Genomic DNA, 48,730 nt, shown 5'->3' with positions numbered 1-48,730 from the left:
CGATCTGTGGGGGGTTCCGGAAGCTGCCGTGTATTTGTGGGCCGCCAGGCCCGTAAATATACGTTCCGGAACCCCCCACCCCGGAAGCCCCGCCCCCTCCCGCCGGCGAGCCGCACCTGCCCCACACAGCCGCACCAGCGGAAACGGCACCAACACCAACGCACCCCGCACCTCGACACCACCCCGCACCCAGCAGAACCGGAACCCCGCATCCAGCGGACCCCGCATCCAGCGAACCCCGCCCCCACCCACCCCCGAAGAACAGGACCCGCCCCGCACCAACCCCCGTACATCCCGCCCGAGGAGGCCCCGCCATGCCCGAAGCCCCCGACGCCCCCACCCCCGCCCCCACCGCTCCCGGCGAACCCCCCGTCACCGACCCCGAGCACCACCGCGACCTCCGCGCAGCCGTCTCCGCCCTGGGCGCCCGCTACGGCCGCGAGTACTTCGCCGCCGTCGCCCGCGACGGACAGCAGACCGACGAGCTCTGGACCGAGGCCGCCAAGCTCGGCTACCTCGGGGTGAACCTCCCCACCGAGTACGGCGGCGGGGGCTGCGGCATCAGCGAACTCTCCATCGTGCTCGAAGAGCTGGGCGCCGCCGGCTGCCCGCTCCTCATGATGGTCGTCTCGCCCGCCATCTGCGGCACCGTCATCGCCCGCTTCGGCACCACCGAGCAGAAGCAGCAGTGGCTGCCGGGCCTCGCGGACGGAAGCCGGAAGATGGCGTTCGGGATCACCGAGCCCGACGCCGGCTCCAACTCGCATCGGATCACCACCACGGCCCGCCGGGACGCGGCGACCGGCGACTGGCTGCTGACCGGCCGGAAGGTGTTCGTCTCCGGGGTGGACATCGCCGACGCCACACTGATCGTCGGCCGCACGGAGGACGCCCGGACCGGCAGGCTCAAGGCCTGCCTGTTCATCGTCCCCCGGGACACCCCCGGCTTCTCGCGCAACCGGATCGACATGGAACTCGCCGCTCCGGAGAAGCAGTTCGAGCTCGTCCTCGACGACGTGCGGCTCCCGGCGGACGCGCTGGTGGGCGGTGGCCCCTCTCACGCAGGAGGCGGAGAGGACGCGGGCCTGCTCCAGCTCTTCGCCGGCCTGAACCCCGAACGGATCATGACGGCCGCCTTCGCGCTGGGCATGGGACGGTACGCGCTCGCCAAAGCCGTCGACTACGCCCGGACCCGCACGGTGTGGAAGGAGCCGATCGGTGCCCACCAGGCCATCGCGCACCCGCTCGCCCAGGTCCACATCGAGATCGAACTGGCCCGGCTGATGACGCAGAAGGCCGCCCACCTCTACGACGCGGGCGACGACCTGGCGGCGGGGGAGGCGGCGAACATGGCGAAGTACGCGGCCGCCGAGGCCGCGGCGCACGCCGTCGACCAGGCCGTCCACACGCTCGGGGGCAACGGCCTCACCCGGGAGTACGGCCTCGCGTCGATGATCACCGCGTCGCGGGTGGCCCGGATCGCGCCGGTCAGCCGGGAGATGATCCTCAACTTCGTGTCCCATCAGTCCCTGGGTCTCCCCAAGTCGTACTGAAACACGCGACCCTGAAGGGCTGTGCCCACCACGCGGCGGGCCCTGCGGGACGGACCGGCCGGACGCCGGGACCTGCGCACCGGACAGCCGGACCGGACCACCGGCCGGCCGGCAGGCCCCGCGAGACCGACCGGCCCGACCCGACCGGCCGGACCCGCCCGGAACCGCTCCGGACGGCCGGCCCGGAGCCGTCCGCAGGACCCGCCGCACCCCCGGGCCACAGCGATGGAGGAACGACAGCCCCAGAAGGGACCGCCATGGTGTTCCACAGTGAGTACGCGGACATCCCCGTCGTCGACCGGCCCATCCACGACGTCGTCCTCGGCCGGGCCGCCGAGTTCGGCGACCTGCCCGCGCTGATCGACGGCGTCGACGGCACCACCCTCAGCTACGCGCAGCTCGACAGCTTTCACCGCCGCGTGGCGGCCGGCCTGGCCGAGGCGGGTGTCCGCAAGGGGGACGTGCTGGCCCTGCACAGCCCCAACACGCTCGCCTACCCCGTCGTCTTCTACGCGGCGACCCGCGCCGGCGCGACCGTCACCACGATCCATCCGCTCGCCACCGCGGAGGAGTTCGGCCGGCAGCTCCGGGACTGCGGAGCGCGGTGGATCGTCACCGTCTCCCCGCTGCTGGACACGGCCCGCGCCGCGGCCGAGGCGGCGGGCGGCGGCGCCATCGCGGAGATCTTCGTCTGCGACCGCGCCGAGGGCCACCGTTCCGTGCTGGACCTGCTGGGTTCCACCGCTCCCGAGCCCGTGGTGGCCTTCGACCCCGCCGAGGACGTGGCCGCGCTGCCGTACTCCTCCGGGACGACCGGCACCCCCAAGGGCGTCATGCTGACCCACCGCAGCATGGCCACCAACCTGTCGCAGCTGCACGCCCTGGTCGAGAGCGGCCCGGCGGACCGGATGCTGGCAGTGCTGCCCTTTTTCCACATCTACGGTCTCGCCGCCCTGATGAACGCCCCGCTGCGCAACGGGTCGACGGTGGTCGTGCTGCCGCGCTTCGACCTCGACCAGTTCCTGGCGACGATCGCGAAGCACCGGGTCACCGCCCTCTACGTGGCGCCGCCGATCGTGCTGGCGCTGGCCAAGCACCCGGCGGTGGCGTCGCACGACCTGTCGTCCCTGCAGTTCATCATCAGCGCGGCGGCCCCGCTCGACGAGGAACTGGCCGAGGCGTGCTCCCGCCGCCTCGGGGTGCCGCCGGTCATGCAGGCCTACGGCATGACGGAACTCTCCCCGGGGACGCACGCGGTGCCGCGACCCGTCGAGGGCGCCCCGGTCCCGCCGCCGGGCACCGTCGGCAAGCTGTTGCCCAGCACCGAGATGCGCATCGTGAGCCTCGACGACCCGGCGAAGGATCTCGGGGCGGGCGAGGAGGGCGAGATCGTCATCCGCGGCCCGCAGCGCATGAAGGGGTACCTCGGCAGGCCGGAGGCGACCGCCGAGATGATCGACGCGGACGGCTGGGTGCGCACCGGCGACATCGGCCGGGTCGACGCGGACGGCTGGCTGTATGTGGTCGACCGGGTCAAGGAGTTGATCAAATACAAGGGGTACCAGGTGGCTCCGGCGGATCTGGAGGCGGTGCTGCTCTCCCACGAGCGGATCGCCGACGCCGCGGTCATCGGGGTCACCGACGACAACGGCAACGAGATCCCCAAGGCGTTCGTCGTTCCGCAGCCGGGGGCGGAGATCACCGAGGAGGAGGTCATGGCGTACGTTGCCGGGCGGGTCGCCCCGTACAAGAAGGTGCGCCGGGTGGCGTTCCTGGAGACCGTGCCCCGCGCCGCCAGCGGCAAGATCCTCCGGCGTGAACTGCGGGACCGGGAAAGGAGTTCAGCACCCTCATGACCGATGCCGAACGGCTGGTGCGCCGCGCTTCCGAGCGCGGCGTCACCACCCTCACCCTCGACTCGCCCCACAACCGCAACGCCCTGTCGGTGCGGCTCGTCCAGGAGCTCTACGACGGCCTGGACGCCGCGGCGAAGGACCCGGAGATCCGGGCCGTCGTGCTGACCCACACGGGCGGCACGTTCTGCGCGGGCGCGGACCTCGGCGAAGCGACCGCCGCCGCGCCCCCGGCCGCACCGGCACCGGGGTCCGCGGGATCCGGTCCGGCGGCTTCGGGCCCGGCGGCTTCGGAAGCGACGCCGCAGTCCCCGACGCCGCAGCCCTCGGCCCCGCAGTCCCCGGCCTCGCAGTCCCCGACTTCGCCGTCCCCGGCAGGGGAGACGGCACCGGGCGGTCCGAAGGGTCCGGGAGGGCCCGGGGCGTCTGCCCCGCTGGGCCTGGCGCGGCTGCTGCGGACCATCGTCGAGCTGCCGAAGCCCGTCGTCGCCCGGGTGACCGGCCATGTCCGGGCCGGCGGCCTCGGCCTGCTGGGCGCGTGCGACATCGCGGTGGCCGGCCCCGGCGCGAGCTTCGCCTTCACCGAGGCACGGCTCGGCCTGGCCCCGGCGGTGATCTCGATGCCGCTGCTGCCGCGGCTCGACCCGCGGGCCGCGTCCCGCTACTACCTGACCGGGGAGCGGTTCGACGCCGTGGAGGCGGCCCGGATCGGCCTGGTGACGGTGGCCGCGGGGAGCGACCACGAGGTCGACGCGGCGCTGGCCCCGGTCCTCGACGGCCTGCGGCGGGCCTCCCCGCAGGGGCTGGCGGAGTCCAAGCGGCTGGTCACCGCCGAGGTGCTGCGCGGGTTCGACCGGGACACCGACGCCCTGGCCGAGCGGTCCGCCCGGCTGTTCGCCTCCGACGAGGCGCGGGAGGGCATGACGGCGTTCCTGGAGCGGCGGGACCCGGCGTGGGCGCGGTGACGTCGTCCGACGCGGGCCGGGGCCCGGCTCCCCGCTCCGGACCGGCTCCCCGCTCCGCGGGCCCGGCCCCGCGCCCGGCAGGTCCGGCTCCCGGCCCGGCACCCCGGGCGGGCGGCCCCGACGGCGGCCCGACGAGCGCCCCCGGAGCGGAGGAGCACGGCCCGGAAGGGGAACTCGGTCCGGAGGGGGACCAGGGCCTGGAAGGGAACCACGGCGCGGCGGGGCACCGGGACCCGGAGCGGGAGCACGGCGTCCGCGCCACGTCCCACGCCACGTCCCGCGGCCGGCCGGGCCGCGAACGCCCCGGCCACGGACGCCTGGAGCGCGGCCCCCAGCAGGACCGCAGCCGCGCCACCCGCCTCCGTCTGCTGGAGGCCGCCGTGGCCTGCCTGGCCGAGTACGGCTGGAGCGGCAGCACGGTCACGGTGGTCGCCGAGCGGGCCGGTGTCTCCCGTGGCGCCGCCCAGCACCACTTCCCCACCCGCGAGGACCTGTTCACCGCGGCGGTCGAGCACGTCGCGGAGAAGCGGTCGGGGGCGCTGCGCGCGGTCGCCCGGAGTCTGCCGCCGCCCGGCTCGGTCGCCCGCACCTGGGTGATCGTCGAGGAGCTGGTCGACCTCTACACCGGTCCGCTGTTCCGCGCGGCGCTCCAGCTCTGGGTGGCGGCCTCGAACGAGGAGGAGCTCCGCCGCCGGGTGGTGGCGATCGAGGCCCGGGTGGGCCGGGAGACCCACCGGATGGCGGTGGAGCTGCTGGGCGCGGACGAGGGCCGCCCCGGCGTCCGGGAGACCGTCCAGGGGATGCTCGACATGGCCCGCGGCCTGGGGCTGGCCAACCTGCTCACCGACGACAAGCCCCGGCGCGACCGGGTGGTGGAGCAGTGGGCCCGCGTCCTGGACGAGGTGCTGGCCCCCGAGGAGTAGGGCGGGCTCCCAGCCGTAGAGCGGGCCCCCGAGGAGTAGAGCGGGCGCCCCCGAGGAGTGGGGCGGGCGCACGGGGCATGGGGCGGGCGCACGACGAGCAGGACGGGTGTACGAGGCGTGGGGCGGGCCCCGGCCCCGCGGGCGGGCATGCGCGGCGCAGGGCGGGCGCGAACAAGCCTGGGCCCGCACCCACCGGCACCTACGCCCCCAGGCCCCGGCCCGGGTGCCCCCATCTCCTCCGCAGGGGAGCACCGCCCTGGCGCTGCTCCCCTGCGGAGGAGCACCGCCCCTGGCGCGCGGACCGCTGAACGCCCTCGGGCGCCGGACGGTCGAACCGTCCGGCGCCCGAGGCGGAGTCCGTGCGACGTGGCCGCAGCCGTGCGCGCCGCGCCGCTGCTCGCGTCAGCGCGCGATGTCCCCGTAGCCGGAGACCTCGCGCGGGTTGCGGGCCGCGGGGCCGATGTAGCGGGCCGACGGCCGGACGAGCCGCCCCGTCCGCTTCTGCTCCAGGATGTGCGCGCTCCACCCGGCGGTGCGGGCGCAGGTGAACATCGAGGTGAACATGTGCGCCGGGACCTCCGCGAAGTCCAGCACGATCGCCGCCCAGAACTCGACGTTGGTGGCCAGCACCCGGTCCGGACGCCGGTTGTGCAGCTCCTCCAGCGCCGCCTTCTCCAGCGCCTCGGCGATCTCGAAGCGCGGGGCGGCGAGCTCCTTGGCCGTACGGCGCAGCACCCGCGCCCGCGGGTCCTCGGCGCGGTAGACGCGGTGCCCGAAGCCCATCAGCCGCTCGCCCTTGTCCAGGGCCTGCTTGACGTAGGCCGTGGCGTCGCCGGTGCGCTCGATCTCCTCGATCATGCCGAGCACGCGGGAGGGCGCGCCGCCGTGCAGCGGTCCGGACATGGCGCCGACCGCGCCCGACAGGGCCGCGGCCACGTCGGCGCCGGTGGAGGCGATCACCCGGGCGGTGAAGGTGGAGGCGTTGAGCCCGTGCTCGGCGGCCGAGGTCCAGTACGCGTCGACGGCCTTGACGTGCTTCGGGTCGGGCTCGCCCCGCCAGCGCTTCATGAAGCGCTCGACGACGGTCTCCGCCTTGTCGATCTCCTTCTGCGGCACCATCGGAAGGCCCTGGCCGCGCGCGGACTGCGCGACGTAGGACAGCGCCATGACGGCGGCCCGGGCCAGGTCGTCACGGGCCTGCGCCTCGTCGATGTCCAGCAGCGGTTTGAGGCCCCAGACCGGCGCGAGCATGGCGAGCGCGGACTGCACGTCCACGCGGATGTCGCCGGAGTGCACCGGGATCGGGAACGGCTCGGCGGGCGGCAGACCGGGGTTGAACGCGCCGTCGACCAGCAGACCCCAGACATGGCCGAAGGAGACATGGCCGACCAGGTCTTCGATGTCGACCCCTCGGTAGCGCAGCGCGCCGCCTTCCTTGTCGGGTTCGGCGATCTCCGTTTCGAACGCGACGACTCCTTCGAGTCCGGGGACGAAGTCGGACATCAGGCGGCTCCTCAAGATATGTCGACATGCGGCTTGTGACCTCAATGTCACTTCTGTACGGTGCCGAGACCGCACGCTGCCGCGACACTGCGACTCGCGTCCGTTCCGTCACCCCGGTGATGCCCCGCGCGGGCGCCGGTCACCCCGGTCGCGGCGGAAAGCCGGCCCGACGGAGGCGGGCCCTGCGGTCGGTCAGGCCGCGAGCCCCGAGGGTGATTCACCGGTCGTTGCAGGTCACTACGGTTCTGCGGGCGGTGCGGGTCGGACAGGCGGTTCTCGGTGTCCGGACGCCACAGTGGCCCAGTCCATGATTTTCGCGGGTCCGGCAGGCCCGGGGAAGCGTGAGATCCGGCACAGTGCCGGGTTCGGCGGATCAGGGTTACGAAGGCTGTGCGCTGGGCAAACTCGGGTGGCCGATCGGGCCGGACGGCGCATGCGTCAAGATGAGCGGGTGCCCGACATCGATCCGCAGCAACCGGTAGTCCCACCGACCAGGCGCGCCCTCGACCCGGCCGCCATGCGCGAGCACTACCGGGCCGAAGGCCTGGCCGAGGCCGAGCTGGCCGAAGAGCCGATGGAACAGTTCGCCCGGTGGTTCGAGCAGGCCGCCGCGAGCGGCATCTTCGAACCCAACGCCATGATCGTCTCCACCGCCGACCCCGAGACCGGCCGGCCCAGCTCGCGCACCGTCCTGCTGAAGCAGTACGACGAGCGGGGCTTCGTCTTCTACACGAACTACGGCTCCCGCAAGGGCCGCGAGCTGACCGCCAACCCGTACATCTCCCTGCTCTTCCCCTGGCACCCGATCGCCCGGCAGGTGATCGTCGGCGGGGTGGCGGAGCGGACCGGCCGCGACGAGACGGCCGCGTACTTCCGGACCCGGCCGCACGGCTCCCAGCTGGGCGCCTGGGCGAGCGAGCAGTCCTCGACCGTCGCCTCGCGCGCCGAGCTCGACCGGCTGTACGGGGAGCTGGCGGACCGCTACCCGCCCGAGGAGCAGGTCCCGGTCCCGCCGGAGTGGGGCGGCTACCGGGTGCGTCCGGAGACGGTCGAGTTCTGGCAGGGCCGGGAGAACCGGCTCCACGACCGGCTGCGCTACGTCCGGGCCGAGTCCGGCTGGCAGGTGGACCGCCTCTGCCCGTAGCGGCGGGGCGGCCCCGCAGCGGAGGCGGGCCCGCAGCGGAGGCTGCCCCGCAGCGGAGGGGCGCCGGGCCGCCCGGCGTGGGGCGCGGTGCGCCGCCGCTGTGGAGCGGGCGGGATTCCGCTGCCCGGCGCCGGAACGCAGACGACCCGCGAGCCTGTTCCCCGGCGCCCAGGGGCGCTCGGGGGCCGGTCGGACGTACCGGCAGCTCGCGGGTCGGGTGACTGCTTGGGAATAGGCCGGCTGCGACACGCAGTGCGTGCGCGCGTCCGGCGATGCGCAGAGCGCGACGACGGACTGCTAGCCCGCAGTCACCTCACGCGTCCGGATTGCATACATCTGCCGAACCACCTCCCTTCTCGTGTACCCCACACGCTAGGCACCGCCCGGGAGCCCCACAACCCATTTTCCGCAGGCGCCTTACGGTGACTTCGCCGTGTGCCGCGGCGGTCACGGAACCGGTCCCCGGGGCCGGTGCGCGGTCACCGGATCCGACCGATGGGCAGTGCGCACCGATTTCCGGGAACACGCTGTGGGTTGCGTCACGTTCCAGTTGAATGATCGGGCGTGCAGCACATGCAGCCACGTCCAGCAGGAGGTGCCAGGTGACTGCTTCCCGGCCTTCCGGCCCCACCCGGCCGGCGCGCCCGGGCCCGGAGAGCCCGGAGGGCGCCGAGGACATCCCGAGCGAGGAGGCCACCGCCGCGCGGGACGGCCTGCCCCCGCCCGCCGACTGCGACGACTCCGACCTGCTCGCCGCCCTTCTGGAGGGGATGGACGCCGCCCTCTGCGCCTTCGACGCGGACGGGGTCGTCACCCACTGGAACCGCGAGGCCCAGCGCATCCTCGGCTGGACCGCGGAGGAGGCCGTGGGCCGCCAGGGCTTCGCGGGCTGGGCGGTCCGCGAGGCGGACGCCGACGAGATCCAGGGCCGGCTGCTCGGCGTCATGGCGGCCGAGGGCCGGCAGGTCCACGAGTTCGCCCTCGTCACCAAGGCCGGCGGCCGGGTGCTCGTCCGCACCCAGTCGGCGGGCGTCCGCGGAGCCGACGGCCGCCCCGCCGGGGTGTACTGCGCGTTCAGCGAGGTGCACGCGCAGATCGACCTGGAGCGGTCCATCGCCCTGAGCGAGGCGCTCTTCGAGGACGCGGCCTGGGGGCTGGTGCTGGTCGACGCCGATCTGCGCCCGGCCGTCGCCAACGAACAGGCCGCGCGGGCCCTGCGCACCGACCGCGCTTCCCTCCTCGGCCGGCCCCTGGGCGAGCTGCTCTCCCAGGGTGTCGAGGAGCTGGAGAGCGCCCTCCAGCACGTCCTGGCCGAGGGGGCACCGCCCGCTCCGGCCGACGTGTGGGTGACCCTCCGGGCCGGCGCGGGCGGGGTGGAGGAGCGGCGCTGCTGGCGGTGCGGTTTCCTGCGGCTGGCGTCGCCCCTGGCGGAGGAGCCGGTTCCGCTGGGCGTCGGCTGGTTCTTCCACGACGTCACCGACGTCCGGCAGGCCGAACGGGAGAGTTCGCTGCTGCGCTTCCGCGGCAATCAGCTGCACCGGGCGGCCCGGACGGCCGCCGAGTGCGAGGACCCGCTGGAGGCGGCGACCGTCTTCCTGGACTTCGCCCTCGCCGGGTTCGCCGACCACGCGCTGCTGGACCTGACGTCGGACGGCGAACCGGTCCGCCTGGTCCGGGCCGCCGCCACCCCCGCCGGCTCCGGCGGCCCCTGCTCACCGGTCGTGCCCGGCGGCATCCCGCTGCGGTACATCGAGGGCCACCCCGCCCTGCTGGCGGTCGAGCGCGCCGGGTCGGTGCGGGCCAGCTGGCGGAACCGCGCCGGACAGCACCCGCGGGGCGCGGCGGGCAGCGGTGCGGACCGTGGACCGGCCGGCCCGACGGCGGCCGGGGTCGGCGCCGCGAGCGCCGAACCCGCGGCCGGGGCCGGCGACCAGGCGCGGCAGTGGGCCGCGGCACGGCAGTGGCCGGAGGACACGGTGCACGCGCTCTGCGCCGTGCTGCGCAGCCGCGGCCGGACGCTGGGCGTGGCGACGTTCCTGCGCGCGGGCGGCCGGAACGCCTTCGACCGCACGGACGCCTCGTACGCGGAGGACGCGGCGTACCGGGTGGCGGGAGCCCTGGATCTCGCCGAACAGCTGGGCCGCCGGGGCGGGGGCCGGGTCTGAGCCGGATTCGGCTTGCGCTGATCCGGCCCGATCCGCGTCGGCCCGGACTGTGCTGACCTGGTCCGGCCCGCGTCGGCCTGGACTGTGCTGACGTGGTCCGGCCCGCGCCGGCCCGGACTGTACTGACCTGGTCCGGCCCCCGTCGGCCCCGCCCGATCCGAACGACGGGCTTCGGCCCGGCCCGATGCGAACGACCGGCCCTACGCGTGCCGGAAGAAGATCCGGTCCGCGTACTCGGCCAGCACCTGCCCGTTCCACTCGTGCCCGCCGTCCACATTGCCCGAGCGCAGCAGGGGCGGAGTGATCCCGCGGGCCGCCAGCTCCCCCGCGGCCGCGGCCATCACGGCCTGCAGCATCGCGCTCGTCACCACGGTGGAGGCCGGGGCGAAGGGCGCCTCGATGCCCTCGGCCGTCAGCTCCGCGTCCCCGACCGCGATCTTGCTGTCCAGGACGAGATCGCAGTGGTCCCGCAGGTGGGCGCCGGAGGAGTGCCGGGACCGGGTGCCGTCCGCGTAGGCCACGGACGTCACGCCGATCACGGTGAGCCCGAGGGCGCGGGCGTTGATCGCCATCTCGACGGGCAGCGGGTTCCGTCCGGACAGCGAGATGATCACCAGCAGGTCCCCGGCCCGCGCGGGACTGGTGTCCAGGACCGCGGCGGCGAGGCCGTCCACGCGCTCCAGCGCGCTGCCGAGCGTGGCCGGAACGACGTCGACCCCCACCACGCCGGGCACGGAGAGCAGATTCATCAGCGCGAGCCCGCCCGCCCGGTAGACCACGTCCTGCGCGGGCAGCGAGGAGTGCCCGGCGCCGAAGGCGAAGAGCCGGCCGCCGGCGGCGACCGTGCCGGCGATCGCGGAACCGGCCGCCGCGATGGCCCCGGTCTCCTCGTCCCGCACCCGTCGCAGCAGGTCGGCGGCGGCGTCGAGGAACCGGCCGGCGAGATCCGTACCCGCGTCCGCCGCCTTGTCGTTCATGGCCGCTCAGGTCCTTTCCGTAGGAATTCCACAGGTCCGTACCCGGTGGCGCGGATCACGTTGGGGCCCGCGGCGGCCGACTGTCAATACCGCGAGGGGCGGACGTGCCCCGGTTGTCGGTGGGATGCGTCAGAATTGAAGTCAGGGCCACGCACGTAGAGATCGAGGGGCACGCATGTCGGGACTCATCGACACCACGGAGATGTATCTCCGCACCATTCTGGAGCTGGAAGAAGAAGGCGTGGTCCCCATGCGCGCCCGGATCGCCGAGCGGCTCGACCAGAGCGGCCCGACGGTCAGCCAGACCGTGGCACGCATGGAGCGTGACGGCCTGGTCACCGTGGCCGGGGACCGCCACCTGGAGCTGACCGACGAGGGCCGCCGGCTGGCGACCCGCGTGATGCGCAAGCACCGGCTCGCCGAGTGTCTGCTCGTCGACGTGATCGGCCTGGAGTGGGAGCAGGTGCACGCCGAGGCCTGCCGCTGGGAGCACGTGATGAGCGAGGCGGTGGAGCGCCGCGTGCTCGAGCTGCTCCGGCACCCCACCGAGTCGCCGTACGGGAACCCGATTCCGGGCCTGGAGGAGCTGGGGGAGAAGGCCGAGGCCGACCCCTTCCTCGACGAGAGCATGGTCAGCCTGATGGACCTCGACCCCGGGACGGACGGCACCACCGCGGTGGTGCGCCGGATCGGCGAGCCCATCCAGACGGACGCGCAGCTGATGTACACGCTCCGCCGGGCCGGTGTGCAGCCGGGCGCGGTGGTGAGCGTGACGGAGGCGGCGGGCGGAGTCCTGGTCGGCAGCAGCGGTGAGGCCGCGGAGCTGCACTCGGACATCGCCGCGCACGTCTTCGTCGCCAAGCGCTGACGCCGCCCGCCCGCGGGATCGCCCGCAGGCGCCGGGATCACGCACCGGAGTCGCGTGCTGACGCGACGCCGCGAACTGCCGCCCTCGGGGCGGCTTTTCGCGTTCGGGGCGCCCGCGCCGCGGCAGAGCCGGGCCCGGCCCCGGTTCCCGCTGGGCCCCCTTCCTGCCGAGCCGCGGTTCCCGCTGGGCCCCGGTTCCCGCTGGGCGTTGGGCTCCGGCCGAGGGGCTGTCGCGCGCCGGCCGCCCTGTACCCATTGCCCTGTACCCATTGCTGTGTACCCGTTGCCGTGCACCAACTGCCGTGTGCCGGCTGCCCTGCGACAAGGGCACCTCGCGTCCGTCGGCTCCGCCCCCGCACCTCGGGTTGCGCAGTGTCCCGGGCGTGCAGCAGGGCGGGGTGCCGTGGGGCCGCCCTCGCTCCGACTCCCGCTCCCTCGGGCGCGGTTGGTACGGGCGGCATGTCGGGCGTGCGGCGGGGAGTGCGGTCGGCCGGACTTCTCCGGTTTCCCGGAAGATGGCTCCGGAATGGCAGCGATCCGCCCCGGCTCGTGCGACGCTGTCGCTGAGGCATATGGCACGGGGGCTTTCACGGCCGTCCGACGGGGCGGCCGGCAGGCAGGGGAGGGGGCTGCGATGGCCGTACGGAGCGGGGGCGGAAGATCCGGGAGCGAGGGCCCCGGTGCACTCGGCAACCGGGGCCCTGCCTCCCCATGTCCCCCCGTGGTGACCCGGAGCCCCGAGCTCTCAGGGTCGTTCCCCGCGGACCCCCTTCCCCGAAGGGTCCGCCTCCCGGTAGCTGTCTCCCCTCGGCGCGGAGCGTCAACCCTTGAGTGCAGTCACTCAAAAGTGGGGTGTTGCGTTCCAGAACCACCCAATCGAATGGGGGTTCGATAATGTGGCCGTGTTCCACCCCGCACTCGGGTACGTATGTGAGGACTCAGCAGCTGACGACGCGGAGCGGCCGGAAGGATTGGGGGTGCCAGGACACATGGTGCGGCGCATCGATGTGACCGGAGCCGACGGCGTGCGGCTCGCCGCCTGGGAGTACGGCGATCCGCCGAAGGGGGGCCGGGACGACGCGAAGGCCCCCGGAATTCTTTTACTGCACGGGCTGATGGGCCGGGCCGCGCACTGGGCCGGCACCGCCCGATGGCTCTCCGGCCGGTACCGGGCGATCGGTCTCGACCAGCGAGGCCACGGGCGCAGTGACAAGCCCGCCGACGGGCCGTACACCCGCGAGGCGTATGTGGCCGACGCCGCGGCCGCCATCGAGCAACTGGACCTCGCCCCCGTCACGCTGATCGGTCACTCCATGGGCGCCCTGACGGCCTGGCAGCTGGCCGCCCGCCGCCCCGACCTGGTGCGGGCGCTCGTCGTCTGCGACATGCGGGCCTCGGCGCTGGGGGCCCAGTCGCAGCGGGAGTGGGAGGAGTGGTTCACGACCTGGCCGCTGCCGTTCGCGACGCTCCGCGACGTCCGCCGGTGGTTCGGCGAGGACGACCCCACGCTGGAGCGGCCGCGCCCGTCCCGTGGCGATTTCTACGCCGAGGTGATGGCCGAGCGGGCCGACGGCTGGCGCCCGGTGTTCTCCCGGCGGCAGATGCTGATGTCCCGTGAGACCTGGGTGTACGACGCCCACTGGGAGGAGCTGGCCCTCGTCCAGTGCCCCGCGCTGGTCGTGCGCGGGGTCGACGGCGAGCTGGGGCGCGCGGAGGCCCAGGAGATGGTCCGGGTGCTGCCGCGCGGGGAGTACGCCGAGGTCCCGGACGCCGGTCACCTGGTCCACTACGACCGGCCCGAGGACTGGCGCGCCGCGATCGAGCCGTTCCTGCAGGCGGCCCTCCCGGCTTAGCGGCGACCCGGTCGGCCGGGCTGCCGTGGGCATGCGAGTTCCGGACATCTCAGTCCGCGGACAGCGGACAAGGGTCCGGATTCCGGTGGTGCCGCAGCGCATGCGGGTTCCGTGCCGTTCCGCCTACCGTCCGTGGCCGGGTGGCGCTGCCCGAGCAGGCCCCGTCCGCCCGCGCCGCCCGTCCGCCCGTCCGCGCCGCGCGTCCGTCCTGCCGTCCGGCCCGTGCCGCGCCGTCCGGCCCGTGCCGCGCCCTCCGGCCCTGGAGGCTCCGCCCCGTGACCCCGTCGGGTCCGGGACCCGGTCCCTGGCAGCCCGTCCGTACCCCGCTCGGGCCGCTCCCGCCGTCGTCCCCGGCACTCGTCCCCGGGGCGTACCGGCCACTGCCCCCGGCACTCGCCCCCCCCGGGCGCACCGACCACTGCCCCGGGCGTACCGGCGACCGTCCCCGGGCCGCACTGGCCACCGCCCCGGGCCGCACTGGCCACCGCCCCCGGGCCCTGCCGGTGACCGCCGCGCAGCCAGCCTGGTTCGCTGCCCGGGCCGTGTGATGCCATAGGCTCCGTGACATTCGGACGGCGCGAGGGGGCGGGCGTCGGCCGGCACACACGCCGTAACCCCGTGGGCGCCGCACGGCCGCACCGGCCCGCGCCGCGTACTTCCGCACCGACCCGCCCGGTCGCCCTCACCGACCGAAGCCGCTTCCCGCCGGGAGGGACCCCGCCATGCTGCCGACACTGGCCGCCAGCGCCGTAGACCAGGCCACCCACTGGATCCTCACCACGCTGCTGGTCGTCGTCACCGTCGGTGTGTTCTGTACCGGGATCTCCGTCGGCGCCCGGCGCCTGATCGGCATCCGCATCGGCGCCCTGCGCACGCTCATGGCCTGTGCCGTGGGCATGACCACCTTCCAGCTGTTCAACGGCTCCCTCGCCGACACCGACAGCCGGGCCGCCCTCTCCACCGTCTCGGTCACGGTCTCCCTGCTGGCCGCGATGGCCGTCCTGGTCGTGGTCGAGATCGCGGTCCCCTCGGGGAGCTGGCCGCGCCCCGTGCAGTGGGCGCGCGCCGTGCGCCGCCGGCTCTCCCGCGCCCGCCGCTACTCGCAGATCAGCCGCATCTTCATGCGCCACGGCCTGGGCCGGTACGTCCGCGGGCGGGCCAGCGTCGACCGGGCCGCCCGCGCCGACGAGGCGGGCCGGGAGGCGGCCCGTTCCCTCCGCCTCGCGCTGGAGGAGTGCGGCGGGACGTTCATCAAGCTCGGCCAAGTCCTCTCCACCCGCCGCGACCTGCTGCCCCCGCACATCGTCGACGAGCTCAGCCGGCTGCAGAGCGACGTGCCGCCGGCGCCTTGGCACGAGGTGGAGACCGTCCTGCGGGAGGAGCTGGGCGCCTCGGTGGACGAGGTCTTCGCCGACTTCGACCACGAGCCGCTCGCCGCCGCGTCCATCGCCCAGGTGCACCGGGCCACCCTCCGCGACGGCTCCACGGTGGTGGTCAAGGTGCAGCGGCCCGGCATCCGCGAGTCCGTCGAACGCGACCTCGACATCGTGCTCGCCATGGCACAGGGCCTGCACGTCCGGGCCCGCGCGGTGCAGGGACTCGGCCTGCGGGACCTGGCGGACGGGTTCGCCGTCGCCGTCCGCGAGGAACTGGACTTCCGCACCGAGGCGCGCAACGCCGACGCGGTCGCCGCGGCCTGCGACGGACGCGACCCGGACGCCTCCGTCCGGGTCCCGGCGGTGCACCACGAGCTGTCCACGGCGCGGGTGATGGTGCAGGAGTGGCTGGACGGGGTGACGCTGGACCGGGCCGGTGCGGACGCCGACGCCCGCGGCCTGGACCGGGACGCGCTCGCCCGCACCGTGCTGGCCGCCATGCTGCGGCAGATCATGCGCGACGGCGTGTTCCACGCGGACCCGCACCCCGGCAACATGCTGCTGCTCGCCGACGGCGGCATCGGAAAGGGCCGGATCGGGCTGCTCGACTTCGGCTCGGTGGGCAGGATCGACGCCACGGTGCGGGACGCGATCCAGTACCTGCTGCTGGCCGTCGACCGGGGCGACCCGGCCGGCATGTGCGACGCGCTGCTGGAACTCCTCGGCCCGCGCCCCGACACCCATGACGCGCCCACCCTCGACGCCCTGGTGCTGGAACGGGAGCTGGGCCGGTTCATGGCCCGCCACCTCGGCCCGTCGAGCAGGCCGGACGCGGAGATGTTCACCGCGCTGTTCCAACTGCTCACCCGCTTCGGCCTGACCGTGCCGCCGGAGGTCGCGGCGGTCTTCCGCGCCCTGGCCACCCTGGAGGGCACGCTCATCCGGCTCTCACCGGGGTTCGAGCTGGTCGAGGAGGCCCGACGGGTGGCCACGACGCTGGTCACCGACCGGCTGTCCGTCGGCCCGGCGGGCCGTCTCGCGGCGCAGGCCGGCCGCAGCTACGCCCGTTGGACCGGCGGCTCGGAGCACGGCTCCGCGGACCCGGCCGGCGCCGACCCGGCGGACGGCGCGGCCCTGGCCCGTACCGTCGCCCAGGAGCTGCTGCCCCTCCTCCCGATGCTCCGCCGGCTGCCGCGCCGCGCGGAACGCGTCAGTGCCTCGCTGGAACAGGGCCGGCTCTCCGCGCGGGTACGGCTGCTGGCCGACGAACGCGACCGGCGCTTCGTCTCCGGCCTGGTCCACCAGCTCCTGATCACCCTGCTCGCGGCGGGCACCGGCCTGATGGCCGTCATGATGCTGGTCCTGGGCACGGGCGAAGGCCCGCGCGTCACCAGGCACTTGGAGCTCTACCCGCTGCTCGGCTACAACCTGCTGGCGGTGAGCGCGGTCCTCACGCTCCGCGTGCTCTACGCGGCGATGCGCCGGGCGCCGTAACGGGGCGGTGGGCGGTGGTGGTTCCGCCCGGGACGGCCGCTGGGCCGAGGGCGGTCGCCGGGGCGGGGACCGCAGCGTTGCCAGGACCGGTCGCTGCGCCGGGGACGGTGGCTCCGGCCGGTCGCTGCGCCGGGACCGGCCGCTCTGCGCCGGGACCGGCCGCTCTGCGGCGGGAGTTCGCCTCCGGAGCCGGGCACTCGCTCAGGCCCCCGCTGCTGCCCCTTCGGCGGCCAGTGCGTCCCGGGCGTCCATCAGCGCGAAGCCGAGCAGGTTCAGGCCACGTCACCGGGCGGGGTCCTGCGCTCGCTCGTCGTCGGCCGCCAGACCGATGCCCCACACCGGATCGACCGGGCTGGCCTCGACCAGGATGCGTTGCTGCGTCCCGAGCAGGAAGGGCCGCAGGTCCGGACGGTGCGTGAACTTGGCGATGCTGCCCCGCACGACCAGGTCGTACCGGTGCTCCCTCCAGCGCTCCTCGTCGACGCCGCGCACCGAGCGCCCGACGGTCTTCGCCTCGTGGGGATGGCCGGCCAGCAGGACGCGTTCCAGGGCCGCGTCGTCACCGAACAGCTGAGCCTTGTCCGCCATCGCTTGGTGTGCGCTGGGAATCCCGGCCTTCAGGCCGGGTGGGATTGCGATCCTTGGTTCGGAGGCGCGGAGCGCCGGGGTTCGCTGCGCTTCCGGGTTGGCGGTCAGGTGGGCCGTTTCTGGTTCTCGATGTACTCCCGGACGATGCTCAGCGGCGCTCCGCCGCAGGACCCCACGAAGTACGAGGGAGCCCAGAAGGCCGAACCCGTCCCGATGTGGTTGATCCGGCTGGTGTACTCGGCCCGCAGGTACCGGGAGCTGACGCCCTTCAGGCTGTTGACCAGCTTCGACAGTGCGATCTTGGGCGGGTAGTGCACGAGCAGGTGCACGTGGTCGCCCTCGCCGTTGAACTCTTTCAGCTCGGCCTCGAACTTCCCGCACACGTCCCGCATGACCTCTTCGCAGCGGGTCAGCATGTCGTCGTTGAAGATCTCACGCCGGTACCTGGTGACGAACACCAAATGGGCGTGAAGGTGGTGGGTGACGTGGTTTCCTCGGCGTGTATCGGGGTCTGGTTCCCAGCGCGGTGACATACGCCAAGCGTAGTAGGATCTTTGAAGCCGACCGGGAGGGGGTGGGCCGGTGATCCGTGCGTACAAGTTCCTCATGCGGCCCACCGTGGGCCAGGCGCTCGCGCTGGGTGAGATGCTGCGTGATCACTGCTCGCTCTACAACGGGGCGTTGCAGGAACGTCGCGACGCCTATCGGCACGTCTCGAAGACGAGCATCCGTTACGGGCAGCAGTCCGCGCAGCTCAAGGAGATCCGGGCGTTCGACCCCGAGCGTCAGGGCCGCTGGTCCTTCTCCTCGCAGCAGGCAACGCTTCGCCGTCTGGACAAGGCATTCGCCGCGTTCTTCCGCCGCATCAAGGCCGGCGAGACGCCCGGATACCCGCGCTTTCGGGGCGTCAACCGGTTCGACACGGTCGACTTCCCCAAGGACGGGGACGGCTGCCGCTGGGACTCCACCCCGCACGACCCGGTCACCCGCGTCCGCTTCCAGGGCGTTGGCCACGTCCGGGTGCACCGGCACCGGCCGGTGGTCGGCAAGGTCAGGACCGTGTCGGTCAAGCGGGAGGGCAAGCGCTGGTACGTGGTGCTGACCGCCGACCAGGGCGAGCCCGAGCCGCTGTCCAAGACGGGGTCCGTGGTCGGCATCGACATGGGCATCGCCTCCTTCCTCACCACCTCGGGCGGTGAGCACGTCGCCAACCCGCGCCACGGACGCCGTGCCGCAGCCAAGCTGGAAGCGGCACAGCGGGCGTTGGCCACGTTCCCCCGCGTGCGACGCGACAAGCGCACCGCGAACCACCAGCGGGCGGTTGAGAAGGTCGCCAGGCTGCACGGCAAGGTCCGCCGCCAACGACTGGACCACGCACACAAGACAGCACTCGGCCTCGTACGCGAACACGACTTCATCGCGCACGAAGACCTCAAGATCCGCAAAATGAGCAAGGCCCCCGTGCCGAAGCCCGACCCTGGCCGGCCGGGCGGGTTCCTGCCCAACGGGGCCGCCGCCAAGGCGGGGCTGAACCGTTCGATCGCTGATGCCGGATGGGGGGTGTTCCTCGCGATCCTCAAAGGCAAGGCTGAAAGCGCCGGTCGGGAAGTGATCGCCGTGGACCCCCGCAACACCTCCCGGCGGTGCCCAGAATGCGGGCACACCGCCAAGGAGAACCGGCCCACACAGGAGAAGTTCCACTGTGTCTCGTGCGGCCACACCGCGCACGCAGACACGGTGGGCGCCCTGAACGTTCTACGGGCCGGGCTGGTCCGCCGCGAAGCCCCACCGGCATAGCGAGAAGCCCCCTCATTCGTGAGGGGGAGGAGTCACCATCCAGTGCTCGGCGGTGGGGTAGCGCACGCCGTCCACCGTGAACGGCGCATGCCACCACTGGCTGAGACAACTTGAGCCGACGGTCCCGTCGCGCCGCGGGTGGTGCCCCCAGAAGTACACGTACTTGAGCCGAGGACCGCGCCGGGCGGCCTCCACCACCTCGGCCACCGAACGGGGTCTGCCCGCCATGATCTGCCTGCCTCCCTGGGAACGCCGTCCCCCACCGGGCGACGCGCATCACCGACGGCGCGCCGCTGTCCACCGACCGCCGACCGCCGACCGCCGACCGCCGACCGCCGGCCGTCGTCCACCGACCGCCGGCCGTGGTCGGGGCGGGCGCAGCCGTCCGTCGATCATTAACGGCTACTCAGGGGCCGGCGGTCCACTGCTTTACGGCGGGGGTCCGCTCTGCGGCAGGCCCGGCGTTCCGGCAGCTCGGCTGTGGCAGGGGTCCGCGGATGTCCGGTGATGCGGGAATGCCCGGTGATCCTCGGGGATCCGCTGAAAGCGCGTCCTCAGGCCTCGGCTTCGACGGTCAGGGTGCCGACGATGTCGTCGGCCATCCGTTCCACGATGTCGCTCACCCCGGGGTAGGTCCAGGAGACGAGCATGATCACCGCGCTGTCGCTCCCCGGCGGCACAACACCGTATGTGATGGTCTCCATGAGCACCGCTCACTGTCCCGCCCGCTGTCTCCGGCGGCGAAGTTCTGCCGGATGCGGACCGCTTCCCCCAGGGGCACCCGGGCGTGGGTGATGTCCGGGGCGCCGAAGTCGTCCGTGCTGAAGCGCTCGGCGATCCAGTCGAGGGTGATGCGGGCGACGGTCTCGTCGGGGTGGATGAAGTCCACCTCCAGGAGCGCCGTGGACTCCTCCAGGCCGTTCACATACAGGGCGAAGGCGTGCACCCGCTTGCGGCCGCGGCTGTCCGCCGCCCGCTCGCGCAGATCCTGCCGCAGCAGGTCCTCGTCGAGGAGCGTCCCGTCCGCCACACTGCGTTCCACCAGCTCCTTGGCCTGTTCGTCGACCCAGGCGGTGATGTCCGCCCCGGGCTCCGTGGGAATGGACACCCATTCCTCGTGACAGCGCAGGCCGCAGCTCACGAATTCGGTCACGGGCTCATCCGATCCAGATCAGGGAGTGGGCGACGGCGTCGAACAGCTCCACCATCGCGTCCGCCAGCGGGTCCAGGGGCGTCGAGAACGCCAGCAGCAGGAAGGAGTCCGAGCCCGGGACACCGACGTGATAGTCCACGGTGGTGACGGGCGCGGTGTTCCCGCCGGGGTCGTTCTGCTCGGGCACCTTGCGGGTGCGCACCCGGATGGCACGGCCCGCCTGCAACTCCTCGATCGACACGTCCTGGTCGAGCGGGCCGCTGTCGAAGAGGTGCTGGGCCAGCGCCTCCAGTTCGATGCCGCCCGGCCGGTCCGGGGTCACGAGGGTGAGCAGCAGGGAGGCGGGGATGGTCAGCGGCCCGGCCGTCTGGAGGCTGAGGTAGAGCTCGATGCCGCCGTTCCGGTAGGCCTCCTTGGCCCGGCCCAGCAGCTCGGACCGGACCATCCGCTTGATGTGCGGGGCGTCGTCCATGCCCTGGAACTGCCGGTCGACCAGGGCGTCGACCGCGGCCTTGCGGCGCTCCGGGTCGAGGGTGATGCGGAACCAGCCGTTCGGCAGCAGCAGCCGGTAGTCGCCGGGCGGTGCGGCGGCACCCGTGTCCGTCGTGTCCGTCCGTCTGTCGGTGTCGGGGTCGTTCATGACGTCGCTTCCTGACCGGGGGCCGGACGGTCGAGCCGGAGACGGCTGTTCACCTGGTGGGCCAGGCCCGGACCTGCGTAGACGCCGACCGCTGTCGCTGCCAGAGCCATCGTGAGGCTGCCGGCGACGGGGCTCGCATCGACGGAGAGGAGACCAGCGAGGAAGGTCAGAGCCCCGAACAGGGAGATGGGCAGGGGACTGGCGTCCTCAAGCACCGTCCGCACGAAATCGGAATTCGCTCGGGCCGTCTTCGCGTCGAGCGGCCCGAAGTGCTCGACGTCCGCAAAGGCCATGGTGTACCTCCGCGGCCAACCGACGGACTTCTTGGGTTCGACGCAGTCCTCGGTGGGCACTCCGACCGCTGAACTGAATTCCGTCCAGCGCAGCTCACCCTCCGGCCCCCCGAACCAGGGAGCCCAGGGCAGTGCGGCCCGTACTCGACCGGCCTTGGTGCGCAGCTCGACACCGATGGGAGTGCGACGTTCCCGAGAGACAATCCTCACCAGACGTGTTGGTGCATGTGAGCCCGCACGGGGCAGCCAGCGTTCCTGCCCCAGCGAGTTGACGATGACGATGTCGGAGGCCTGGATACGGATGGCGGAAGTCGTGCAGAAGCGCTGAGTGGCACCGATCCCTGAGGCAGGGGACGGCCTGAGCATCGCAACGGCGGCAGGAAAGGTGATCCGTTCTCTCCTGCGGGCGGCCCATTGCAGGCCCAGTTCGGAGAGCGGTGGAAGAACGAAGGCGGTCGCCGCGACCGTACTCAACCACGGCGCACTGTCCTTCCAGACCATTGCACAGATGATAAAGGCAAACCAGATCGCCAGTGCTGCACCACGGAGCACGGAGTGCCACACGGGGAGTGTGCGGCCGATGTACGCGTCGGTATCAGGCCCGCGTACCGAGTTGCTCAGCACGGGATCGTCAAGGTCGGTCACGGTCCGGAGCGGAATACCCGCTTCCTTCAAGAGCGCCGACAACCCGGTGAGTTCTAGTAGGTCCCCACCCTTATTGGGTCGGGAACCCGGCATAGGTGCTTCCGGCAGCCACTCCATGAGGGGAAGTCGAAAGAGGCGCGCCCCCTCTGCGTTCTGGAACTCCACGACACCCCAGTCACCCGCTGGACGCAGCCGCTTGAAGGCATCCTCGCCGGGCAGTTCGATATGAACAGCTCGAGAAATTCCCGCCCCTCCGGCCGGGTAGCGCTTCTCGTTGCCCTCGGGAGTTCGGAACACCAGTGAGGATCCGTCCCAGTAAATGCGGGAGATTCGCACGGTGTCGAGATTGGGAGTGCGTTGCGCAAAGGGGCGCAGGGCATGCTCCGGCACCTCCGCTGCTGTGCCGCGGCTTGGCGTTCCGTGCATATCCCTTCCCAGGTGCCGTCTTTCAGGCCGTCGTTGTTGATCGCGCCGTCGATCGCCTCGCAGGCCGCCTTCTCCGCCGCGTCGCGGATGTCCTTGGCGTCCTGCAAGGTCTTCCGCGCGCCGGAGAGCTTGGTCTCGGCGGCTTCCTGCCGGCCCTTCAGCTTCTCGGTGTCCGGATCGTCGTCCGGGGTGTCCTTCGGCCGGCCGTCGAGCGCCTTGGTGGAGCTCTTGTGCTCGGAGTCGGCCTCTTGCGCCTCCTGCAGCGCCTTGGCCGCGAGCTTCTGGGCGCGGTGCAGTTCCGAGGCGAACTCCTTGGGGTAGGTCTCCCCCCTCCTTGACCTCGGTGCCCGTGGCCTTGGCCGCGACGTCGTAGCGCTTGAAGGCCTTCCGGAGCTTGCCCTCGGCCTCCTGGGCCTCACCGCGGAACTCGTCCGCGGCCTTGCTCTTCCATGCCTCGACGGAGCCGCCCGCCTTGATCTCGTCGGCCTGGCGCTTGAGGGAGTCCGCGGTGGCACGCAGCTTCTTCCCCAGCGCCGCGACGGTGTGGGGGTCGCCGGGGATCGGATCGGAGGACTCGCCGAGAACTTCCCACTCGTGAACGGGAGGGCGCGCGGTCATCTCTTGCCCGTCCCGGAGTTCTTGTGCTTGGCGTCCTCGCCGCGCAGGGCGTCCGCCAGAGACGAGTCGATCTCCTGGTACGACTTCCCCGCCTCGGTGGCGATCTTGGCGAGCTTCTCCAGCTCGTCCGTGAGTCGCTCGCGGTGAATCTTCCAGCTCGCGGTGAATCTTCCAGTTCGAGCTGAATTCCCCGAACGTGTCGATGACGGACTGTGAGCCCAGATCCTTCACACCGTAACCGTCGGCCGGATTCGCCGCTTTGGTGAACTCTTTGTGGATCCCGCTCAACGCGGAGCCGAACTCCTTGATGCGCTCGGTGTCCGCGACGATGTCTTTCCCATGACACTCCCCCCTGGGGTCGGAAAGCGGTGGGTGCAGCAAGTCCTGTCGTCCAGGACCCGCCCCCAGTGGTCTCCCCGACCGCGGAGGGAATGGCGCGCCGCGCACCCGGCGCCGCGAACGCGAAGAATAGCGAGTCGCGGAGCCAGGTGCGACAAGACGCATGCGAGGAAATGCGCCGGGAGGCGGTCAGCCGCCCTTGACGCCCTTGGCGAGGTCCTCGTCGAGCTGCTCGAACTTGTCGGCAGCGGTCTCGAGGAACTTGGCCATGCCCTCGAGGCCCTCGATTGCCTGCGAGGCGCCCTTCTTGAACTCTTCGAAGGAGGTCTGGAACTCCTTCGAGGACCGCTTGGTCACGTAGCCGCTGCTGACGAGACCGTCGACGTAGTCCTTGAGCTTGTCGAGCTTGTCGTCGATCTTGGTGCGCTCGGTCTTGAGGTGCTTACCGGCACGCCGCATGTCGTCATATGTGACGTCAACGTCTTTGGACATCGTTCAACCCCTTATGTCATGCCCCAGGGCCGACCCCCGTGGCTCCTGTCCAGCGGACGGTGTGAAGATCCGCTGATGTTGCAGCTTAGGGGGGAAGTCGCAAGGAGCGCAGCCGCGGTTCCCGGCCCCCGATTCGCGCTCCGGGGCGAAGCGTGACAAACGCTCAGCCCGCCTTCGGTCCGTCTTCGGCGGGGCCGGAGGAGGCAGATATTGTCGCTGTGTTCCGAGGCCTGCGTTTCCGGGGGAGGCCCCGGTCCCCCCACCTGGAGGATGACTGTGCGCCTGACTCTGACCGTCGTCGACCCGCTCGGTGGCGCCAGTGCCGATGTCGTACTCGATGCCGAGCCCGAGTCCCCGATCCATTCGGTGGCCGGCGAGTTGGCCGGTCATGTGGATGTGCACGGCGGCGCGCAGATCATTCCCATCGGAAGTCAGCGCGGCGCGGCGAGCGGTCCTCCCGCGGTGTACGTGGACGGGCACCCGCTGGACCCCGCGGCGACCCTCGCCGGCTCACCGCTGCGCGACGGCGCCGTCGTCAGCCTCCGCGACCCGGCCGGCTGCCTCCCCGGCGAGCCCGTGGGGCTCATCGAGCTGCGGGTCGCGGGAGGCCCCGGTGCCGGGGCGGTGCACCGGCTGGGCGTCGGCCGGTACGACATCGGCCGCGGCGCGGCCTCCTACGTCCGGGTCGACGACCCCGAACTGGCCGACCGGGCCGTGACGCTCTCGGTGGCGGCGAACGGCACCTGCCAGGTCGCCGTGCACGCCGACAAGGACGGCGCGAGGCTCGACGGCGAGGCCTTGGACGGCGACGACTGGCCGCTGGGCGGCCAGCTGGCCGTCGGCAACACGCTGCTGGAGATCACCCGCTACACCCCGCCGGACGCGGCCCTGAAGTGGTCCGACGACGGAGCGGGCCTGGACTACAACCGGCCGCCGCGGCTCCGCCCGCCGGACCGCACCACGCAGTTCCGGCTGCCCTCGCCCCCGCGGGAGAACGAAGCCCGGCCGCTGCCCTGGCTGATGGCGCTGTCGCCGCTGGTCATGGCCGTCACCATGGCCATGGTCATGGGGCGCTGGTACTACCTGATCATGGCGGTGTTCAGCCCGATCCTGCTGTTCGCCAACTACTTCATGGACAAGAAGCACGGGCGGAAGTCGCACGCCAAGCTCGTCAAGGAGTACCAGGAGCACAAGGAACGCATCGAGAAGGACGCCGGGGAGGCCCTGGTCACCGAGCGCCTCGACCGGCGGCACGGCGCTCCCGACCCCGCGACCGTGCTCGGCCTGGGCACCGGCCCGCGCACCCGGCTCTGGGAGCGCCGGCGCACCGACGCCGACCATCTGCAGCTGCGCGTCGGCACCGGGCAGCTGCCGTCCGCCGTCGTCCTCGACGACCCCGAGCAGGACGACCACCGGCGCCAGGTCACCTGGCGGATCGAGGACGCCCCGGTCTCGCTCTCGCTCGCCGAGTACGGGGTCATCGGCATGGCCGGCCCCGGGGACTCGCCCCAGGCGCTCGCCCGCTGGGCCGTCGCCCAGACCGCGGTCCTGCACAGCCCGCTGGACGTGCAGTTCTACGTGCTGACCGAGGCGTCGGGGCGGCAGAGCTGGGAGTGGACCCGCTGGCTGCCGCACTCCCGCCCCTCGGGCGCGGCCGACGCCAACCTCCTCATCGGCACCGACGCGGAGACCGTCGCGGCCCGCATCGGCGAGCTCACCCAGATCCTCGACGCCCGCATCAAGGCCGCCAAGGAGAGCCGGGCGCAGGGGACCTCGTTCTCCGACCCGGACATCGTGGTGGTCTGGGACGGCTCGCGCCGGCTCCGCTCCATGCCCGGTGTGGTCCGGCTGCTCCAGGAGGGGCCGGCCGTCGCCATGTACGCGCTCTGCCTCGACGCCGAGGAGCGCTTCCTGCCCGGTGAGTGCAAGGCGTTCGTGATCGCCGAGGAACCGGCCCGGGACCACATCACCGACCGCGCAGCGGCCGCCGTCGGCGCCGCGACCGAGCAGGCCGGCGGGTTCCCGTCCTTCCAGGCCTGGCACGCGGCACCGGCGGGGAACACCCCGGCCGCCGGGAGCGAGCCCGCCGCCCCGGCGCTGCGGCTGCGCGTCGAACAGGCCGGCGAGGCGCGCATCCGGGACGTGCGCCCGGACTTCGTCTCCCCCGCCTGGTGCGGCCGGCTGGCCCGCATGATCTCCCCGCTGCGCGACATCAGCGGCGAGACCGAGGACTCCGCGCTGCCCGGTGCCAGCCGGCTGCTGGACGTCATCGAGATGGAGCCGCCGACCGGACCGGCGGTGGCCGCACGCTGGCGGATGGGCGGCCAGTCGACCATGGCCGTGATCGGCGAGTCGTACGACGGCCCGTTCGGCATCGACATCCGCAAGGACGGGCCGCACGGCCTGATCGCCGGAACCACTGGTTCCGGTAAGTCGGAGCTGCTGCAGACCATCGTGGCGGCGCTGGCGGTCGCCAACACCCCCGAGAACATGACGTTCGTCCTCGTCGACTACAAGGGCGGCTCGGCGTTCAAGGACTGCGTGAAGCTGCCGCACACCGTCGGCATGGTCACCGACCTCGACGCCCACCTGGTCGAACGCGCCCTGGAGTCGCTGGGCGCCGAACTCAAACGCCGCGAGCACATCCTCGCCGCGGCCGACGCCAAGGACATCGAGGACTACCAGGACCTGGTGCGCCGCGACCCCTCGCACGCGCCCGTCCCCCGACTCCTCATCGTCATCGACGAGTTCGCCTCCATGGTCCGTGACCTGCCGGACTTCGTCACCGGCCTGGTCAACATCGCCCAGCGAGGCCGTTCGCTCGGCATCCACCTGCTCCTCGCCACCCAGCGCCCCAGCGGTGTCGTGTCGCCGGAGATCCGCGCCAACACCAACCTGCGGATCGCCCTGCGGGTGACCGACGGCGGCGAGTCCGCCGACGTCATCGACTCGCCCGAGGCCGGGAACATCTCCAAGAACACCCCCGGCCGCGCCTACGTCCGCACCGGTGCGGCCTCGCTCATCCCGTTCCAGTCCGGACGGGTCGGAGGCCGCCGCCCCGGCGCCGCGGACCCGGCCGTCGCCGCGCCGTGGGCCGAGCAGCTGGCCTGGGAGGCGCTCGGGCGGGCCCGGCTGAAGAAGCCCGCGTCCGCGGCCCGCGAGGAAGAGGAGATCACCGACCTCAAGGTGCTCGTGGACGCCGTCCGCGAAGCCAACGAACAGCTGGGCATCCCGTCCCAGCACAGCCCGTGGCTCCCGGCCCTCGACGAGACGCTGCTGCTCGATGACATCCCCGCGGTGCAGGGCGCCGGCGCCCTGCCGCCCGCCCCCTACGGCATCGAGGACCTGCCCGCGGACCAGGCGCGGCGCCCCGTCGCGGTGGACTTCGCCACCTTCGGCCACCTGCTGCTCGCCGGAGCGCCCCGGACCGGCCGCTCCCAGGTGCTGCGCACCATCGCCGGTTCGCTGGCCCGCACCCACTCGACCGCCGATGTGCATCTGTACGGCATCGACTGCGGCAACGGCGCGCTCAACGCGCTCACCAAACTCCCGCACTGCGGCGCCGTGGTCGGCCGCAACCAGACCGAGCGGGCGGTGCGCCTGGTCAACCGGCTCATGGCCGAGGCCACCCGCCGCCAGGAACGCCTCGCCGAACACGGCTACGCGGACATCGGCGAACAGCGCGCCGGCGCACCGGCCGAGGAGCGGCTGCCGCACATCGTGGTGCTCCTCGACCGCTGGGAGGGCTGGCTGCCGACCCTCGGCGAGCTCAACCACGGCGAGCTGACCGACCAGCTCATGGTGCTGATGCGCGAGGGCGCGAGCGTCGGCATCCACGTCGTCATCACCGGTGACCGCCAGCTGCTCGTCGGCCGGATCAGCTCGCTGACCGAGGACAAGTACGGTCTGCGCCTCGCCGACCGCTCCGACTTCTCGATGCTCGGCATCAACCACCGCAAGGTGCCCGAGGAGTTCCCGCCGGGCCGCGCCTTCCGGAACGAGACGGCGACCGAGACCCAGTTCGCCCTGCTGTCCGAGGACGCGACCGGCCAGGGGCAGGCAGCCGCGCTGACCGCCATCGGCGAGGCCGCGATCGCGCGCGACGCGGCGGTGCCCCGGGCGCAGCGCCCGTTCCGCGTCGACGTGCTGCCCAGCCGGATCTCCTTCGAGGAGGCCTGGGAGCTGCGGGACCAGGAGGCCGCCCGGTCCGACCTGTGGAGCCTGGTGGGCATCGGCGGCGACGAACTCACGGGCTTCGGACCCGACCTCGGTCAGGGCACCCCGACGTTCGTCATCGCCGGACCGGCGAAGTCCGGCCGCAGCACGGTCCTGATGAACATGGCGCGCGCCTACCTGGCCCGCGGCGTACGCCTGGTCGTGGCGGCACCGCGCCCCTCCCCGCTCCGGGAACTGGCCGGCCACGACGGGGTGCTCCAGGTCTTCACCGACGACGACATCGAGACGGACGACTTCACCGAGGCCATCAGCACGGCCTCCCCGGAACAGCCGGTGGTGGTGCTGATCGACGACGGCGAGATGCTCGACGACTGCGACGCGGAAGGCGAACTCAAGCGGGTCGTCCAGCGCGGCAACGAACGCGGCCTCGCCCTGGTCATCGCCGGTGACGAGGAGGACGTCTGCTCCGGCTTCAGCGGCTGGCAGGTCGACATGAAGAAGGGCCGCCGCGGCGTGCTGCTCTCCCCGCAGGACTCCTCGAGCGGCGAACTGATCGGCGTCCGCATCACCCGCAGCAACGTCGGCGACCCGGTCACCCCGGGCAGGGGGCTGCTGCACCTGGGGAGCGGGGAGTTCTTCGCGGTGACGTTGCCGTTGTAGGACGGTCGAAGGGGCCGTCCGACGGCGTCGGTCGGGCCCGGGACGGAATGCGAAGTGCGGGCCGAGGAATCGGCCCGCACTGTCATCCGGCGAGGTCTCCGGGGGCGACGGAGCTCCGACCGCCGCGCCGGCAGCCGGAGCCTCGGATCAGCGGTTGACCGCCTGGTGCTCCTGGACCGTGACGTCGGTCGTGCTCCCAAACGTGCCGTCGGGAAGTTGCCCGCCCTGTCCCTGGGAGCTCTTCCAGGTGATCTTCCAGGTGAGCGTGGCCTTGAGGTGGTGCGGGCCCGTGCCGGCTGTCGAGCGGAGGTAGGTGAGGCCGCAGGGCGGCGTCTCTCCCTTCTTTTCGTCGGAGTACGGGGCGCCGATGCTGTCGTCCTCGCCGATCGGGCATTCGCCGGACGCCGGGTAGAGCTTGGCGTCCTCCGTACCGGGGTCGAGCCTGAGGGCGACGGGCTTCGCCGTCGTGGTCGCGGAGAACCCTGTGCCGGGAATGCTCGCGGTCACGGAGATCGGCTTGAACTTCGCCTTGTCCAGCCAGACCCAGGTGTCGAGGTTGACCGTCTGCTTGCCGACGGGGTTCATCGAGATACGGGTGCCGGGGACGGGGAGTTCGTCGTAGGCGTATTCGGCGAGGACCTTGGGGGAGACGGCCATCGGCTCGTCCGGGGTGTCGTTCTCGTCGACCCAGAACGGAATCTTGTCGCAGGAATTCGCTTTGGGGTCGTCCTTGCGGTTCGGGTTGACGACTCCGGACCAGAAGGCTCCTTCACCCTGCTTGTCAAGGTTGTAGTTCTTGTACGGGTGACCCTTGTCGTAGATGCTGTTGAGGAGGTTGTAGATCTGATGACCGATGAGCGGGACATCGGAGAAGCCCTTGACTGACTTCTTCAGCTCACTCGGTGTATAGGCCGGTTCGTACCAGCATGGGGGTGGCGTCCAATTCGTGTCCGAGGACGCGAGACTCCCGGTCTTCCGGGGGGCGGAAGACCCTCCGGAGACGGTCGTCTGAACCTTGGTCTCGGCAGTGATGTTGTTGCTGTGCGTCCCGCCTTGTGAAGTGCCACGACGCGGGGGACCGGAAGGCGTTTTTCGGGCGTCGGCGGGCGGAGCTGCCGCAATGCCGACAGCGATGGCAGTTGCGACAACTGTCGCTGTCCTCCGCAGCCCGATGCTCACGGCTGGCACTGCTTCGCTCCTTCGTCCGAGGATACGCTGGTCGACTGCCAGACGCCCGCCTTGTTCTTCTCCATGCGTTCGTTGTAGAGGGCGTAGTCCTTCGGTGATGGAGAAGTCTTGGTGACCTTGTGGGTCTTGGTGTTCTTGCTGTAGGCCTTGCTCTCATCCGAGCAGTAGATCACCGTTGCCGACCCGTCCTTGAGTAGCGTCACTGAACGGTTGTAATAGCGCGTGGTTCCGGTGAATGTGGACCCGGACTCGGCGAAGCCGCCGATATAGGCGTAGGCATCGATCAGCGCCCGGCCCTTCAAGTAGAAGGTCAGCCCCGGCTGCTTGTTGCCGCCCTTGGTGATCACTTCATCGATCGAGTTGATGGCCCGCTCGTTGTCCGCCAGGACTGCGTCCTTCTTCGGGTCGCCCGTCTTCCCGCCCTCGAAAACGTTGTGCACGTCCTTCGGAAGGGTGATCTTGGGCCGCTTGATCCCGTCGTCCGAAGGCGACGCGCTCGGGTCCGCAGAAGTCGTGGACTTGCCCGCTCCCTCGATCGAGTCGTCATTCTTGCTGTTCGAGCCGCCGCCGCAAGCGGTGAGGGTCAGCAGGGCCGCCGCCGAGGTCAGTGCGGTCACGCAGGCCTTCGTGCGCGCGTGCATGGTCACTTCCACTTCTTCTGCAAGTTCTTCTACGGGTCGTCAGGATCTTCTCCATGATGATCGGATCCTGGATGCCCATCGATGATGACATGGACGCGGAGAGTGATCCCGAGTCATGGCTTTGCGTGTGGATTGCGGGGTGTTCGCCCGAAGTTCACGATCACTGACAGGCTTTGAGGTGCTTATCGGCTGCTGATACGGTGCGATGACTTGACAGCTTCATGCCAGCGACGTATTCGCGCGGGTGGGGGCTGGTATGGCATGAATGCCCGAAATTGAAGACGACGTGCGGGAGTATGTGGCGTGAAGGTCCAGGAGCGGACGGCGGCGGGGGGCCACAGGGCTTCGGGGGCCGGTCAGCCAATGGGGGACAGGCTTCCCTCTGCACCTCGTGAGCGTAAGCCCGCGCTTGCCGCTCTCGCAGTTCTTCTCATCCTCGTCGGTGCGCTCGGGGCGACGGTCCTCGTGCTGCGGGCCGGGGAACGTATAGAAGTTGTGAAGATTACGCGTGACGTTCCCGCGGGCAAGCCGGTGCCGGAGTCCGCGATGGCTTCCGTGATGGTCGCCGAGGATTCCGGCGTGCAATACGTGAAGTGGGAAGAGCGCAAGCTGGCCCGCACGAAATACCGTGCCGCCACCGATCTCACCGAAGGTTCCCTGCTCGTCGGTTCGATGCTGTCGGACGACTCCGGCGTTCCCGCGGGCAAGGTCGTCGTCGGACTCTCCCTCAAGGCCGGGCAGTTCCCCAAGGGGCTGAAGACCGGGGACACCGTGTCCGCGTACCGCGTCGGCACTGAGACGTCCGCCTCCAAGCCCTCCTCCGGTTCGGCGGGTTCCGCCGGCTCCGCCGGTACCCCCCTGACGCAGAACGCCAAGGTGCACGACGTCACCGCCGCCACCGGTGAGACCATCAGCAGCTCGGACCTGCCCGTCTCCCTCCTCGTCAACCAGGACGAGGCCGAGGCACTGGCGCAGGCGGCCGCCGGCGGTCAGGTCGCGGTCGTGCTCGTGCCCAAGAACGCCGGTTGATGCCGGACTCGTTGGCCCTGCGATCCACGCGGGTCCCCAGGGCAGGTAGGGACTAAAGGAATATGGCGCTCATCGCTCTCGCCGCGGACAAGGGTTCGCCCGGCGTCACCACCACGGCTGTCGCACTCTCCGCCGTCTGGCCGCGCCGCGTGCTGCTGGCCGAGGCCGACCCGGCCGGCGGGGATCTGGTCTACCGCAGTGCGGCCGCGCACGGCGGTCCGCTCGACCCCAACATCGGCATGCTCTCCATCGCGGCCACCGCACGTCGCGGCCTCGCCGCGGAACAACTCTGGGACCACGCCCAGCCGATGTCCGGCGGCCTCGACGTCGTCGTCGGCCTCGGCAACGCGGAGCAGGCCGTCGGCCTCGCCGGCCTGTGGCCCACGCTCGGCCGGGCGTTCAACGGCCTCGCCGAGACGGCCCAGCAGCCGGCCGACGTCATCGCCGACTGCGGCCGCATCGGCCCCGACGCGGCCGTCTCCGAGATGCTCTCGCAGGCCGCGCTGGTCCTGCTGCTCGCCCGCACCGAACCCGAGCACCTCGCCCGGATCCGGGACCGGGCCGCGGCGCTCTCCGCCAAGCTGCACGGTGCCCAGCGCGGCGCCGCGCAGCTCGGTCTGCCGCTGATCGGTGTGCTGCTCATCGCGGACCCCGGCAACACGCGGCTGCCCGGGCAGGTCAACGACATGCTCGTCGCCTCGCAGACCGGTGCCCGGGTCGTCGGTGTGATCGCCGAGGACGCCGTCGGCGCCGGGCAGCTGTCGGGCCGCAAGCGCGGCCGGGTGGAGAAGTCCCTGCTGATCCGCTCCGCCCGCAAGGTCGTCGGCGATCTGCACCAGCAGTTCGGTTCCGCCTGGGCCGGGCCGGCGATGCCGGGCACCGGAGCCGTGCAGTGAGTGGCGGCACCCTGGGCGGAGGACACACCCTGGGGGGCTCTCCCGGGCAGCCGGCCCACAGCGTCGTCGACCACTCCCTCGTCAAGCGGTTCCGGCAGGAGGCCGGTGACCGGATCGCGGAACAGCGCCGTCTGGACCAGACGTCCGGCGTCGCCCCGATGTCCACCGAGGACGAGCGGCAGTACGCCCGCGCGGTCATAGCCCAGATACTCGAGGAGTACGCCCGGGCCGAGATCAACGCGGGCCGGTCGCCGCTGGACGCCGAGACCGAGGAGGCGTACGCGGCGGCCGTGCACGCGGCGCTGTTCGGCGTCGGCCGGCTCCAGCCGCTGCTCGACGACGCCGAGGTCGAGAACATCGACATCAACGGCTGCGACCACGTCTTCGTCGGGTACGCCGACGGCCGTGAGGTGCAGGGCGACGCCGTCGCCGAGACCGACGAGGAGCTCGTCGAGCTCATCCAGGTCCTCGGCGCCTACTCGGGTCTGTCGTCCCGCCCCTTCGACTCGGCCAACCCGCAGCTCGACCTGCGGCTCCCCGACGGCTCGCGGCTCTCCGCGGTCATGGAGGTCACCCGCCGCCCGGCGCTGTCCATCCGGCGGGCCCGGATGGGCAAGGTCTTCATGGCCGACCTGGTGGGCAACGGGACCATCTCGCCGGAGGTCGCCAACTTCCTGGCCTGCGCCGTGCGCGCCCGCAAGAACATCATGATCGCGGGGGCCACCAACGCCGGAAAGACCACCCTGCTGCGGGCCCTCGCCAACGAGATCCCGCCGCACGAGCGGCTGATCACCGTGGAACGCGCCCTGGAGCTCGGCCTGGACCAGTTCCCCGATCTGCACCCCAACGTGGTGGCGTTCGAGGAGCGGCTGCCCAACTCCGAGGGGCTGGGCTCGATCAGCATGGCGGAGCTCGTGCGCCGTTCGCTGCGCATGAACCCCTCGCGGGTCATCGTCGGTGAGGTCCTCGGCGACGAGATCGTCACCATGCTCAACGCGATGTCGCAGGGCAACGACGGCTCCCTGTCCACGATCCACGCGAACAGCTCCAGCGAGGTGTTCAGCCGTATCTCCACCTACGCGCTCCAGGCCAACGAGCGGCTGCCCATCGAGGCCAGCCAGATGCTCATCGCCGGAGCCATCAACTTCGTCGTCTTCATCGAGCGCCGGAACAACTTCCACAGCGGCGGGCGGCTGAGCCGCACCGTGACCTCGGTCCGCGAGGTCAACGGTGTCGACGGCCGCGTGCTGTCCAGCGAGGTGTTCGCCGAGATGCCCGACGGGCGGATCGTGCCCCACGCGCCCATCTCCTGCCTCGAAGAACTGACCGTCCACGGCTACCGGCCGTCCGGGACCTGGGGGTGACCACGGCCGTATGAACGGAATCTCTGCCCTGGGCGGCATCTTCTCGCTGCCCGTGCTGTACGCACTGCTGTCCGGCGTCGTCGTGGGAGGCGGCGTGGCGCTGCTGATCGTGGCGGTGCGCGGGCTGCCCGCCAAGCCCGAACACGAGAAGGCGAAGGCGAGCGAGCGGGCGGCGGAGCTGGCGCGCTTCGCCAGCCGCCGCGGTTCGCTCGCCGCCGGCGTCGGCCTGGTCGTCCTGCTGCTCACCCGCTGGGCGGTCGCGGGCCTCGCCGCCGGCATCCTGGTCTTCGTCTGGGACCGGCTGTTCGGCGGCGCCAAGGAGGAACGGTCCGCCATGCGCCGGGTCGAGGCGCTCGCCGCCTGGACCGAGTCGCTGCGCGACACCATCGCCGGCGCCGTCGGCCTGGAACAGGCCATCCCCGCCTCCGCGCGCGCCGCGACGCCCGCCCTGCGCCCGCACCTCGACGCCCTGGTGGACCGGCTGCGGGCGCGTACACCGCTGCCCGACGCCCTCCAGCACCTCGCCGACGAGATCGACGACGCGTCCGCGGACATCATCATCGCGGCCCTCATCCTCAACGCCCGGCTGCGCGGGCCCGGTCTGCGCGAGGTGCTCGGAGCCCTCGCCAAGTCGGCCCGTGAGGAGGTCGACATGCGGCAGCGCGTCATGGCGCAGCGCTCCAGCACCCGGCGCAGTGTGCAGATCGTCGTCGGCGTCAGCGTGGCGTTCGTGCTCGGCCTGTCGATCTTCAACCCGCAGTTCGTCGAGCCCTACGGTTCGCCGGTCGGGCAGCTCGTACTGGCCGGTGTGTGCGGGCTGTTCGCGATGGGCTTCTGGTGGCTGCGCAAGCTCTCCAGCATCGACACCCCGGCCCGCTTCCTGACCCGGGACCAGCCGGCGGTGACGTTCGTACGTCCGCGTTCCGAGCAGGAGGAGGTGGCGTCGCGATGACGACGACAGTGCTGATCGGAGCCGTCTTCGGACTCGGCGTCTACATCCTGGTGCGGGCCCTGGTCCCCACCCGGCGCAGCTCCCTGTCCACGCTCGCGGAGATCGACCGGATGCGGGCGCGCGGCGTCTCGCACAGCGCGCAGAACGCCACCACGGACTCCGGCAAGCTGGGCGGACTCCGCTCCGACGTGGGCCGCCGGGTCGCGGACTTCTACCTCCAGCAGGGGTGGGAACAGCGGTCGCTGCGCGCGGACCTGGCGGTGCTCGACCGCAGCTGGGAGTCGTTCCTGGCGACGAAGGTGCTGCTCGCCGCGGCGGGGCTGTTCTTCGGCCCGCTGCTCTTCGCCGTCGCCTGGGTGCTCGGCGTCGGCAGCAGCCCGATCGTCCCGGTCTGGCTGGCGCTGCTCTTCGCCGGCATCTTCTTCATGCTGCCGGACCTGGAGGTCCGGCGGGACGCGGCGGACAAGCGCCGGGACCTCCGCCGGGTCATCGGCGCCTATCTGGACCTGGTGTCGATGAACCTGGCCGGTGGCCGGGGCCTCCCGGAGGCCCTGATGGCGGCGGCCGAGATCAGTGACGGCTGGGCGCTGCGACGGGTGCGCAACTGCCTGTCGGACGCCCGGATCACCGGTACGAGCCAGTGGCAGGCGCTCGGACGGCTCGGCGAGGAGCTGGGCGTGGAAGAGCTCAAGGATCTCTCGTCGTCGCTGGCGCTCGTGGCCGACGACGGCGCGAAGGTGCGGGAATCCCTGGCCTCCCGGGCCGAGACCATGCGGCACCGGGAGATGGCGGAGATCGAGGGCAGCGCCGGCGAGAAGTCGCAGTCGATGCTGGTCGCGCAGCTTCTGCTGTGTGCGGGCTTCCTGGTCTTCCTGATCTTCCCGGCGGCGATGCGCGTGTTCCAGGTCTGACCCCTTCTTCCCAACCCCACTTATTCGAGAGGACACCAACCATGAACTTCGGATCCCGGATCAGCCACCCGGCTGTCGACTTCCTGCTGACCTTCCTCCAGGGCCGCATCCAGCGCGCCCGCTCCGGCGAGCTCGACCGCGGCGCGTCCGCCGTCGAGTGGGTGATCATCTCCGCGGTCGTGGTGGCGATCGTCGGTGTCGTCGCCGGTCTCATCAACGCCGCGCTGAAGGACGGCGCGAAGAAGGTCGGCGACTGCATCGAGGGCGCCAAGGCCACCGGAACCTGCTGACGGGCCGGTCGACCGGCCAACGAACTTCCACGGGGACGCACAGCATGAGACGTACCACCGTCGCACCCGGCCGCGGATCGCTGCCGGGCGCCACCGCGCTGCGCCGGGGCGTGCGACGCCGGCCGGCCGCCGCGCGCGGCGACAGCGGTTCCGGCGACCGCCGGGGGCGTACGGGCGGGGATCGGGGCATGACCGCGATCGAGTTCGTGCTGTTGACGCCCGTCCTGTTCTTCATGATCTTCGCTTCGGTGCAGTTCGCGCTGTACTTCTTCGCGGATCATGTCGCTCAGGCGGCGGCGCAGGCGGGCGCGCGCGAGGCGCGCGCCGAGGCGGACGAGAACCCGGGCGGCTGGCGTGGCAAGGCGACGTCCAAGGCGCAGGGCTACATCGATCAGCTCGGGCCGCAGCTCCTCACCGCACCGGCCGTGAAGGCCGTGCAGTCCGAGCAGAACATGGTGGGCGTGGAGATCGAGGCGGACGTGCCGTCGGTCTTCCCCGGGCTGAACCTGACGGTGCACGCGCAGTCGCAGGGCCCGGTCGAGCGCTTCGTCGAAGAGGAGGGCTGATGACGCGGGAGCACGCCGCGGCACAGCCGCGGGACGCGGTCCGGCCCCCCGCGCGCACCGGGGACACTGGTGCGCGCCGCGGGGATTCGGCGGGCCGGGACGCCGGTCTGTCCACGGTCGAGGTGGTCATCCTGGCGCCGGTGATGATCCTGTTCATCCTGGTGCTCGTCGCCTTCGGGCAGTTGGTCGACGGGCGGGGCGCGGTCGACGGCGCGGCCCGCGACGCGGCCCGCGCCGGCTCGATCCAGAAGGACCCGGGGCTGGCGATGTCCGAGGCGCGGAAGGCGGCGGAGTCGGACCTCGCCGATGTGTGCGCCGGCGGCGTGACGGTGCGGAAGACGAGCGCCGGTTTCAAGGCGGGCGGATTCTTCACCGTCGAGGTCAGCTGCCAGGTCCGCGGGCTGGACATGCTGGGTCTGGACATTCCCACGAAGCTGACCGGAACCTCCACTTCACCGCTCGACCGTTACCGGAGGGCGGCATGACAGAGCCGACGGCACTGCGCGTACGCTGCCGGGCCCGGTACGCGGGACGGCTCGACGACCGGGGCTCCGGCGCCGGCGCAGTGATCATCTTCGCGGTGCTGTTCCTGGCGCTGGCCGGCTTCGTCATCGACGGCGGGCTGTCCATCTCGCAGCGCGAGCGCGCGGCCGACATCGCGGAACAGGCCGCCCGGTACGCGGCCAACGACATCGACATCGAGGCCGTCCGGGAGAACCGCGGCGGGGCCGCACCCATCAACTACGCCAACTGCGGGCAGCGGGTGCGCGAGTTCGCCCAGGAGGCGGGGCTCAGCGGCCCGGACGCCGCGCGGGCCCGGTGCACCGGGGGCGATGTGGACTTCGTCGAGGTCGACATCCAGCTGACGTACCGGCCGATTCTCACGGGGCTGTTCTACGACCGTGAGATCACCGTGCACGGCGAGTCCCGGGCCGAGATCCGCACGGGCTGACGTCGCCGTCCGGCATCACTCCTCCCCCCCCACACCGTTCAGAAAGCGGAGGTTCTCCCCTCACATGATGGAACGCATCGCTCCCACGGGCGTCGGCGTGGCCCTCGCGGTCGCGACGGCGCTGCTGCTCACCGGCTGCAGCAGTGCGGAACCCAAGGGCTCGGGGAAGATCGAGGGTGCCGGGCAGGGGGCGAGCGAGCCCGCTCCCTCGCACTCGACGGACCGGCGCCGGGTGTCCACGGCCGGTTTCGACCTGCCGAAGGACGTCACGGTGGCCGTCGAGGCGGACACCACGGGCGACAAGGCGAAGGACGCCGTCCTCGAGGGGCACGCCAAGACCCTCATGGGACGGCTGGAGTACCTCACCGGCCGGGACCCGAAGTCCCCGGCCATCGGCCGCTACGTCGACGACACCGCCCGCCCGCCGCTGGTGGATCAGGCGGAGCAGGCCGACGGGCGGAATGAGACGGTCACCGGCACCTTCCGTTACTACCAGCGGAAGGTGACGTCGGTCCGGAAGGACATCGCACAGGTCACCTACTGCGAGGACCAGTCGAAGGCCTTCAGCAGGAACATCGGGACGGGCAAGGTCAAGAAGACCGAGCCGAGCGCCCAGGACTACATCGCGTACACCGAGGCGTTGCAGAAGACGGGCGGAAGTTGGCGCGTCCTCGCCTCGAAGTCGGAACGGGGAGCTGCCGCATGCCAGTGAATCACCTGAATCACCTCAGTCACCTGCATCACCGGAATCGCCTGGCCGGGATACCGGTCGCCGCCGCGCTGGTACTCGGCCTCGCGGCCCCGGCCTACGCCGGCACCGGATACACCCAGGGCGGCAGCGGCACCGAACAGAGCGGCTCCTCCGACCAGGGCAGCGGCACGATCGCGGCCGGGGTGAAGGTCCGCACCAACCTCAAGGCGAAGTCCGGGGCGTCGCCGGTCACCCCCGTCGACACGAACTGGACGCCGCCGCTCTGCTGGACCCAGCCCAAGTTCTCCGGCAAGGAGTACAAGGCGGACAGCAAGAAGACCGCCCTCCGCGACCCGAAGACGGGCAAGCCGCTGCCCGGCTGGGACAAGGGCAAGGACTTCCACGAGAAGGACAAGGGCGCCTGGTGGTTCCGGACCTACGACCGGGACCAGATCATGAGCGGCGACCCGGACACCCCGAAGCGGATGGAGGACTGCGCCGGCCTCCCCGGAATCGTCTGGGTGCCGGAGGGCGACCCCAAGCCCCAGAAGGCCATTTCGCCGGAGGTGCTCTCCGGGATCGCGTTCAAGGCCATGAAGCTGCCGGCCGCGCCGGTGAAGCTGAGCCCGGCGGCTAACCGGCAGATCGTGAACCTCGACACCAAGGTGAAGTTCGAGGCGCCCCTCGACCGGGTCTGGGTCACCGCGACCTTCGACGACTTCGGCGTGAACGTGGCCGCGACCACGGTGGCCACCCCGGTCGCCCTGAAGATCGACGCCGGCACGGAATTCGCCGATCCGCAGTCCTGCACGTACGACCTGCGCAAGGACGGCGACGGCTACGCGGTCGACTCGGGCGACAAGGGCTGCAACGTCACCTACCGCAAGTCCTCGGGCGACGGCACCTACCCGCTGAAGGCGCAGATCACCTGGAAGGTCACCTGGACCGACTCGGCGGACCCGGACGGCCCGGCACAGCAGCCCGCCCTGCCGGACGGCCTGTCGACGTTCGAACAGGACGTGACGGTCAAGGAGATCCAGGCCATCAACCGCTGACCGGCGGCGCACACGGCACCGCACACGGCACCGCACACGGCGCCGTACACACCGGTCACGGGAGACCTCCCGTCCTTCGACACCCCCGGGCCCGCTGACTAGGCTCGGGGGGTCGGTACTTCCCCATCACCCAGGCGACCCGCAAAGGCATAGGACATCCGCCATGGCGCGCACAGCCCGCCCCAGTCCCACCTCGACCCCCCAGCCGAGGCCCCTGCCCCGAGGCCGCCGGACCGCCGGTGACTTCGCCAAGGCCTTTCTCGCGTTCATTGCGCTGGCCGGGCTCGTCGTCGGCGTACCGGCGGCGCTCGCGTCCTTCGTCGGCTGGCCGCTGCCGAGCGAGATACCCTCGCTCGCCACCCTCCAGCAAGAGATCACCACGACGGTCTTCATCAAGGTCCTGACGGTGGTCGTCTGGGTGGCCTGGGCCCAGTTCACGGCCTGTGTGCTCGTCGAGGTCAAGGCCGAGCTGTCCGGAGTCGGCGTCCCCACCCGCATCCCGGGCGCCGGCCCCAGCCAACTGCTCGCCCGGCAGCTCGTCGCCGCGCTGCTGCTCGTCGGCGCGACCGCCGCGAGCTTCACGCCCGGCCTCTCCCAGCTCGGCCAGACCTACGAGGACAACCACCGGCCGACGGTGGCCGCCGCCGCGCAGCAGACCCCCGGCGACCTCGCCGTCCAGGCCACCCAGCAGGCCGCGGAGCGGATCGCGAAGGAAGCCGAGCAGACCGAGGCCAAGGGCGGGCAGTCGGCCGAGCAGGGCACGAAGTTCTACCGCATCCAGCCGCCCGAGGGCCGCCACCACGACTCCCTCTGGGAGATAGCGCAGCGCCATCTCGACGACGGGCGCCGCTACCACGAGATCTACGAGCTCAACAAGGACCGGCTGCAGCCCGACGGTTCGCAGCTCTCCCAGGCCAGTCTGATCCGCCCCGGCTGGATCATGGAGATGCCCGCGGACGCCCACGGCGGCGAACTCGTGGAGATGCCCGACGCGTCGCCGAAGGTCTCCGAGGACGTACGCGAGCAGATCAGCGACTACACCCAGTCCAGCCCGACCGCGCAGCAGGACGGCGCGGGGCAGCAGGGCGGTTCGGGAGAGCAGGGCGGCGGCCTCGACGCGGCCGGCGACCAGATCACCCAGCCCATCTCCGTCGTCCCCCAGGCCCCCGACGGTTCCGTCGAGCGCCCGGCCGACAGCGGCCCGGCGCCCGCCGCCGAACAGGCCACGCCCGCACAGGAGTCGTCCTCCTTCGGTCTCTCCGACGCCCTCATGGGCGCCCCGCTGCTCGCCGCCGGTCTGCTCGGGGCGCTCGGCCGCCGCCGCCGGGCCGCCCTCTGGCAGTCGGCGATGCGTGCGGTCGGCGGCCGCACCCCGGACCTGATGACGCCCACCGGCGCCGCCGCGGACGTCCAGGACGCGCTGTTCGTCGGCGCCGACCCGGACGCCGTCCGCGACCTCGACCGGGCCCTGCGCGGCCTCGCCGCCGCCCTCGGCGCGGAGAACCGCACCCTGCCCACCGTCTACGCCGCCTGGCTCACCGACGGCGAACTGCACCTCCAGCTCGCCCACCCCGCCGGGCAGCCGCCCGCGCCCTGGCAGCTCGGCCAGGACCAGACCTTCTGGCGCATCCTGCGCTCCGACGTCGTAGAGGCGGAGACCGACGGCGCCGCCGCGCCGTACCCGGGGCTGGTCAGCCTCGGCTCCTTCGACGACGCGCGCCTGATGCTCAACCTGGAGGCCGTGCCGGGCATCGTCTCGCTGTCCGGTGCCGCCGCGGACCGTGCGGCCGTGCTGGCGTCCGTCGCCGCCGAACTCGCCACCAACGGCTGGTCGGACCGGCTGACCGTGACCCTCGTCGGCTTCGGCGAGGAGCTCGGAGCCCTGGCCCCGACCCGCATCCGGCACCTCGAGGACACCGCCGCTCTGCTGGAGACCATGGGCGCCGAGACCGACCAGCGGCGCCGCGCTCTCGGCAACGCGGGCCACGACTCGGTCCTCACCGGCCGCACCGGACCGGCCCAGCACACCCAGTGGGCACCGCACCTGGTGCTGCTCGCCGAGCAGCCGGGCGAGGCGGAGGCGGCACAGATCGCCGAACTCGCCTCCGACTCCGGCCGGCTGGGCATCGGCTACCTGGTGGGAGCCGGATCCACCGGCCTGCCGGGCGCCACCTGGGAACTGGAGATCACCTCCGACGGCCGGCTGCTGGCCCCGCTGCTCGGCCTGGAACTCCAGGCGCAGCAGCTGCCGCAGGAGCTGCACGCGGCGGTCGTGGAGCTCTTCACCGACGCCGACCCGGCCCCCGAGGGCCAGGAGCGGGAGCCCGACCGGGCCCGCATGCCGTTCATGGTGGACATCAGCGAGCAGGGCCGCCCCGCCGTCTACGCCCGCCTGGTCGGCCCGTACGAGGTGATGGGCCTCGACGACCCCGACGGCGAACGCAGCCCGCTGCTGCACGAAGCGCTCGCCATGCTGCTGCTGCACCGGGAGGGCGTGCACCCGCGCGTCCTGGCGTCGGCGCTGTGGCCGCGCGGCGCCACCGAGGACGTCCGTGACTCGCTCATCGAGCGGCTGCGCGGCTGGCTCGGCAACGACCCGGACGGCACCCCCCGGCTCGCCACCGACGACACCGGACGGCTCACGCTCGCCCGGTCCGTCGTCTCCGACCTGGACGTGCTGCGCACCCTGCACCACGAGGCGACCGCGGGAAGCGGTGCGCAGCGGGCCTCCGTACGGGAACGGCTGCTCACCGACGCCCTCGCGCTGGTCCGGGGCCCGCTCCTGGCGGACCGGCCCGCGGGCCGCTACGGCTGGCTCTCCCACGAGATCATCGACGCCCGGCTGCCGCTGCTCGTCGCGGACGTGGCGCTCGCGCTCTCCGAACACCACCTGGGCGCCGAGCACCCGGAGAAGGCGATCGAGGCCCTCAACACCGCGCTGCCGTCGGCGCCGTCGGACGAGCGGCTCTGGAACGAGCAGCTCCGGGCGGCCCACGCCACCGGTGACGCGGCCCTGCTGGAGTCCACCGCGGAGTCCCTGATCGCCCACAACAACGCCCTGAGCGGCGGTGCGCGGGGCCTGCCGCCGCGCACCGAGGCCCTGCTCGACGAACTGCTGCCGTCCTGGCGCGGCACGGAGGCCGCCACCGGCTGACACCGTCCGCCCGGCGCGGGACACCACACAACACGGCTGGGGCCGGAGTCCGTACAGGACTCCGGCCCCAGCCGCTGTCGGGCCACCCGGCGCGGCCCCCCCCACCGCGCCGGGCCACCTTCGGTCCGGACCGTCTACTGGATAGTCCAGCCGACCCGGCCGACGCCGCTGCTGTAGAGGGCGCAGACCCCCTGCGACTCCGAGTACTGCCCCGGAGCCAGGGTCACCCACTGACCGGAGACGTCCGGGGCCCGCCCGCAGACGATCTCCGCGCGGAAGGTGACCGGGTGGCCGGTGTTGTTGGTGCAGCCCGCGATGCCGTGGTCGGGGTTGTTGGCGTGGGTCCAGCCATGACAGTCCACCCCGCCCGGGGTGGCGGACTCAGCCGCCTGCGCCACCGGCGCGCTGAGCCCGAAGGCGACAGCGGACAGGGTGGCGGCGATGCCGACGGCGAAAGCGTTCCTCGTGAAGCGCACGATGTGCCCCCGTAGTACTGGTAGTTGGGTGTCTGACCCGGCCACCCCTCGGGGTGCCCGGTGACGACCAGTCAAGGACACCGGCAGGCGGACGGGAACCTCACAGATCCGAGGGTGGCCCTCCCGGAGGTGGCGCGACGCTCCCTGGCCTGGCCTGGCCCGACCTGGCCTGGCCCGACCTGGCCTGGCCCGACCTGGCCTGAGCCGACCTGGCCTGACCCGGCCCGGCCCGGCCCGGCCTGACCTGGCCCGGCCCGCGTCCCGCTCCTGAGCCGCGCCCCGTCCCCGTGCCCCGCGACGCTCCCCGCCCCGCCGCCCGGTCAGCCCTTGCTGACCGCCGTCAGGATCTCCGGGAGCCGGCCCGACACCCGGGGCGCCGCGATGCGCAGGCCGAGCGCCACCAGCGCCAGCCCGTAGGCCGCGCCCAGCGGCAGGACGAGCCACAGCCAGGCGTGCGCGCCGGCCAGATGCAGCCAGATCGTCAGCCCCAGCACCGGTGCGCTCACGATCAGCCCGGCGAGCAGCGAGACGCCGAAACTGATCCAGGCCAGCCCTGTTTGCCCCGGTGCCGCACTCTTGTGACCACTGTCCTGCGGAATCGAGTACGGGAACACGGCCGAGGCCAGCGCGCCCGTCCCCACCAGGGAGCCCAGCAGCGTCAGCGAAAGGCCCAGCACCTCCGGAAGCGCGTCCCACTGCCCGGCATACGCGGCGGTACCCACCGTCACCAGCAGCACGAACGGCACTCCCACGGCGCCCAGCGCCATCGCCCGGCCACGGAGCTCCAGCAGAGCGTCGCGGCGGGAGGCTATCGTCTGCGCCACCATCCAGAACGCCGACGTGTCCTGCCCGAACTGGTTGCCCATCTGCAGGCCCAGCAGGCCCGCCGCCCAGCACGCCGTGTACACGCTGGTGTTGCCCTGCAGCGCCGAGACGAACGGGAGCAGCAGGCCCACCCCGAGCGATGTCGCCCAGGAGGCACGCGACCTCGGGTCACGCCAGGAGTACCGCAGCGTGCGCAGCATGACCGTTCCGGTACGGCCTGCCGGCAACAGTCCTGCCAGCCCCGCGCTCCGGCCCTCCTTCTGCTGCTCCTGCGTCACCGCCTGCAGCGTCGAGCCGTCGGGCGCGGTCATCAGATGCACCAGACTCCGCTGCCACCACCGCAGCAGCAGCACCAGCACCACGGCGTTCGCCAGCAACTGGGCCAGACACTGGACGTATGCGCCCTCCCCGGCCGCCCGGACGGCGTCCAGCGCCGAGGCCGGCGGCAGCCAGCGCAGCACTTCCGAGGCCGGCTCCAGCACCTTCAGCCCGTCGGGCTCGGCCAGCTTCTGCGCCCCCAGATTGACGAACTGCAGGCCGATGGCGATGAACAGGCCGCTCAGCAGCGCCAGGTCGCGGCCCTTGCGGCTGGTCAGCAGCCGGATGTTGGCGGCCGCGACCGCGCGCGACAGCGCCACGCACACCAGCATCACCAGCGCCGCCGCCGGCACCCCGGCCGCCACCGCAGCCGCGCCGTCCGCCACGGCGATCACCGAGCCGACGACGAGCGTCAGGGTGAACAGCGGGCCTATCCCGATCAACGAGCTGACCAGCAGTGCCCTGACGAGTGGCCGGGGCCGCAGCGGCAGCATCACCAGCCGTGTCGGGTCCAGCGTCTCGTCACCGCCCGGGAACCACAGCGGCATCGCCGCCCACCCCAGCGCCAGCAGCGCCACGACGACCACGGTGAGCGCCGCGGCGTGCGCATTGCCGCGCAGTGCGATCAGCCCGATCAGCTGCAGCGCCGCGAACAGCAGCGTCACCACGACGGACGCCACATACGCGACCCGGCGGCCCGACGACTGGCGCAGGCCGTTGCGCAGCAGCGACAGCTTCAGCCGAACGAAGACCGGGGTGAGCGCGGGGGCGACGGGCGCCGCGGGCGCCGTGCCGGCGCTCACCGGGCGCCGCCGAGCCACTCCAGATCCTGCCCCGACGCCCCGGCGCTCGCGCCGACCAGTTCGAGGAAGGCGGCCTGCAGCGAGGGGGCGTCGCCGCGCACCTCCGCCAGCGTCCCCCGGGCCCGGATCCGGCCCGCCGCCATCACCGCCACCCAGTCGCAGAGGCTCTCCACCAGCTCCATCACATGGCTGGAGAAGACCACGGTGGCGCCCGACGCGGTGTAGCGCTCCAGTACGCCGCGGATGGTCTGGGCGGACACCGGGTCCACGCCCTCGAACGGCTCGTCCAGGAAGAGCACCCGGGGGTTGTGCAGCAGCGCCGACGCCAGCCCGATCTTCTTCCGCATGCCGGTCGAGTAGTCGACGACGAGCTTGTGCTGTGAGCCGGCGAGATCCAGGACCTCCAGCAACTGGGCGGCGCGCCGGTCCACTTCCTCACCCGGCAGCCCCCGCAGCCGCCCGGTGTAGGCCAGCAGCTCCCGGCCGGAGAGCCGCTCGAACAGGCGCAGCCCCTCCGGCAGCACGCCGATCCGCGACTTCACCGCGACCGGGTCCTGCCACACGTCGTGACCGTCGATCTCGACCCGGCCGGAGTCCGGCCGCAGCAGACCGGTCACCATCGACAGCGTGGTGGTCTTGCCCGCGCCGTTCGGGCCGACGAGGCCCACGAACTGTCCGGCGGGCAGCTCCAGGTCGATCCCCGCCACGGCGACCTGCTCCCCGAAGCGCTTCCACAGGCCCTGGACGCGCACCGCGGGCTGCTGTACGGCCCCCGCGGCCGCGGCGCGGTCGCCGGGACGGGCGTCCGCAGGTGGTTCCGCACGGGCGGGCTCGGTGGTCCCGGCGGCGGTGGCCCGGCCGGCCGGCTCCCGAGCGGCGTTGTCCGCCGCCCGGTCCTTCTCGTCTCGTTCCCCTGACACAGCGGTGCCTTTCGACGTCCCCGTGGGGGCGTCCTGCGCCCCCCATCCGTCGAACACGATACGGGCGAGGGGACGGGCCGCGGCACCCTGTGGATAACTGCCCGCGGCCCGTGCGGCGCCCTGCCGGGCCCGCCGATGGCCGGGCGGCACCGCGCCCGGCACAGGAGCACGGCCTCCGGTGGCTCAGGACGCGGGAAAGCCGACGCCGGAAGCCAGATGCCGGGGCGCTGAAGCCGGAGCGCTGACGCCGGAGCATGGACGCCGGGACGCCGGAGCGCCCCGCGGCAGGGGTCCTCAGGACGCCGGGCGGCTCGGCTCAGTGGCCGCGCGACTCGGCGGCCTCCCGCCCGCAGGCGTACACCAGCGGACTGATCAGTTCTGCCACATCCGGCAGCCACCGGTTCGTGGCCGTCGGCCGCCGGGCCCACTGTGCGGCGCCCCGCGAGCCGATGCGCGTCGGCGGTGCCACCACGCAGTCGTCCTCACCCCGGGCCACCAGATCCAGACTCTGCGGCGGCATGCCCAGCCGCCTCACCAGGTCCGGCACCTTGGGCGCCGCCCCGGCCAGCACGAGGAACAGCATGCGGCGGTCCGGGGTGCAGATGATCGGCCCCAGTGGCACGGCCATCCGCTCCATCCGGGCCAGCGCCAGGCACCCGGCCGCCTCCGACACGTCCAGGACGTCGAACGCACGCCCCGTCGGCAGCAGGATCGCCGCCCGCGGCTGCTTCCCCCACAGCCGTCGGGCCACCGACGCGCTGCCCGTCGCCTGCGCCGCCCAGTCGGGGCGGGCCGGGTGCGCCCCCGGAGCGGGGCAGTCCGGTGCGGCGCACGAGCAGCGCTCGGCCCCGTCGTCGGCGGGCTCCAGCCAGGTGCCCGGGAGCACGTCCCAGTGGCGCTCCTCCACGTATCGCACGGCGGTGTCGAGCAGGGCGTCCCCGCGCTGCTGAGGGATATGAGGGACATCGGTTCCGGTCACTCCAATGGTCTCTTCCACACGCAGCACAACTCCCCCTCCCAACAAGGGTTACGGGCCACACGGGCGTGCCAGAGGCGCATCGTTTTGGCATCCGGGGCGCATGGGCGCATCGGCGGGGGCGCGCGGAAGAACGGGTGTGGGGGCGGGGTAGTGCATACGCGGCAGGGTGTGCGCGGTGGCGTGCCGGTGGTGAGTCCGGCGCTGTGGCGCGTGTGCGGGCGGCCGATGTGTGCGGTGGCTGATGTGCGCGGCGAGGGCTCACCGCGGTGGGCCCGCCGCGGTGGTGTGTGCGGGGCGCGGGCGCGTTGACCGGGCGCCGGCCGCCGGGCGTGCGCGCCGATCCCCGTGCGACGTTCCGCGCCGTGCGCGAGGGCGGTCGGGAGCAGTAGGTGGTGATGCCGCGTGCGGCGGTGCGTCCGGACGCGGGCGGTGTGCGGTGTGCGCGTGGCGGTGCGCGGCGGCTGGGACGCCGCGGCCCCCGGGGTGCGCAGCTGTCCTCCGGAAATCTCACCGAATCACCTCGCAAGACAATGAACAGCAGAAATAGCACGAATTCCCAGGATTCGGGATGGGCAGAGAACAGGGGCGTCGACCAAGGGGGTAGTGCCATGGCCGCCAGGCCGCTTGTAGCGCGTCAACCCAACGAACGGTTGCAGGCGCTCATTCAGGAAGCTGCCTGCTCCAACGCGGGTCTGGCCCGCAGGGTCAACATGTGCGGGGCCGAGCACGGTCTCGACCTGCGCTACGACAAGACGTCGGTCGCCCGCTGGCTGCGCGGGCAGCAGCCGCGCGGCCGCGCCCCCGGGATCATCGCGGAGGCGCTGGGACGGAAGCTCGGCCGGACCGTCACCATTGACGAGATCGGGATGGCGAACGGCAAGAACCTCGCCTCCGGGGTGGGCCTGCAGTTCGCGCCGACCGTGCTGGGCGCCATCGAGCAGGTCTGCGAGCTGTGGCGCAGCGACGTCGGGCGGCGCGACTTCCTGAGCGGCGCGACGGTCGCCGCCTCGGCCCTCGTGGAGCCGAGTCGCGACTGGCTGATCACTGGTGTCGACGCACAGGTCGCGCGCACCGCCGGGGCCCGGGTCGGGCTCGCCGACGTGGACGCCGTGCGGGCCATGACCGAGGCCCTCGTCGAACTCGACCACCGCTTCGGCAGCGGCCGGGTCCGTCCCGTGGTCGTCCACTACCTCAACAGCGTGGTCTCCGGGCTCCTCGGCGGCTCCTACCGGGAATCCGTCGGCCGTGAACTCTTCGCCGCCGTCGCCCGGTTGACCGAACTCGCCGGCTACATGGCCGTGGACACCGGCCAGCCCGGTCTGGCGCAGCGGTACTACATCCAGGCCCTGCGGCTGGCCCAGGCGGCGGGCGACCGCGGCTACGGGGGGTACGTGCTCGCCGCCGGAATGAGTCACCTCGCCGCGTCCCTCGGCAACCCGCGGGAGATCGCGCAACTCGCCCGCGCCGCCCAGGAAGGGGCGCGGGGGCGGGTCACGCCGCGTGCGGAGGCGATGTTCTACGCCGCGGAGGCACGGGGGCACGCGCTGCTGGGGGACGGGCGGGCGTTCCAGGTCGTGGCAGGGCAGGCGCTCGCCGCGATGGAGCGGGCGGGGGAGGTGGAGAAGGACGTGTCCGGGGCGGCCGAGGGGTCGGCCTCGGGCGACGACCCGGCGTGGATCGTCCACTTCGACCACGCCTATCTCGCCGACGAACTGGCCCACTGCCACCGGGACCTGGGGCAGGCGGAGCCGGCGCAGCGGCGCGCGGAGGAGGCGCTGAGCGGGCACCCGGAGTCGCGGGTGCGGCGGCGGGCGATCGATCTGGTGCTGCTGGCGTCGGCGCAGGTGCAGTTGCGGGAGGTCGAGCAGGCGTGCCATACAGGTACGCAGGCGCTGGATCTGCTGGCCGGTCTGCGGTCGAACCGGGGGGCGGAGTATCTGGAGGACCTGCAGCAGCGGTTGGAGCCGTTTCGGCATGAGGCGGTGGTGCGGGAGTTCGGGGCGCGGTTGGATGCGCAGGGGCAGGCGGCGTGATCGCCGTGCGGTGCGTTGTCGCCGTGCGGCGCGCGCTTGGGGTTCTTGCGGTTCGTTTCGGCGGGTCTTGATTTCTGGGTGCGGGTGGTCGTGGGTTTCGGGGGTGGGGGCTCCGGGGTGGGGGTTCCGGAACGCATATTTACGGGCCCTGGGGGCCCACAAATACACGGAAGTTTCCGGAACCCCC

General features: G+C 72.3%; 38 protein-coding genes and 1 pseudogene. 24 read left to right on the top strand and 15 right to left on the bottom strand.

From position 1 onward, the window contains the following. Positions 1 to 314 precede the first annotated feature (314 nt). From ABT112_RS27455 to ABT112_RS27440, 4 genes are all read left to right on the top strand, one after another. Complete coding sequence (locus ABT112_RS27455) at positions 315 to 1,553, top strand: acyl-CoA dehydrogenase family protein (protein ID WP_351514000.1); 1,239 nt, start codon at positions 315 to 317, stop codon at positions 1,551 to 1,553. Between the two features lie 257 nt (positions 1,554 to 1,810). Further along, positions 1,811 to 3,409: a 4-coumarate--CoA ligase family protein gene (locus ABT112_RS27450; protein ID WP_351513998.1), complete on the top strand. Its 1,599-nt coding sequence runs from the start codon at positions 1,811 to 1,813 to the stop codon at positions 3,407 to 3,409. Next, a complete protein-coding gene (locus ABT112_RS27445; protein ID WP_351513996.1) occupies positions 3,406 to 4,371 on the top strand; it encodes an enoyl-CoA hydratase family protein in 966 nt (321 codons plus the stop codon). Before ABT112_RS27450 ends, ABT112_RS27445 begins: the two co-directional genes overlap by 4 nt. Positions 4,372 to 4,688: 317 nt before the next feature. Then, on the top strand, positions 4,689 to 5,294 hold the full coding sequence (locus tag ABT112_RS27440) for a TetR/AcrR family transcriptional regulator (protein WP_351514011.1): 606 nt from the start codon (positions 4,689 to 4,691) through the stop codon (positions 5,292 to 5,294). Between the two features lie 402 nt (positions 5,295 to 5,696). Here ABT112_RS27440 and ABT112_RS27435 read toward each other — a convergent pair whose 3' ends face one another. After that, the gene (locus tag ABT112_RS27435) at positions 5,697 to 6,797 is read right to left on the bottom strand and encodes a citrate synthase 2 (protein ID WP_351513994.1); all 1,101 of its coding nucleotides are present in this window, start codon (positions 6,795 to 6,797) and stop codon (positions 5,697 to 5,699) included. A gap of 517 nt (positions 6,798 to 7,314) precedes the next feature. On the opposite strand from ABT112_RS27435, the gene pdxH reads away from it, so the two are divergent. Together pdxH and ABT112_RS27425 are read left to right on the top strand one after the other, a co-directional pair. Continuing rightward, a complete protein-coding gene (pdxH, locus tag ABT112_RS27430) occupies positions 7,315 to 7,941 on the top strand; it encodes a pyridoxamine 5'-phosphate oxidase (protein ID WP_351514009.1) in 627 nt (208 codons plus the stop codon). 554 nt (positions 7,942 to 8,495) lie between these two features. After that, a complete protein-coding gene (locus ABT112_RS27425) occupies positions 8,496 to 10,106 on the top strand; it encodes a PAS domain-containing protein (protein ID WP_351513992.1) in 1,611 nt (536 codons plus the stop codon). A 200-nt stretch (positions 10,107 to 10,306) separates the two neighbouring features. On the opposite strand, the gene ABT112_RS27420 is transcribed toward ABT112_RS27425, so the two are convergent. Next, entirely contained in the window at positions 10,307 to 11,083 is a 777-nt protein-coding gene (locus tag ABT112_RS27420) for an SIS domain-containing protein (RefSeq protein ID WP_351513991.1), read from the bottom strand. Between the two features lie 175 nt (positions 11,084 to 11,258). Here ABT112_RS27420 and ABT112_RS27415 point away from each other — a divergent pair, with 175 nt between their 5' ends. The 3 genes from ABT112_RS27415 to ABT112_RS27405 all read left to right on the top strand — a co-directional run bounded on the left by ABT112_RS27415 (position 11,259) and on the right by ABT112_RS27405 (position 16,673). Continuing rightward, positions 11,259 to 11,951: an iron-dependent transcriptional repressor DtxR gene (locus tag ABT112_RS27415; protein ID WP_351513989.1), complete on the top strand. Its 693-nt coding sequence runs from the start codon at positions 11,259 to 11,261 to the stop codon at positions 11,949 to 11,951. Between the two features lie 988 nt (positions 11,952 to 12,939). Continuing rightward, positions 12,940 to 13,803, top strand: coding sequence for an alpha/beta fold hydrolase (locus tag ABT112_RS27410; RefSeq protein ID WP_351514007.1), 864 nt, complete (start codon positions 12,940 to 12,942; stop codon positions 13,801 to 13,803). Between the two features lie 722 nt (positions 13,804 to 14,525). Further along, positions 14,526 to 16,673 carry an ABC1 kinase family protein gene (locus tag ABT112_RS27405; RefSeq protein ID WP_351513987.1) on the top strand — a complete coding sequence of 716 codons (2,148 nt, stop codon included), beginning with the start codon at positions 14,526 to 14,528 and terminating at the stop codon, positions 16,671 to 16,673. Positions 16,674 to 16,955: 282 nt separating this feature from the next. On the opposite strand, the gene ybiA is transcribed toward ABT112_RS27405, so the two are convergent. Both ybiA and tnpA read right to left on the bottom strand, forming a co-directional pair. After that, positions 16,956 to 17,261 (bottom strand): riboflavin biosynthesis intermediates N-glycosidase, encoded by a 306-nt coding sequence (gene ybiA / locus ABT112_RS27400; RefSeq protein ID WP_502975463.1) that lies wholly within the window; start codon positions 17,259 to 17,261, stop codon positions 16,956 to 16,958. A 104-nt stretch (positions 17,262 to 17,365) separates the two neighbouring features. After that, positions 17,366 to 17,794 carry an IS200/IS605 family transposase gene (gene tnpA, locus ABT112_RS27395; protein WP_351513985.1) on the bottom strand — a complete coding sequence of 143 codons (429 nt, stop codon included), beginning with the start codon at positions 17,792 to 17,794 and terminating at the stop codon, positions 17,366 to 17,368. Between the two features lie 49 nt (positions 17,795 to 17,843). On the opposite strand from tnpA, the gene ABT112_RS27390 reads away from it, so the two are divergent. Then, positions 17,844 to 19,058: an RNA-guided endonuclease InsQ/TnpB family protein gene (locus ABT112_RS27390; protein ID WP_351513983.1), complete on the top strand. Its 1,215-nt coding sequence runs from the start codon at positions 17,844 to 17,846 to the stop codon at positions 19,056 to 19,058. A gap of 33 nt (positions 19,059 to 19,091) precedes the next feature. On the opposite strand, the pseudogene ABT112_RS27385 reads toward ABT112_RS27390, so the two are convergent. From ABT112_RS27385 to ABT112_RS27365, 5 genes and pseudogenes are all read right to left on the bottom strand, one after another. Next, a pseudogene (locus ABT112_RS27385) lies at positions 19,092 to 19,286 on the bottom strand (DUF1768 domain-containing protein); the annotation flags it as partial. 424 nt (positions 19,287 to 19,710) lie between these two features. Continuing rightward, complete coding sequence (locus tag ABT112_RS27380; RefSeq protein ID WP_351513981.1) at positions 19,711 to 20,211, bottom strand: hypothetical protein; 501 nt, start codon at positions 20,209 to 20,211, stop codon at positions 19,711 to 19,713. Between the two features lie 4 nt (positions 20,212 to 20,215). Then, positions 20,216 to 20,851 (bottom strand): hypothetical protein, encoded by a 636-nt coding sequence (locus tag ABT112_RS27375; RefSeq protein ID WP_351513980.1) that lies wholly within the window; start codon positions 20,849 to 20,851, stop codon positions 20,216 to 20,218. After that, on the bottom strand, positions 20,848 to 22,179 hold the full coding sequence (locus ABT112_RS27370) for a hypothetical protein (protein ID WP_351513978.1): 1,332 nt from the start codon (positions 22,177 to 22,179) through the stop codon (positions 20,848 to 20,850). Before ABT112_RS27370 ends, ABT112_RS27375 begins: the two co-directional genes overlap by 4 nt. Before the next feature lie 1,182 nt (positions 22,180 to 23,361). Further along, on the bottom strand, positions 23,362 to 23,664 hold the full coding sequence (locus ABT112_RS27365) for a WXG100 family type VII secretion target (protein ID WP_351513976.1): 303 nt from the start codon (positions 23,662 to 23,664) through the stop codon (positions 23,362 to 23,364). Positions 23,665 to 23,940: 276 nt separating this feature from the next. On the opposite strand from ABT112_RS27365, the gene ABT112_RS27360 reads away from it, so the two are divergent. Then, positions 23,941 to 28,500, top strand: coding sequence for an FtsK/SpoIIIE domain-containing protein (locus tag ABT112_RS27360; protein ID WP_351513974.1), 4,560 nt, complete (start codon positions 23,941 to 23,943; stop codon positions 28,498 to 28,500). A gap of 147 nt (positions 28,501 to 28,647) precedes the next feature. On the opposite strand, the gene ABT112_RS27355 is transcribed toward ABT112_RS27360, so the two are convergent. Together ABT112_RS27355 and ABT112_RS27350 are read right to left on the bottom strand one after the other, a co-directional pair. Continuing rightward, entirely contained in the window at positions 28,648 to 29,688 is a 1,041-nt protein-coding gene (locus ABT112_RS27355; protein WP_351513972.1) for a hypothetical protein, read from the bottom strand. Then, positions 29,676 to 30,329 (bottom strand): hypothetical protein, encoded by a 654-nt coding sequence (locus ABT112_RS27350; protein WP_351514006.1) that lies wholly within the window; start codon positions 30,327 to 30,329, stop codon positions 29,676 to 29,678. The genes ABT112_RS27355 and ABT112_RS27350 overlap by 13 nt, the downstream gene beginning before the upstream one ends. Before the next feature lie 495 nt (positions 30,330 to 30,824). Between ABT112_RS27350 and ABT112_RS27345 the strand changes: the two genes are divergently transcribed. The 12 genes from ABT112_RS27345 to ABT112_RS27290 all read left to right on the top strand — a co-directional run bounded on the left by ABT112_RS27345 (position 30,825) and on the right by ABT112_RS27290 (position 42,189). Then, positions 30,825 to 31,358 (top strand): hypothetical protein, encoded by a 534-nt coding sequence (locus ABT112_RS27345; RefSeq protein ID WP_351513970.1) that lies wholly within the window; start codon positions 30,825 to 30,827, stop codon positions 31,356 to 31,358. 62 nt (positions 31,359 to 31,420) lie between these two features. Then, positions 31,421 to 32,254, top strand: a complete 834-nt coding sequence (locus ABT112_RS27340; RefSeq protein ID WP_351513968.1) for a hypothetical protein — start codon at positions 31,421 to 31,423, stop codon at positions 32,252 to 32,254. Positions 32,255 to 32,283: 29 nt separating this feature from the next. Further along, positions 32,284 to 33,618, top strand: a complete 1,335-nt coding sequence (locus ABT112_RS27335) for a TadA family conjugal transfer-associated ATPase (protein ID WP_351514004.1) — start codon at positions 32,284 to 32,286, stop codon at positions 33,616 to 33,618. 10 nt (positions 33,619 to 33,628) lie between these two features. Continuing rightward, on the top strand, positions 33,629 to 34,570 hold the full coding sequence (locus ABT112_RS27330) for a type II secretion system F family protein (protein ID WP_351513967.1): 942 nt from the start codon (positions 33,629 to 33,631) through the stop codon (positions 34,568 to 34,570). Further along, a complete protein-coding gene (locus ABT112_RS27325; RefSeq protein WP_351513965.1) occupies positions 34,567 to 35,481 on the top strand; it encodes a type II secretion system F family protein in 915 nt (304 codons plus the stop codon). Before ABT112_RS27330 ends, ABT112_RS27325 begins: the two co-directional genes overlap by 4 nt. 41 nt (positions 35,482 to 35,522) lie before the next feature. After that, the gene (locus ABT112_RS27320) at positions 35,523 to 35,771 is read left to right on the top strand and encodes a hypothetical protein (protein WP_351513963.1); all 249 of its coding nucleotides are present in this window, start codon (positions 35,523 to 35,525) and stop codon (positions 35,769 to 35,771) included. Between the two features lie 44 nt (positions 35,772 to 35,815). Further along, on the top strand, positions 35,816 to 36,337 hold the full coding sequence (locus tag ABT112_RS27315) for a TadE family protein (protein WP_351513961.1): 522 nt from the start codon (positions 35,816 to 35,818) through the stop codon (positions 36,335 to 36,337). Further along, positions 36,337 to 36,822: a TadE/TadG family type IV pilus assembly protein gene (locus ABT112_RS27310; protein WP_351513960.1), complete on the top strand. Its 486-nt coding sequence runs from the start codon at positions 36,337 to 36,339 to the stop codon at positions 36,820 to 36,822. The genes ABT112_RS27315 and ABT112_RS27310 overlap by 1 nt, the downstream gene beginning before the upstream one ends. After that, positions 36,819 to 37,289, top strand: coding sequence for a Tad domain-containing protein (locus tag ABT112_RS27305; RefSeq protein ID WP_351513958.1), 471 nt, complete (start codon positions 36,819 to 36,821; stop codon positions 37,287 to 37,289). Before ABT112_RS27310 ends, ABT112_RS27305 begins: the two co-directional genes overlap by 4 nt. Positions 37,290 to 37,353: 64 nt before the next feature. After that, complete coding sequence (locus ABT112_RS27300) at positions 37,354 to 38,001, top strand: hypothetical protein (protein ID WP_351513956.1); 648 nt, start codon at positions 37,354 to 37,356, stop codon at positions 37,999 to 38,001. Continuing rightward, complete coding sequence (locus ABT112_RS27295; protein ID WP_351513955.1) at positions 37,992 to 39,035, top strand: hypothetical protein; 1,044 nt, start codon at positions 37,992 to 37,994, stop codon at positions 39,033 to 39,035. The genes ABT112_RS27300 and ABT112_RS27295 overlap by 10 nt, the downstream gene beginning before the upstream one ends. A gap of 163 nt (positions 39,036 to 39,198) precedes the next feature. Then, positions 39,199 to 42,189, top strand: a complete 2,991-nt coding sequence (locus ABT112_RS27290; protein ID WP_351513953.1) for an AfsR/SARP family transcriptional regulator — start codon at positions 39,199 to 39,201, stop codon at positions 42,187 to 42,189. A gap of 134 nt (positions 42,190 to 42,323) precedes the next feature. On the opposite strand, the gene ABT112_RS27285 is transcribed toward ABT112_RS27290, so the two are convergent. The 4 genes from ABT112_RS27285 to ABT112_RS27270 all read right to left on the bottom strand — a co-directional run bounded on the left by ABT112_RS27285 (position 42,324) and on the right by ABT112_RS27270 (position 46,528). Continuing rightward, a complete protein-coding gene (locus tag ABT112_RS27285; protein WP_351513951.1) occupies positions 42,324 to 42,665 on the bottom strand; it encodes a hypothetical protein in 342 nt (113 codons plus the stop codon). Between the two features lie 320 nt (positions 42,666 to 42,985). After that, entirely contained in the window at positions 42,986 to 44,611 is a 1,626-nt protein-coding gene (locus ABT112_RS27280; RefSeq protein WP_502975465.1) for a transporter, read from the bottom strand. Next, positions 44,608 to 45,363 (bottom strand): ABC transporter ATP-binding protein, encoded by a 756-nt coding sequence (locus ABT112_RS27275; RefSeq protein WP_351514002.1) that lies wholly within the window; start codon positions 45,361 to 45,363, stop codon positions 44,608 to 44,610. The genes ABT112_RS27280 and ABT112_RS27275 overlap by 4 nt, the downstream gene beginning before the upstream one ends. Positions 45,364 to 45,847: 484 nt before the next feature. Continuing rightward, a complete protein-coding gene (locus tag ABT112_RS27270; protein WP_351513948.1) occupies positions 45,848 to 46,528 on the bottom strand; it encodes a bifunctional DNA primase/polymerase in 681 nt (226 codons plus the stop codon). A gap of 590 nt (positions 46,529 to 47,118) precedes the next feature. Between ABT112_RS27270 and ABT112_RS27265 the strand changes: the two genes are divergently transcribed. Continuing rightward, positions 47,119 to 48,543 (top strand): NsdA family TPR-like regulatory protein, encoded by a 1,425-nt coding sequence (locus ABT112_RS27265; RefSeq protein WP_351513946.1) that lies wholly within the window; start codon positions 47,119 to 47,121, stop codon positions 48,541 to 48,543. Positions 48,544 to 48,730 lie beyond the last annotated feature (187 nt).

It is taken from the genome of Streptomyces sp. NPDC002055 (assembly GCF_040296705.1).
GTDB lineage: Bacteria > Actinomycetota > Actinomycetes > Streptomycetales > Streptomycetaceae > Streptomyces.
The sequence above is the reverse complement of the archived record's forward strand: the minus strand, read 5'-3'. Positions and strand labels throughout refer to the sequence as shown.

Excerpts from the sequence above, each read along its gene's own strand:
- ABT112_RS27455 (WP_351514000.1), top strand. The coding sequence starts at position 315 with ATGCCCGAAGCCCCCGACGCCCCCACCCCCGCCCCCACCGCTCCCGGC.
- ABT112_RS27450 (WP_351513998.1), top strand. The coding sequence starts at position 1,811 with ATGGTGTTCCACAGTGAGTACGCGGACATCCCCGTCGTCGACCGGCCC.
- ABT112_RS27445 (WP_351513996.1), top strand. The coding sequence starts at position 3,406 with ATGACCGATGCCGAACGGCTGGTGCGCCGCGCTTCCGAGCGCGGCGTC.
- ABT112_RS27435 (WP_351513994.1), bottom strand. The coding sequence starts at position 6,797 with ATGTCCGACTTCGTCCCCGGACTCGAAGGAGTCGTCGCGTTCGAAACG.
- pdxH (WP_351514009.1), top strand. The coding sequence starts at position 7,315 with ATGCGCGAGCACTACCGGGCCGAAGGCCTGGCCGAGGCCGAGCTGGCC.
- ABT112_RS27425 (WP_351513992.1), top strand. The coding sequence starts at position 8,496 with ATGATCGGGCGTGCAGCACATGCAGCCACGTCCAGCAGGAGGTGCCAG.
- ABT112_RS27420 (WP_351513991.1), bottom strand. The coding sequence starts at position 11,083 with ATGAACGACAAGGCGGCGGACGCGGGTACGGATCTCGCCGGCCGGTTC.
- ABT112_RS27415 (WP_351513989.1), top strand. The coding sequence starts at position 11,259 with ATGTCGGGACTCATCGACACCACGGAGATGTATCTCCGCACCATTCTG.
- ABT112_RS27410 (WP_351514007.1), top strand. The coding sequence starts at position 12,940 with ATGGTGCGGCGCATCGATGTGACCGGAGCCGACGGCGTGCGGCTCGCC.
- ABT112_RS27405 (WP_351513987.1), top strand. The coding sequence starts at position 14,526 with ATGCTGCCGACACTGGCCGCCAGCGCCGTAGACCAGGCCACCCACTGG.
- ybiA (WP_502975463.1), bottom strand. The coding sequence starts at position 17,261 with ATGGCGGACAAGGCTCAGCTGTTCGGTGACGACGCGGCCCTGGAACGC.
- tnpA (WP_351513985.1), bottom strand. The coding sequence starts at position 17,794 with ATGTCACCGCGCTGGGAACCAGACCCCGATACACGCCGAGGAAACCAC.
- ABT112_RS27375 (WP_351513980.1), bottom strand. The coding sequence starts at position 20,851 with ATGAACGACCCCGACACCGACAGACGGACGGACACGACGGACACGGGT.
- ABT112_RS27365 (WP_351513976.1), bottom strand. The coding sequence starts at position 23,664 with ATGTCCAAAGACGTTGACGTCACATATGACGACATGCGGCGTGCCGGT.
- ABT112_RS27350 (WP_351514006.1), bottom strand. The coding sequence starts at position 30,329 with ATGCACGCGCGCACGAAGGCCTGCGTGACCGCACTGACCTCGGCGGCG.
- ABT112_RS27340 (WP_351513968.1), top strand. The coding sequence starts at position 31,421 with ATGGCGCTCATCGCTCTCGCCGCGGACAAGGGTTCGCCCGGCGTCACC.
- ABT112_RS27330 (WP_351513967.1), top strand. The coding sequence starts at position 33,629 with ATGAACGGAATCTCTGCCCTGGGCGGCATCTTCTCGCTGCCCGTGCTG.
- ABT112_RS27325 (WP_351513965.1), top strand. The coding sequence starts at position 34,567 with ATGACGACGACAGTGCTGATCGGAGCCGTCTTCGGACTCGGCGTCTAC.
- ABT112_RS27320 (WP_351513963.1), top strand. The coding sequence starts at position 35,523 with ATGAACTTCGGATCCCGGATCAGCCACCCGGCTGTCGACTTCCTGCTG.
- ABT112_RS27315 (WP_351513961.1), top strand. The coding sequence starts at position 35,816 with ATGAGACGTACCACCGTCGCACCCGGCCGCGGATCGCTGCCGGGCGCC.
- ABT112_RS27310 (WP_351513960.1), top strand. The coding sequence starts at position 36,337 with ATGACGCGGGAGCACGCCGCGGCACAGCCGCGGGACGCGGTCCGGCCC.
- ABT112_RS27305 (WP_351513958.1), top strand. The coding sequence starts at position 36,819 with ATGACAGAGCCGACGGCACTGCGCGTACGCTGCCGGGCCCGGTACGCG.
- ABT112_RS27300 (WP_351513956.1), top strand. The coding sequence starts at position 37,354 with ATGATGGAACGCATCGCTCCCACGGGCGTCGGCGTGGCCCTCGCGGTC.
- ABT112_RS27295 (WP_351513955.1), top strand. The coding sequence starts at position 37,992 with ATGCCAGTGAATCACCTGAATCACCTCAGTCACCTGCATCACCGGAAT.
- ABT112_RS27290 (WP_351513953.1), top strand. The coding sequence starts at position 39,199 with ATGGCGCGCACAGCCCGCCCCAGTCCCACCTCGACCCCCCAGCCGAGG.
- ABT112_RS27265 (WP_351513946.1), top strand. The coding sequence starts at position 47,119 with ATGGCCGCCAGGCCGCTTGTAGCGCGTCAACCCAACGAACGGTTGCAG.